Origin of the sequence: Streptomyces sp. NPDC056128 (genome assembly GCF_042263835.1) — a bacterium.
Classification (GTDB): domain Bacteria; phylum Actinomycetota; class Actinomycetes; order Streptomycetales; family Streptomycetaceae; genus Streptomyces.
In genome coordinates this window covers 56797-110802 of sequence record NZ_JBHJVQ010000015.1, presented here as the reverse complement: position 1 = coordinate 110802, position 54006 = coordinate 56797, and the positions used below count along the sequence as shown (strand labels likewise).

At 71.9% G+C, this 54006-nt stretch carries 55 protein-coding genes and 4 pseudogenes (2 of these 59 cut by a window edge); 24 read left to right on the top strand and 35 right to left on the bottom strand.

All coding sequences use genetic code 11. The features are described from left to right. Positions 1 to 275 carry the 3' portion of an XRE family transcriptional regulator gene (locus ACFC1X_RS25460; protein WP_376357268.1) on the top strand. Its footprint begins 481 nt before the window's first position, so the window shows 275 of its 756 coding nt (coding positions 482-756); its start codon lies off the left edge, out of view; the stop codon is at positions 273 to 275. After that, positions 262 to 729 (top strand): NUDIX domain-containing protein, encoded by a 468-nt coding sequence (locus ACFC1X_RS25455; RefSeq protein ID WP_376357266.1) that lies wholly within the window; start codon positions 262 to 264, stop codon positions 727 to 729. The genes ACFC1X_RS25460 and ACFC1X_RS25455 overlap by 14 nt, the downstream gene beginning before the upstream one ends. Before the next feature lie 30 nt (positions 730 to 759). Here ACFC1X_RS25455 and ACFC1X_RS25450 read toward each other — a convergent pair. Together ACFC1X_RS25450 and ACFC1X_RS25445 are read right to left on the bottom strand one after the other, a co-directional pair. Further along, positions 760 to 1354 (bottom strand): annotated as a pseudogene (locus tag ACFC1X_RS25450) (XRE family transcriptional regulator); the annotation flags it as partial. Positions 1355 to 1495: 141 nt separating this feature from the next. Further along, a complete protein-coding gene (locus ACFC1X_RS25445; RefSeq protein WP_376357264.1) occupies positions 1496 to 3100 on the bottom strand; it encodes an FAD-binding oxidoreductase in 1605 nt (534 codons plus the stop codon). A 74-nt stretch (positions 3101 to 3174) separates the two neighbouring features. On the opposite strand from ACFC1X_RS25445, the gene ACFC1X_RS25440 reads away from it, so the two are divergent. Beyond that, a complete protein-coding gene (locus ACFC1X_RS25440) occupies positions 3175 to 3813 on the top strand; it encodes a TetR/AcrR family transcriptional regulator (protein WP_376357263.1) in 639 nt (212 codons plus the stop codon). A gap of 187 nt (positions 3814 to 4000) precedes the next feature. On the opposite strand, the gene ACFC1X_RS25435 is transcribed toward ACFC1X_RS25440, so the two are convergent. The 3 genes from ACFC1X_RS25435 to ACFC1X_RS25425 form a co-directional block, all read right to left on the bottom strand. Then, positions 4001 to 4654 carry a class I SAM-dependent methyltransferase gene (locus ACFC1X_RS25435; protein WP_376357261.1) on the bottom strand — a complete coding sequence of 218 codons (654 nt, stop codon included), beginning with the start codon at positions 4652 to 4654 and terminating at the stop codon, positions 4001 to 4003. A gap of 70 nt (positions 4655 to 4724) precedes the next feature. Beyond that, complete coding sequence (locus ACFC1X_RS25430; protein ID WP_376357260.1) at positions 4725 to 5222, bottom strand: hypothetical protein; 498 nt, start codon at positions 5220 to 5222, stop codon at positions 4725 to 4727. A 131-nt stretch (positions 5223 to 5353) separates the two neighbouring features. Further along, positions 5354 to 5755 (bottom strand): DUF6415 family natural product biosynthesis protein, encoded by a 402-nt coding sequence (locus ACFC1X_RS25425; protein WP_376357258.1) that lies wholly within the window; start codon positions 5753 to 5755, stop codon positions 5354 to 5356. A 228-nt stretch (positions 5756 to 5983) separates the two neighbouring features. Between ACFC1X_RS25425 and ACFC1X_RS25420 the strand changes: the two genes are divergently transcribed. The 6 genes from ACFC1X_RS25420 (at position 5984) to ACFC1X_RS25395 (ending at position 10590) form a co-directional block, all read left to right on the top strand. Continuing rightward, positions 5984 to 6247 (top strand): hypothetical protein, encoded by a 264-nt coding sequence (locus ACFC1X_RS25420; RefSeq protein WP_376357256.1) that lies wholly within the window; start codon positions 5984 to 5986, stop codon positions 6245 to 6247. Next, positions 6216 to 6746 carry a DUF6879 family protein gene (locus ACFC1X_RS25415; RefSeq protein WP_376357254.1) on the top strand — a complete coding sequence of 177 codons (531 nt, stop codon included), beginning with the start codon at positions 6216 to 6218 and terminating at the stop codon, positions 6744 to 6746. Before ACFC1X_RS25420 ends, ACFC1X_RS25415 begins: the two co-directional genes overlap by 32 nt. A 25-nt stretch (positions 6747 to 6771) precedes the next feature. After that, on the top strand, positions 6772 to 7626 hold the full coding sequence (locus ACFC1X_RS25410; protein WP_376357252.1) for a helix-turn-helix domain-containing protein: 855 nt from the start codon (positions 6772 to 6774) through the stop codon (positions 7624 to 7626). Between the two features lie 143 nt (positions 7627 to 7769). Then, positions 7770 to 8114 (top strand): deoxyxylulose-5-phosphate synthase, encoded by a 345-nt coding sequence (locus ACFC1X_RS25405; protein WP_376357250.1) that lies wholly within the window; start codon positions 7770 to 7772, stop codon positions 8112 to 8114. 493 nt (positions 8115 to 8607) lie between these two features. Beyond that, complete coding sequence (locus ACFC1X_RS25400; RefSeq protein ID WP_376357248.1) at positions 8608 to 9174, top strand: Uma2 family endonuclease; 567 nt, start codon at positions 8608 to 8610, stop codon at positions 9172 to 9174. 192 nt (positions 9175 to 9366) lie between these two features. Further along, complete coding sequence (locus tag ACFC1X_RS25395) at positions 9367 to 10590, top strand: hypothetical protein (protein ID WP_376357246.1); 1224 nt, start codon at positions 9367 to 9369, stop codon at positions 10588 to 10590. A gap of 6 nt (positions 10591 to 10596) precedes the next feature. Here ACFC1X_RS25395 and ACFC1X_RS25390 read toward each other — a convergent pair whose 3' ends face one another. The 5 genes from ACFC1X_RS25390 to ACFC1X_RS25370 form a co-directional block, all read right to left on the bottom strand. Further along, a complete protein-coding gene (locus ACFC1X_RS25390) occupies positions 10597 to 11739 on the bottom strand; it encodes an NAD(P)/FAD-dependent oxidoreductase (protein ID WP_376357244.1) in 1143 nt (380 codons plus the stop codon). Continuing rightward, positions 11736 to 11978: a helix-turn-helix transcriptional regulator gene (locus ACFC1X_RS25385; RefSeq protein ID WP_234957194.1), complete on the bottom strand. Its 243-nt coding sequence runs from the start codon at positions 11976 to 11978 to the stop codon at positions 11736 to 11738. The genes ACFC1X_RS25390 and ACFC1X_RS25385 overlap by 4 nt, the downstream gene beginning before the upstream one ends. Next, positions 11978 to 12469, bottom strand: coding sequence for a DUF2975 domain-containing protein (locus tag ACFC1X_RS25380; protein WP_376357242.1), 492 nt, complete (start codon positions 12467 to 12469; stop codon positions 11978 to 11980). The genes ACFC1X_RS25385 and ACFC1X_RS25380 overlap by 1 nt, the downstream gene beginning before the upstream one ends. An 81-nt stretch (positions 12470 to 12550) precedes the next feature. Then, the gene (locus ACFC1X_RS25375; RefSeq protein WP_376357240.1) at positions 12551 to 13024 is read right to left on the bottom strand and encodes a hypothetical protein; all 474 of its coding nucleotides are present in this window, start codon (positions 13022 to 13024) and stop codon (positions 12551 to 12553) included. Between the two features lie 54 nt (positions 13025 to 13078). Continuing rightward, positions 13079 to 13477, bottom strand: a complete 399-nt coding sequence (locus tag ACFC1X_RS25370; protein WP_376357238.1) for a DUF3592 domain-containing protein — start codon at positions 13475 to 13477, stop codon at positions 13079 to 13081. Positions 13478 to 13694: 217 nt separating this feature from the next. Between ACFC1X_RS25370 and ACFC1X_RS25365 the strand changes: the two genes are divergently transcribed. Next, positions 13695 to 13850: a hypothetical protein gene (locus ACFC1X_RS25365; protein WP_376357236.1), complete on the top strand. Its 156-nt coding sequence runs from the start codon at positions 13695 to 13697 to the stop codon at positions 13848 to 13850. Between the two features lie 92 nt (positions 13851 to 13942). Here the strand turns inward: ACFC1X_RS25365 and lysA are convergent, their stop codons facing one another. The 12 genes and pseudogenes from lysA to ACFC1X_RS25305 all read right to left on the bottom strand — a co-directional run bounded on the left by lysA (position 13943) and on the right by ACFC1X_RS25305 (position 25264). After that, complete coding sequence (lysA, locus tag ACFC1X_RS25360) at positions 13943 to 15277, bottom strand: diaminopimelate decarboxylase (RefSeq protein ID WP_376357234.1); 1335 nt, start codon at positions 15275 to 15277, stop codon at positions 13943 to 13945. A 15-nt stretch (positions 15278 to 15292) separates the two neighbouring features. Continuing rightward, on the bottom strand, positions 15293 to 15634 hold the full coding sequence (locus ACFC1X_RS25355; protein ID WP_376357233.1) for an SAV_915 family protein: 342 nt from the start codon (positions 15632 to 15634) through the stop codon (positions 15293 to 15295). Positions 15635 to 15848: 214 nt separating this feature from the next. Continuing rightward, complete coding sequence (locus tag ACFC1X_RS25350) at positions 15849 to 16025, bottom strand: hypothetical protein (RefSeq protein ID WP_376357231.1); 177 nt, start codon at positions 16023 to 16025, stop codon at positions 15849 to 15851. 8 nt (positions 16026 to 16033) lie between these two features. Then, positions 16034 to 16714: a response regulator gene (locus tag ACFC1X_RS25345; RefSeq protein WP_376357230.1), complete on the bottom strand. Its 681-nt coding sequence runs from the start codon at positions 16712 to 16714 to the stop codon at positions 16034 to 16036. A gap of 89 nt (positions 16715 to 16803) precedes the next feature. Continuing rightward, a complete protein-coding gene (locus tag ACFC1X_RS25340; RefSeq protein WP_376357228.1) occupies positions 16804 to 17475 on the bottom strand; it encodes a potassium-transporting ATPase subunit C in 672 nt (223 codons plus the stop codon). Between the two features lie 5 nt (positions 17476 to 17480). After that, positions 17481 to 19580 (bottom strand): potassium-transporting ATPase subunit KdpB, encoded by a 2100-nt coding sequence (gene kdpB / locus ACFC1X_RS25335; RefSeq protein ID WP_376357328.1) that lies wholly within the window; start codon positions 19578 to 19580, stop codon positions 17481 to 17483. A gap of 134 nt (positions 19581 to 19714) precedes the next feature. Beyond that, a complete protein-coding gene (kdpA, locus tag ACFC1X_RS25330) occupies positions 19715 to 21394 on the bottom strand; it encodes a potassium-transporting ATPase subunit KdpA (RefSeq protein ID WP_376357226.1) in 1680 nt (559 codons plus the stop codon). A gap of 7 nt (positions 21395 to 21401) precedes the next feature. Further along, entirely contained in the window at positions 21402 to 21491 is a 90-nt protein-coding gene (gene kdpF, locus ACFC1X_RS25325; RefSeq protein ID WP_018536030.1) for a K(+)-transporting ATPase subunit F, read from the bottom strand. Between the two features lie 247 nt (positions 21492 to 21738). Continuing rightward, entirely contained in the window at positions 21739 to 22107 is a 369-nt protein-coding gene (locus tag ACFC1X_RS25320; RefSeq protein WP_376357335.1) for a hypothetical protein, read from the bottom strand. 694 nt (positions 22108 to 22801) lie between these two features. Continuing rightward, positions 22802 to 23290, bottom strand: a pseudogene (locus ACFC1X_RS25315) (hypothetical protein); the annotation flags it as partial. A gap of 175 nt (positions 23291 to 23465) precedes the next feature. Next, entirely contained in the window at positions 23466 to 24254 is a 789-nt protein-coding gene (locus ACFC1X_RS25310) for an ABC transporter permease (protein ID WP_376357223.1), read from the bottom strand. Next, complete coding sequence (locus ACFC1X_RS25305) at positions 24251 to 25264, bottom strand: ATP-binding cassette domain-containing protein (protein ID WP_376357222.1); 1014 nt, start codon at positions 25262 to 25264, stop codon at positions 24251 to 24253. The genes ACFC1X_RS25310 and ACFC1X_RS25305 overlap by 4 nt, the downstream gene beginning before the upstream one ends. A 309-nt stretch (positions 25265 to 25573) precedes the next feature. Here ACFC1X_RS25305 and ACFC1X_RS25300 point away from each other — a divergent pair, with 309 nt between their 5' ends. Both ACFC1X_RS25300 and ACFC1X_RS25295 read left to right on the top strand, forming a co-directional pair. Continuing rightward, positions 25574 to 25981 carry a YciI family protein gene (locus ACFC1X_RS25300; protein ID WP_376357220.1) on the top strand — a complete coding sequence of 136 codons (408 nt, stop codon included), beginning with the start codon at positions 25574 to 25576 and terminating at the stop codon, positions 25979 to 25981. Positions 25982 to 25989: 8 nt separating this feature from the next. Beyond that, entirely contained in the window at positions 25990 to 27141 is a 1152-nt protein-coding gene (locus ACFC1X_RS25295) for an RNA polymerase sigma factor (protein ID WP_376357326.1), read from the top strand. Between the two features lie 12 nt (positions 27142 to 27153). On the opposite strand, the gene ACFC1X_RS25290 is transcribed toward ACFC1X_RS25295, so the two are convergent. The 3 genes from ACFC1X_RS25290 to ACFC1X_RS25280 all read right to left on the bottom strand — a co-directional run bounded on the left by ACFC1X_RS25290 (position 27154) and on the right by ACFC1X_RS25280 (position 31262). After that, on the bottom strand, positions 27154 to 28710 hold the full coding sequence (locus ACFC1X_RS25290; RefSeq protein ID WP_376357324.1) for an MFS transporter: 1557 nt from the start codon (positions 28708 to 28710) through the stop codon (positions 27154 to 27156). 85 nt (positions 28711 to 28795) lie between these two features. Continuing rightward, entirely contained in the window at positions 28796 to 29896 is a 1101-nt protein-coding gene (locus ACFC1X_RS25285; protein ID WP_376357219.1) for a PP2C family protein-serine/threonine phosphatase, read from the bottom strand. A gap of 154 nt (positions 29897 to 30050) precedes the next feature. Further along, positions 30051 to 31262, bottom strand: coding sequence for an MFS transporter (locus ACFC1X_RS25280; RefSeq protein ID WP_376357217.1), 1212 nt, complete (start codon positions 31260 to 31262; stop codon positions 30051 to 30053). 81 nt (positions 31263 to 31343) lie between these two features. On the opposite strand from ACFC1X_RS25280, the gene ACFC1X_RS25275 reads away from it, so the two are divergent. The 3 genes from ACFC1X_RS25275 (at position 31344) to ACFC1X_RS25265 (ending at position 34048) form a co-directional block, all read left to right on the top strand. After that, positions 31344 to 32363, top strand: coding sequence for an ArsR family transcriptional regulator (locus ACFC1X_RS25275; protein WP_376357215.1), 1020 nt, complete (start codon positions 31344 to 31346; stop codon positions 32361 to 32363). 199 nt (positions 32364 to 32562) lie between these two features. Beyond that, on the top strand, positions 32563 to 33084 hold the full coding sequence (locus ACFC1X_RS25270) for a glutathione peroxidase (protein ID WP_352156044.1): 522 nt from the start codon (positions 32563 to 32565) through the stop codon (positions 33082 to 33084). A gap of 85 nt (positions 33085 to 33169) precedes the next feature. Beyond that, complete coding sequence (locus ACFC1X_RS25265) at positions 33170 to 34048, top strand: MerR family transcriptional regulator (protein ID WP_376357213.1); 879 nt, start codon at positions 33170 to 33172, stop codon at positions 34046 to 34048. A 101-nt stretch (positions 34049 to 34149) separates the two neighbouring features. Here ACFC1X_RS25265 and ACFC1X_RS25260 read toward each other — a convergent pair whose 3' ends face one another. From ACFC1X_RS25260 to ACFC1X_RS25250, 3 genes are all read right to left on the bottom strand, one after another. Then, a complete protein-coding gene (locus ACFC1X_RS25260) occupies positions 34150 to 34341 on the bottom strand; it encodes a DUF397 domain-containing protein (RefSeq protein WP_125492736.1) in 192 nt (63 codons plus the stop codon). 175 nt (positions 34342 to 34516) lie between these two features. Next, the gene (locus tag ACFC1X_RS25255; RefSeq protein WP_376357210.1) at positions 34517 to 35374 is read right to left on the bottom strand and encodes a helix-turn-helix domain-containing protein; all 858 of its coding nucleotides are present in this window, start codon (positions 35372 to 35374) and stop codon (positions 34517 to 34519) included. A 303-nt stretch (positions 35375 to 35677) separates the two neighbouring features. Beyond that, the gene (locus ACFC1X_RS25250) at positions 35678 to 36439 is read right to left on the bottom strand and encodes a GPP34 family phosphoprotein (protein ID WP_307013081.1); all 762 of its coding nucleotides are present in this window, start codon (positions 36437 to 36439) and stop codon (positions 35678 to 35680) included. 144 nt (positions 36440 to 36583) lie between these two features. On the opposite strand from ACFC1X_RS25250, the gene ACFC1X_RS25245 reads away from it, so the two are divergent. From ACFC1X_RS25245 to ACFC1X_RS25235, 3 genes are all read left to right on the top strand, one after another. Next, positions 36584 to 38929: a D-alanyl-D-alanine carboxypeptidase gene (locus ACFC1X_RS25245; RefSeq protein WP_376357208.1), complete on the top strand. Its 2346-nt coding sequence runs from the start codon at positions 36584 to 36586 to the stop codon at positions 38927 to 38929. A 211-nt stretch (positions 38930 to 39140) separates the two neighbouring features. After that, positions 39141 to 41030: an MFS transporter gene (locus ACFC1X_RS25240; RefSeq protein WP_376357206.1), complete on the top strand. Its 1890-nt coding sequence runs from the start codon at positions 39141 to 39143 to the stop codon at positions 41028 to 41030. A gap of 234 nt (positions 41031 to 41264) precedes the next feature. Continuing rightward, positions 41265 to 42848: a sodium:solute symporter family protein gene (locus ACFC1X_RS25235; protein ID WP_376357204.1), complete on the top strand. Its 1584-nt coding sequence runs from the start codon at positions 41265 to 41267 to the stop codon at positions 42846 to 42848. Between the two features lie 54 nt (positions 42849 to 42902). On the opposite strand, the gene ACFC1X_RS25230 is transcribed toward ACFC1X_RS25235, so the two are convergent. The 4 genes and pseudogenes from ACFC1X_RS25230 to ACFC1X_RS25215 all read right to left on the bottom strand — a co-directional run bounded on the left by ACFC1X_RS25230 (position 42903) and on the right by ACFC1X_RS25215 (position 45644). Next, on the bottom strand, positions 42903 to 43313 hold the full coding sequence (locus ACFC1X_RS25230) for a VOC family protein (RefSeq protein ID WP_376357202.1): 411 nt from the start codon (positions 43311 to 43313) through the stop codon (positions 42903 to 42905). A 10-nt stretch (positions 43314 to 43323) separates the two neighbouring features. Next, the gene (locus ACFC1X_RS25225; protein WP_376357200.1) at positions 43324 to 43494 is read right to left on the bottom strand and encodes a hypothetical protein; all 171 of its coding nucleotides are present in this window, start codon (positions 43492 to 43494) and stop codon (positions 43324 to 43326) included. A gap of 38 nt (positions 43495 to 43532) precedes the next feature. Beyond that, positions 43533 to 44648 (bottom strand): ADP-ribosylglycohydrolase family protein, encoded by a 1116-nt coding sequence (locus tag ACFC1X_RS25220; RefSeq protein ID WP_376357198.1) that lies wholly within the window; start codon positions 44646 to 44648, stop codon positions 43533 to 43535. 100 nt (positions 44649 to 44748) lie between these two features. Continuing rightward, positions 44749 to 45644 (bottom strand): annotated as a pseudogene (locus ACFC1X_RS25215) (LysR family transcriptional regulator). A 105-nt stretch (positions 45645 to 45749) separates the two neighbouring features. Here ACFC1X_RS25215 and ACFC1X_RS25210 point away from each other — a divergent pair. The 4 genes and pseudogenes from ACFC1X_RS25210 to ACFC1X_RS25195 all read left to right on the top strand — a co-directional run bounded on the left by ACFC1X_RS25210 (position 45750) and on the right by ACFC1X_RS25195 (position 47767). After that, positions 45750 to 46098, top strand: a pseudogene (locus ACFC1X_RS25210) (DoxX family protein). 130 nt (positions 46099 to 46228) lie between these two features. Beyond that, complete coding sequence (locus ACFC1X_RS25205) at positions 46229 to 47041, top strand: Scr1 family TA system antitoxin-like transcriptional regulator (RefSeq protein WP_376357196.1); 813 nt, start codon at positions 46229 to 46231, stop codon at positions 47039 to 47041. Continuing rightward, positions 47038 to 47226: a DUF397 domain-containing protein gene (locus ACFC1X_RS25200; protein WP_376357194.1), complete on the top strand. Its 189-nt coding sequence runs from the start codon at positions 47038 to 47040 to the stop codon at positions 47224 to 47226. The genes ACFC1X_RS25205 and ACFC1X_RS25200 overlap by 4 nt, the downstream gene beginning before the upstream one ends. Before the next feature lie 31 nt (positions 47227 to 47257). Next, entirely contained in the window at positions 47258 to 47767 is a 510-nt protein-coding gene (locus tag ACFC1X_RS25195) for a DUF2165 domain-containing protein (RefSeq protein ID WP_376357193.1), read from the top strand. Here ACFC1X_RS25195 and ACFC1X_RS25190 read toward each other — a convergent pair. Together ACFC1X_RS25190 and ACFC1X_RS25185 are read right to left on the bottom strand one after the other, a co-directional pair. Continuing rightward, the gene (locus ACFC1X_RS25190; protein WP_376357191.1) at positions 47751 to 48314 is read right to left on the bottom strand and encodes a hypothetical protein; all 564 of its coding nucleotides are present in this window, start codon (positions 48312 to 48314) and stop codon (positions 47751 to 47753) included. The genes ACFC1X_RS25195 and ACFC1X_RS25190 overlap by 17 nt on opposite strands. A 97-nt stretch (positions 48315 to 48411) precedes the next feature. Further along, positions 48412 to 51015 (bottom strand): bifunctional FO biosynthesis protein CofGH, encoded by a 2604-nt coding sequence (locus tag ACFC1X_RS25185; protein WP_376357189.1) that lies wholly within the window; start codon positions 51013 to 51015, stop codon positions 48412 to 48414. A 187-nt stretch (positions 51016 to 51202) separates the two neighbouring features. On the opposite strand from ACFC1X_RS25185, the gene ACFC1X_RS25180 reads away from it, so the two are divergent. Next, complete coding sequence (locus tag ACFC1X_RS25180; RefSeq protein WP_376357187.1) at positions 51203 to 52711, top strand: CehA/McbA family metallohydrolase; 1509 nt, start codon at positions 51203 to 51205, stop codon at positions 52709 to 52711. A gap of 73 nt (positions 52712 to 52784) precedes the next feature. On the opposite strand, the gene ACFC1X_RS25175 is transcribed toward ACFC1X_RS25180, so the two are convergent. Then, entirely contained in the window at positions 52785 to 53606 is an 822-nt protein-coding gene (locus ACFC1X_RS25175; protein ID WP_376357185.1) for an endonuclease/exonuclease/phosphatase family protein, read from the bottom strand. A gap of 104 nt (positions 53607 to 53710) precedes the next feature. On the opposite strand from ACFC1X_RS25175, the gene ACFC1X_RS25170 reads away from it, so the two are divergent. Then, positions 53711 to 54006: the 5' portion of a nitroreductase/quinone reductase family protein gene (locus ACFC1X_RS25170; RefSeq protein WP_376357183.1), read on the top strand. It continues 127 nt past the right edge of the window; 296 of the gene's 423 nt are visible here — the first part of the coding sequence; its start codon is at positions 53711 to 53713; its stop codon lies off the right edge, out of view.

Genomic DNA, 54006 nt, shown 5'->3' with positions numbered 1-54006 from the left:
CGCGCATTCGCGTCACGCTCACGGAGCTGGAGAAGCTCAAAGGCCACGACATCCACGCCCGCTTCTCCAGCGGCCACGCCTACCTGAGCGTCTTCCGCTTCGACGACGACATGATCGTCACGCCGCTGCTGACACACAGTGTGGGCCACGACGCCCCGACGCTTCACCTGCGACGGCACCAGGACGACGGTGTGTTCGACCGGTTCGCCGCGCACGTCGAGGGACTGTGGTCCCGCGGAACGCCAGTGTGGGAGGGGCCCGATGGGCCGGCGTGACTACGAGGACGACCCCCAGGCACCGCAGGCCAACAGCCTGGTGCCCGCCGCCTCGGCGGTCGTCACCGACGACGCCGGCCGCATCCTGCTCCAGCGGCGTGTCGACAACGGCATGTGGGCCCTGCCCGGCGGAGCGATGAACATCGGCGAGTCCTTGCCTGAGTGCGCCGTCCGGGAGACCCGAGAGGAAACTGGCCTCGATGTCGCGGTGGTCGGGATCGTCGGCACATACTCGAACCCCCGGCACGTCTTCGCCTATGACGACGGAGAGGTACGCCAGGAGTTCTCCATTTGCTTCCTGGCCCGGCCCGTCGGGGGGCAGTTGGCCGTGTCCAGCGAGTCCACGGAAGTCAGATGGTTCGATCCGTCCGCGGTTGACGATCTGCCCATGGTCAGCGGAGTCCGCAAGCGGGTGGACGACTGGCGCTCTGGTGCGATGCCCGCCCTCGGCTGACCCCTGAACGACCCTGGCCCACCGGCTTCTCTATGCGGCCAGGACGCCGACCTTCAGTGCCAGTTCCGACGCGCGCCGACGGCGGCCCGCCTGCTTGGACTCGACTTCCTCAAGGATGATCCTGCGCGCGTATCCGTTGTACGCGATCGTCTCGGGTGCCGAGCGATGCGCCTTCTCCAACGTCGCGATGGCCACGTCCGGTTGCCCGTCCAGCTGGTAGCCGCGGGCCTCCTCGATGCTGTGCCGGGCCCGGCGCGGCCGGGACGGGATGGTCACCTCATCCGCGCGGACGGCTTGCCGCACGGACTCGCCGCCTTGGCGCAGTTCCACCGCGATTGTCACGGCGCGGGCACCCATGATGGCCTGCGAGAACGACGTCACCGGGTGGTAGTAGTCCGTGGCCAGCCGCCCTGCCATCTCCCGGGCCTTGTCCCATTGTCGCCACGCCGTCCCCGTCTCGCGCCGACGACGGCTGTGTAGCCAGCTCGAACTCCAGCGCGCCGGCGATGCCGAGGACATCGTCACTGGCGTCCGGCAACAGCGGTTCGAGGAAGCGCACCGCCTCAAGGTTGACGGCGTCGGCCGCCTCGAACTGCCGGGGGCCGGCGTCACGGTGCGCCTGCGCGAGACCACTTCACTCAGCTGGACCGGAGGAGAAGCCCGCGTGCGGCTTGAGGACATCGCCACCCGTGTCTCGCCGTCGGAGGACGCGGCGTGGGAGAGCCGTTGTGGCAGTTCCCGCCGCCCGCCCGATTGCCGCCGTCTGTCAGTCGAGCAGGACCCCGGGATTGAGGATGCGGTGGGGGTCCAGGGCGTCCTTGGCGGCGTGCAGTGCCTGCGCGAAGGGCTCCGGGCGCTGGAGGTCGTAGCCGGGGCGGTGGTCACGGCCGACGGCGTGGTGGTGGGTGATGGTGGCGCGGTGGCGGTGCAGGACGTCGGTCGCGGCGGCCTTGATGTCGTCCCAGACCTCGACCTCGTCGCCCGGCCGGCCGGCGACCGCCACGGTGAAGTAGGGGGCGGCGCCGTCGGGGTAGACGTGGGTGAGGCGGCAGTTGATGGTGGCCGGGTGGCCTGTGGCCTTCGAGGCGGCGGCGCCGACCTCGTTGCGGACGGCGTCGATCAGGGCGGGAATCGTGTCCCAGGTGGCGGCGGTCTCGAAGGTCTCGACGACGGCCCCCATGCGGGCCAGGCCGTCGCGCAGGTAGGGCATGCGCAGAAACGCTGAGCGCCAGGCGCCCACGGCCGCGTCTGCCGGGGCGTCGTGGTCCGCCGCAGCCGCCCCGCCGCGACCACCGTGGGCGCGGGCCAGGTCCACGGCGGCCGCGAGGCGGTCGTCGACCGGGGCGGTGGCGGACTCGAAGCCCAGGACCAGGACGGCGGAGCCGTCGTGGGAGACGCCGGACAGTAGCGCCTCGCCGGGGTCGAGCAGGCGGCAGTTGGCCGGGGCGAGGTCGGACTGGGCGATGGCCCGCACCGCGTCCAGTGCGCGGTGCAGGTCGGCGAAGGCCACGGACGCGGAGGCTTTGTGGCGGGGGCGCTCCTGCAGGCGCATCCATGCCTCGGTGATGACGCCGAGCGTGCCCTCGGATCCGAGGAAGAGCCGGTCGGGCGATGGTCCGGCGCCGGATGCGGGCAGTCGCCAGGACGTGCTGATCCCGGCGGGCGTGACCACGTGCAGGGACTGCACGAAGTCGTCGATGTGGGTGTGGAGGGTGGCGTAGTGGCCGCCGGCCCGGGTGGCCAGCCAGCCGCCGAGGGTGGAGAACTCGAAGCTCTGTGGGAAGTGGCGCAGGGTCAGGCCGTGGGGCCGCAACTGGGCCTCCAGCACAGGACCCAGGGCCCCGGCCTGGATGCGGGCCGAGCGGCTTGCGGTGTCGATCTCCAGGACGCGATCCATCGAGGTCAGGTCGAGCGAGAGCACCGCGTGGTGGGTGTCGCCGCGGTACTCCACGCCACCGACCACCGAGGAGCCGCCCCCGAAGGGAATGACCGCCACGCCGTGCTCGCCGGCCCAGTCCAGCAGGTCGGCCACATCCTGGTCGGTGGTCGGCTGGGCGACGAGGTCGGGGATCCGGCCGGGCCGGCCGTGCAGGGCCCGGATGACGTCGCGGTACGCCTTGCCCATCGCGTGGGCGGCGCGTGCCTGCGGGTCGGCCGTGATCAGGTGCGTCAGCGAAGGCGGGGGCATCGCGGCGGGCCGGCCGATGGGCAGGTCGGTGACCCGGGGGATCGGCAGCGGGCGGGCCGGGGTGCCCGGCAGCAGGGCCCCCATGGCGACGCATTCGGCGTCGTCGGGGTGGGCGTCGGCATAGCCCCAGCCCCACCAGGACCGGGTGTGGGGGGTGTGGGGGTCAGTCGCGGTGGCCGGCATGGGCGCGCTCCAGCGGGGTCCAGGGAAGAGGAATTTACCCATCGGTAAATTACCCTAGGGTAAGATCTGGTTCCATGACAACGCTCTCCTCCAGGGCCGGCACCAAGGGTGTACCGAGGGCCGCACGCGAACGACAGGTCCTGGCCGCTGCCACTGAGGAGTTCGGCCGCCACGGCTACGAGGCCACCACCCTGGCCGCCATCGCCACCCGCGTCGGCGTCACGAAACCACTCGTGCACCAGTACTTCGGCAGCAAGCAGGACCTCTACCTCGCCTGCCTCAACCCGGTCGGCGACCGGCTGCTGGGCGCCATCCGCGCCGCGATGGCCGAACATGACGCCGACGCACCGCCCACTCCCCTGCGCGTGCTGCACGCCCTGTTCACCGCACTCGACGGGCAGCGCGAGGCATGGTTCGTCCTCTACGACCCTTCACTGCCGCCCGGCAGCGACGCCGCCCACCGCGCGGCCCACTACCGCGACGCCATCGACGACCTCGCCGCGACCGGCACCGCCGACCTCCTGCACGCCGCCGGAACCAGCGACCCGCTCGACGCCGACGCCCTGAAGCACGCATGGCGCGGTCTGTGCACCGCCCTGGTCCGCTGGTGGATCAACCGCCCCGACCAGTCCCCCGCGGCCATGACTCGGCGCTGTGCACGGCTCTTGGGAGCCGCCCACACCATCCTCACCAACGGCGACTACAGCGCGTGAGCCGGACCGACACCTCACGCGCTTATTGTCAGAACTCGACATCTCGTGAACAGAGCCAGCCGACACACGGATCGCCGACCACCGCCGGGCAACCAGCGAACGCCTCCGAGCCGAACGCCTCCGGCAGAACCTCGCCCAGGGCGAACAGGGCGACATGTGGCTGGCCGCTGGCCTCAGTCGCCAGATCTCAGGCGTGGGCTCGAACAATGAGCGTGCCGATGTGTCCGGCCTCCGGCGCCTCCACCACGCGGGCCTCCGCGGTGGTGAAACCGGCCCGGAGAAGATGCCGCTGCCACACCGCGGGCTTGTAGCTGTACCGGTAGGTGAACATCGCCTTCCCTGCGAAGCCGCCCTTGTACATGCCCTGCGGCCCGTAGGCGCCGGGGATCGCGGGCGGCTGGGAGAAGACGAATACCCCTCCTGGGGACAGGCGTTGACGGACCAGAGGAAAGAGACGGGATGGTTCGGTGAACCAGGCCGCGCCGAAGATGGAGTACACCGCGTCGTAGCGGGCGTCGTCCGTGGCGAGCCAGTCGAGGACCTCTGACTGCTTGATGTGGACGCCGAGTTGCGCCCACCGCTCGCCCGCCAGTTGGGCCATGCGGGGGGACAGGTCCACTCCGGTCGCCTTCACGCCCTGCTGCGCGAGGTGGGCGAGGGCGCGGCCGGTGCCGCAACCGATCTCCAGCACCGATGCCGGGGAGCCGAGGAGTTCGGGGCCCGGTCCATGGCCGGCGTACTGCGTCCAGCAGAACCCCGGCTTGGCCTCGGCGTCGAACGCGCTCTTGGCGTAGGCGTCCCAGAGTTCGGTCTCGGCGGCGATGTCGTGGGGTACGGGCACGCTGCTTCCTCTGGTGGTCGGGACCCCTGCCCTCGGAGAGCCGCGAGGGCAGGGGCTGACTGTAGTGCGCTCAGTGGCTGTCGGGGACCTTGCTGTCGCACGGTGAGCAGTCCGCGCCGTCGATGGCCCACAGTTCCTCGTCGATGGCCCAGCCCTGGGACTTGAGGAAGTCACCGGTGCGCAGGCACAGGCCGTCGCTGCGCCGCTCGATGAACGGGGCGTGGTGCTTGAAGCGGCCGCCGTTGTACAGACGGCAGATGCCCCACCAGACGGGGGTGTCGAGGATGAGCTGGTGGACGCCGATGTCGACGAGCTTGCCGACGCCGAGGTGCACGTCCGGATTCTCGATCGAGCCCATGACGTACATGGCGGCGTTGCCCAGGATGCGCTCGGCCATGTCGCGGACCATGGTGTGGTCGCGCAGGAGCAGGGCGATCTCGCGATCCCACAGGGGCAGGCCGGAGTCGAAGATGTTGACGGTGAGTTCGCTGATGTGGGGGGCGACCGCGTTGAGGATTTCCTGCGGGTCCCGTGTACGGGTGGTGGAAGGTGCCAACGCGACGGTCACGTCGTCCTCCTGGTGGGGTCGGCCGCGTCCGGGTGGAGGCGGCTGGGCCCGCCAGCTCCCCGAGGTGCCGGAGCGCGGGGGCTGGCGGGGGACTGAAGTACAGCCCGGGGAGGGCTGCTGGATTGAGGTGCTCAGGCGTCCGGTTGACGCGGGTGCAGGACATCGTGGTGGTCGCACAGGGCGACCAGGACGCGGGCGAGTCGGCGGGCGTGGCCGGCCTCTCCGCCGTAGCGGCGGGACGGTTCGGCGCGCAGCTTGCCGCGGGCCTCGCCGACGCACGCGAGCGCGCAGTACCGGGGGATGCTCGTCGAGGGCAGCTGCTCAGCGGCATGTTCCACCTCCGGGATCAGCAGTTCGAGGTGTCCTCGCAGTGCGCTGGTGAGGACGGGCAGGTCCAGGTCGGCTACCGGCAGGGCTTCCGGCGCCTGGTCCGGTCCGAGCAGGAGGCTGGTGGTCTCGCGCATCACCGTGGTGTCGAGCGGTGCCGAGAGCTGTTCCTCGGCGGTTGTCTGCGGGCCGGTGGCGTGTCTCATGTCGACGTTCCTTCGCAGCATCGCCCACCCCCGGGAGGGAGCCGCCTCGCCGGGATCTGTCGTCCGGCCCGACGCTAGGAGTGGGATATGCGGCGGTGCCAGCGATGTGCAGATCTGTGCACACATTCACGCGTTCGGGTTGAGTGACCGTTGCCATCCCTTGACCGAAGCGCGCAGGCGCGCGACCGTTGTGCACAGTCCTGCACACAGCATGCGCCGGAGGCAGCCATGTCATTACGGTTCATCGGCATCGACCCGAACACCGGGGACGAGGAGAGTCCGACCGTCTGGGTCGACGAGGAGAAGAAGGAACTCGTGCTGCAGGGGTGGAAGCCCGACGAGGCGACCGCAGCCGAGTGCGCCGCCTTCACGGTGCCCGGCCACGCCGTCGGCATCCCCGAGCATGAAGCCGTGGTCCGTATCCCCGCCAGGATGGTTGCGATGATCAGGGAGGCATGCGATGCGGTCGAACGTGCCGGCCGCGTTCACTGATCTGCTGGCCGCCGCCACCCGCTCCGCGGTCCACCTCGAAATGCGGGACAGCTACGCCGTCGACTACGAGGCCGGCCCCTTCGCCGACTGGCACCGAGGATTCCGTCACGATCCCGGCGACCGCGCCTCCTGGTGGCGGCCGTGGCTGGACCTGGTGCAGGAGACCACCGCCCGCGGTGTCGTCGTGCGCCGGGCCCGCATCATCTCCGAACCGGCAAGCGAGTACAGCCACTACCTGTACGACACGACCTTCACGAATGTGGCCGCCGGCGAACACGTGAGCTGGCTGCCACGCCGCGAGGCGTCGGACATCGCCCTGCCCGGCAACGACTTCTGGCTGTTCGACGACCAGCTGGTGAGGTGGAACCACTTCAGCGGCGACGGGCGCAGCCTCGGCGGGGAAGTCACCGACGACCCGGCCTCCGCCAAGCTGTGTGCGGCGGCCTTCGAAAACGTGTGGGCCCGATCCACACCGCACGACCAGTACACGATCACCTGACAGCACGCACCGGACAGGCCAGCTCATGCCCATCTCCCCGTCCTCCTCGGCGCAGGCCGCACGCCAAGTCGTGGCCCAGCGACTGCGCGACATGCGCCGGAGCGCGGGGCTGACGATCACTGAGCTGGCCGACCGGTGCGGCTGGCACCACGCCAAGACTTCACGGATCGAGAACTCGCACACCGCACCCAACGCCACGGACATCCGCCTGTGGTGCCAGGCCTGCGACGCCCTGGACCAGGTCGACGACCTCATCTCCCAGTCCCTGCACGCCGAGTCCATGTACACCGAGTGGCGCACCCAGGTACGCGAAGGCCTCGCCGCACTCCAGGGCCGCGAGCCCCGCCTCTTCCGGGACACCCGCCACTTCCGCGTCTACTCCGCCTCCCTGGTCCCCGGCCTGCTGCAGACCGAGGGCTACGCCGCCGGCGTCCTCGGCATCAGCGCCCGCTTCAGGGACGTCCCTGTCGACGACAGCGCCGCGGCCGCACGCGCTCGGGTCGACCGCTCCCAGATCATCCACCGGGCCGGGCGCACCTTCGTGTTCGTCGTCGAAGAGGCAGCGCTCCGCTACCAGGTGTGCGAACCGGAGGCGATGGCCGCGCAGCTCGGCCACCTCCTCACCGCCGGCGCGCTGCCGCAGGTCTCCCTCGGGATCATCCCCATGGCCGTGCCCTCGCGGGTGCAGTGGCCGCGCGAGACCTTCCACATGTACGACGACCGGCTCGTCTCCGTCGAGCTGGTCTCGGCACGGGTGCGTATCACCCAGCCCTCCGAAGTCAGCCTGTACTCCGAGGCATTCGAGGAGCTGCGCGGCATGGCCGTCTACGGCTCCGACGCCCGTGCCCTGGTCCTGCGCGCGATCGAGGCCTTGCACTGAGACGGGCATGACGCAGCGAGAGGGGCGGCCGGTCTTCACGGGCGCTGCCGCGAGGCGATCGCCGCCCCGCCGGTGCTGCAGAGACTGCCCAGCATGCCGGAAACCTGTCGAGCCCGGCCCTGTGGCCGCTCTACCCTTCCCGCATGGCCCATGGAAAGACCTCGTACGTTTGCCTGCCCTGCCGGGCCTCGTACAAGCAGCCCTACCCCGGCTACTACGACCACGACCGGGTCTGTCCACGCTGCGCCGAACCACTGATCCACGTCGGCTCCGCTTTCGCGGCGCCCAAGAAGCGGGACGCCGCTGCCTGGCGCACCCTCTCCGTGCTGCTGCACGCCGGCGTGCGCTTCCACAAGAGCTGCTGCGGCGGCCCCGGCTACCGCCCGCGCACCCTCAGCGAGGTACGCGAGCGGATGGCCTACGCCCGGGCCACCGGAGAACCATTCGCTCAGGCATTGGTCCGCCCCGACCTGCCCGACCTGCCTTAGCCCCTCGTATGCATGGGCGCTCCGCAACTCCGCCGAGGCGACCCCTGCTGACATCACGCCTTGGGCACATGTCGCGCTGCGGAATCCTCAGCATGAGTACATCGGCCGGCGTGCTCGGGGACAGAGGCCGCCGAGGCCCTGTTGCGGACGCACGGCGAAGCCGGCTACCTGGAGCAGTGGGTAGAGCACCCGTTCCCCGGCTCCCGTACCGTGGCGCACAGCAACAACCCCGCGCGACCGTCGGGCCAGCAGACGACGACACCAGGGGCGGGCGTAGATCGAACTCCTGGAACGGGTGTCGCAGGTTCGAATCCTGCGACGGGGCAGGATGCATTACCGCTCTGAACTGGGATTTCTTCCCCAGGGAGGCTCCAATTCCGCCTCGGATCCACTGCCGGGGGCCGTTTGCGTGAGCAGCGTGCCGGACGGATGGCAGACAGTACGCTGAGTCCAGTGGGATCGGGTCCGCAGCACAGTGTCCGGGAGGTGCTTCATGACGGCCGAGATGGTGGCCCCGGCGTGGATGCATGAGCAGATCACGGCGGAGGAGTACGAGTCCTGGTCCGAGGAGCAGTGCGCTGGGATCGAGATCGTGGACGGGATGGTCGTCGTGAGTCCGAGTGCGTCCAAGCGGCACAACCGGCTGGCCCGAATTCTGGCCAACGCCCTGGATGCCGCCGCGGGCCCGGAGTGGAACGCCGACACCGACTTCGACGTCCGGCTTCAGGACGTCCCGCTCACCAATCGCCGCCCGGACGTCATCGTGTACCGCGCGGATACGATCGACATCATCCCCACCCGCCCTGAGCACGTGCTGCTGGTCGCGGAAGTGGTGTCGCCAGGCTCGGAGACCACCGACCGGATCGTGAAGGTCGACCAATACGCCAAGGCAGGCATCGACTTCTATTGGCGGATCGAGCAGGCCGCCACAGGCGTGCCTCTCGTGTACACCTATGTGCTCGACCCCGCGACCAAGACCTACAGGGACGGAGACGTGTTCACCGCTGTCGTCAAGGTAGCGGCCCCCTTCCCGGTGGAAATCGACCTCGGCCAGGTCTGACTCAAGCCCTCCTCGGCAGTCGGCAGTCGGCAGGACGGGTGCAGCCCTTGGGTGCGCTCACGGCTCGGGCAAACCGCCGCCCCGCACAAGGTGTCCGTTCGGCCCGCAACCCTGGCCGGTCGGACGACGCGGAGTCGGGAAGGGTCGGGCTAGCGTCCTGTACGCCAGGTGACTCCACGGAGGGAAGGCCCGATGGACCAGCGCACGTCCGACCGTAGCGGCGACGCGAGTACCGAGTTCGAGAGGGACGTCGTCAGTCTGATGCTGGAGGCCGTACGCACGGTCGCCAAGCAGGGACGCGACGACGTCGGTACGGAGAGCCTGCTCAGCGCGCTCGTGGCGGGCGACGAAGCCGCGGGGTCCGCGATAGCGCCCGGGATGAGGGCCGCCGGGACGCTCGGCGGGTCGATCGCGAGCCGGGGGACCTCGGTGTGGGTCAGCGGGGATGAGGGGGACGGGAGGGTGGGCAGTCCGGATGACGAGCGGGAGGTCGACGCCCTCTGGCGGGAGGTCCGGCAGGAGGAGGCCCGCAGGCTGCGCTGGAAGAGGCGGAAGGAGGACGTGGCGCCGGGTGGGATCGAACTGCCGCCGATGACCGGTGCGTTGCGGACCTGTCTGCGCCTGGCGCTGGAGGCCGCACGTGCGGAGGGCACCCTTTCCGTTCGCGTCCGCCATGTGGCGCGCGCCTTGGTCGAGCTGCCCGACACGCGGGCCCGCGAGGCCATGGTCGTGGAGAAGCTGGACGTCTCCGCCGCCTCCGCCGCGCTCGACGAGCTGAAGGGGAAGGACGAGGCGCCTGAGCCCGGCACCGTACTGATGCTGCGCAAGGCGGGGACCTTCGGGAAGAGCGGTAATCCGCTGACGCGGAAGTTCACCGCCTGGATCTTCGGGGGTGGCGCGGGCTTCGGCTCCGCGGTCGTGGGCGTGGTGCGCTCGGAGGCCCGGCGGGGCGCGGTACGGCGCGGGGCTCCGGAGCTTGAGCCCGTCGACGTGCTTCTCGGCATCCTGGCCCTGGAGCGGTCGTTGACGGTCGCGGGACGTGAGCTGCCCGAGCAGCTCGCGGGAGCGAACCGAGGGGCGGAACTTCTGCGTCGGCACGGCGTACGGCAGGCCGCTGTCGCCCGCGTGCTGCTCCCCACCACCGGAGTCGCGGAGGGCGAGCCCCCGGAGGTCGACGCCACCGCCGACTTCGACCGGCGGCTCCTGCACGTCACCCAGCTCACCGCCTCCGCGAACGGCTCGCCCACCGTCGGCACGACCCATCTGCTGGCCGCGCTGCTGGACGAGGCCGGGACGGACGCCGAGTCCGTGGCGGAGATCGAGCGGGTGCTGACCGAGAGCGGCGCCGACCTCGCGGGACTGCGAGCGGAACCCGAGCTGCGGGTCCCCCGAGGAGGGGCGGAAACCGGCGCCTGAGCCTCGTCAGGGCGCCGCAGGCGTCGGAAAAGACCTGTCGCCGAAGAGGACCCTGCCGGCCACCGACCTGCCGAAGCGACTCCGGAGGAGAGGAAACGCCGCCGCCGCTGCCGTCGGCGTCCGGAGTTGGGACAGTGCCCTGCGGAGCATCAGGCGGCCGCGGAAGTCGGTGCGCAGGGCTGCTCCGTCGTAGGTGCGGAGCGTCTGCCGGTCCGCCGTGCGCAGTGCCGTGTCCAGGACCGTGGCCGCGTGCTCCGACAGGCGGAGGCACGGGTCCAGGCCGCCCGCCGTGAGCGGGGAGACCGCGCCGGCCGCGTCGCCCACGAGGAGGCCGTCCGGGCAGCTGATCCGGCGGAGGACGCCGCCGACGGGGATCGGGCCGCCGCGTCGCTCCACCGCGTCGGGGCGGGTTACGCCGGTCAGGCCGGGGGCCGCGGCACTGAAGTGTTCCATGGTGCGGCGGAGGCCGTGGGGGAAGCGGTCGGCGTAGCCCGCGACGCCGACGTGGGCGTGCCGGCCGTCGTTTACCACCCAGGCCAGGTAGCCGGGGGCGTAGGACGGGTCCAGCACGCAGTGGAACGTCGGTGGCTCGTCGCCGGTTTCGGACAGGGCGAAGACTTCCTCCGCGCCGACCAGCAGGTGGTGGTTGCGGTCGAGGCCCAGGTCGTGGGCGACGCGTGAGCGGGCGCCGTCGGCTCCTACGACGAAGCGGGCCCGGAGTGTCGTGGGGCCCTCGCGTCCGGCGAGGTGGAAGGTGTCGCGCCCTCGGCCGAGGTAACGGGTGCCGAGCGCGATGCGTACGCCGGACGCCGCCGCGGCCTCGGCCGCCCGCGTGTAGAGCGGGCCCATGTCGCCCACGCGGTACTCGTCACGTCCGCTGACCAGGCCGACCGGGCGGCGCAGGTTCGGGGGGTAGAGCAGGACGCGCCGGATCGGTGGGCCGAGGCAGTCGGGCGGGAGCGGGAAGTCGTCGAGTGTCTTGCGGACGAAGATGCCGGTGGTGCGGATCGTGGAGGCGGGACTGGCGCGGCGTTCGGCCAGTACTACGTCGTGGCCCTGGCGAGCGAGGAGTGTGGCCGTGTGCAGGCCGGCCAGGCCCGCCCCGACCACCAGGACGTCGGCCTCGGCCGTGGCTCCTAGGTGGTTCATCGGGGCTGGTCGGGGACGGTCGCGTCCACCCGGTCGTCGGCCTCCCAGCGGAGCAGGTCTCCCGGCTGGCAGTCGAGAGCTTCGCAGAGCGCGTCGAGCGTCGAGAGGCGCACCGCCTTGGCGCGGCCGTTCTTGAGGACCGCCAGGTTGGCGGGGGTGATCCCCACGCGGTCGGCCAGCTCGCCCACGGCCATCTTGCGTCGGGCCAGCATCACGTCGATGTCGACGACGATGGCCATCAGATCACCCCGTTGAGCTCGGCCTGCATCTGCGACGCCTCGGCATCGCGTGCGACCGCCTGGGCGAGCAGCACCCGCATCACCAGTACGACGAGCGCGACCCCGAAGGCCGCGAGGGCGACGCCGCAGAGAAGGAGCACGACGCCCGGCGCCACCGCCTCGCCCGGCGCGAGTACGACGCCGAGCGCGCAGACGAGCACCCCGGCGGCGGCGAACGCGCCCATCACGACGTGCACGTAACGGAAGGCGGCGTGGGAGAACACCGTGCCCCTGCGCACCATGGTCACCAGACGCCATGTGCTCAGCAGGACGGCCTCCACCGTCATGACGCCCAGGACCACGATCACGACGATCGGCACGCGCCGGGCCGCCAGGTCACCGCCGTCCAGGTCGGCGGCCAGCAGGGCCGCCATCACCGTCTGGACGAACACCGACCCGGCGAGCAGCGCCGCGAGTACGGCGCGCAGCGCGAGCACGGTCAGCCTTCCCATCACCACTCCTTCCATCGAATCACGATGTGAATCTATCGTGTTTCGATAGATGGCGGCAACAGGTGGCCCACCGCTGCCGCGTCACTGCTCGCCGACGGGCGGCTGCCGCGCGAGGAACTCCTCGAACGCCGCCTTCTGTACGGGGTCCATGAAGCCCTGGCGGACATTGCGGGACTGCTCCTCCAGCCAGTGCGCCTCCTCGGGAGGCAGCAGTTCGGCGACGACCACGCCCGCGCGAGCGACCGCCGTACGGCTCCCCACGCGACGGCGGAAGAGGGTGAACGGGCCGAACTCCTCCGGGTGCGCCAGCTCCGGACCCTCGCCTCCCGCCTCACCCTCGTTCGGGGCCTCGTGCCTCGGATACGCGGCGGGGGCCCAGTGCTCCCAGAGCGCCAGCGTCGCCGCGGGCACCAGTACAGCGCGCTCCGTGTCGCGACCGCCCTCCCACATGAAGGTGACCGTGACCGGCTCGCCGACCGCCTCGGCCAGCCCGAGCACGCGCTCCATCTCGTCGTTGATCGGATAGCCCGCCACCACGTCCACCTGAATACCCATGGCCCGGAGGCTAGTTGCCGCCACTGACAGAGGCCGGGCCCCGGAGGGGACGCCTCAACGGCCGCCGAGCAGCATCCAGATCGCCACCGCGATGAACAACCCGCCCGCCCCCAGCGGGAGTACGAGGCTCTCGACCCGCTTCCCGGCGAGGTCCACGCGTGCCGTTCCCGGGGTGCCGGGGAGGTAGCGGACCGGGGTGCGGCCACCCACGGGGAGGTGCTTGACGCCGGAGGTTCTGGACCGGAACCGGTGGTGGCGGCCCTGAGCGTCGGTGAACTCGACCACCGCGGTGTAGGAGACACCCTCACCCCTCGGGCCGGTGCTCCGGCTGTGGTCGACCACCATGCCCTCGGCGAGCGTCCCCTCGCGGCGGAGGCGGTGCTGGACCACGGCCTCGTGGATTCCGGCGCCGATCGCGACGAGACCTGCCGCCAGCAGGAGCGTCACCCACATGTTGGCCTCCTTGTCCCGGCCCGGTCGCGATCCCGGGGCATGTGCCAGGGATAGGAGGGCAGACGGAGGGTGCAACGCTACACAACCTCACCGGTCGAGCACGGTGCCCCGGTACCGCACTCGGTTCGAGTATCGAGGCTGACGAAGCAAGCGACGCTACGGACCTTCCGTCAGGAGGCCCGAGCGCCTCGTGGAGACTCGACAGATCGGATTCGCAATGATTGTCATTGGGCTAATTCTGCTTCTCATCGGCCTGCTCGTCGGCATCGGGCTGCTGACCACGGTCGGCGGAATCCTCATCGTGGTCGGTGCGATCCTGTGGATTCTCGGGGCGACCGGACGGGCCGTGGGCGGCCGGAAGCACTATTTCTAGGCTTGGCATTTCCAGGCTTGGCACACGCCCCGACGGGGGCCGGGGTCGTCGCCCCGGCCCCCGTCGGCGTACCGCGTCGCGGACACCGCGCCTCACAGACCCACGTCGCGGCCCCTGATGTCCTCCAACGACTCCCGTCGGACCAGGAGCCGGGCGTGGCCGTCGCGTACCGCGGCGACCGGCGGGCGGCCCACGAGGTTGTAGGTCGAGGCCATGGAGAGGTGGTACGCGCCGGCCACGGGTACGGCGAGCAGGTCGCCGGGGTGTACGTCGCCGGGGAGCTCCACGTCGGCGGCGAGCACGTCGCCCGCCTCGCAGTGGCGGCCCACCACGGTCACCCTGGCCGGGGGCGCCGTGCTGTGGCGGCCGGCCAGGAGCGGGGCGTAGCGGACGCCGTACAGGGCCGGGCGGGGGTTGTCGCTCATGCCGCCGTCCACCGCCACGAAGACCTTGGCGCCGGTGCGTTTGACGGCCAGGACGCGGTAGAGGGCGATGCCCGCGGGGCCCGCGATGGCCCGGCCCGGTTCGATGATCAGGCGGGGGACGGGCAGACCGGCCGTGGCGCACGCGTCGGACAGTTCCGCGCGGACCCGGCGGGCCAGCGTCGTCAGGTCCAGGGCCTGCTCGCCGGGGCGGTAGGCGACGCCGTGGCCGCCGCCGAGGTCCAGTTCGGGCAGGACCAGGCCGTGCTGCTCGTGCAGCCGCATCATCAGGCCGACCATGCGGCGTACGGCGACCAGGTACGGCTTGACGCTGGTGATCTGGGAGCCCAGATGGCAGTGCAGGCCCGTGAGCCGCAGCTGCGGCTGGTCGAGTATGCGGGCGATGGCGTGCTGCGCGTAGCCGTCGGAGATCGACAGGCCGAACTTCTGGTCGTCCGTGCCGGTCCGGATCTTCTCGTGGCCGCCCGCGCCGATGCCGGGGATCACGCGGACCATCACCTTCTGGTGGCCGTCCGGGCCCACGGCGGCGGCCAGGCGCGCGATCTCCGACGGCGAGTCGATGACGATGCGGCCCACACCGAGGCGCAGGGCGGCGTCGAGGTCGCGCGGGGACTTGGCGTTGCCGTGCAGGACGATGCGCTCGGGCGGGAAGCCGGTGGTGGCGGCGAGTTCCAGTTCGCCGGCGGAGCAGACGTCCAGGCCGAGGCCCTCCTCGTCCATCCAGTGGGCCATGGCCCGGCACAGGAACGCCTTGGCGGTGTAGTGGATCTCGGCGTCGGGGAAGGCGTGCCGGTAGGTGCGGCAGCGTTCGCGGACCTCGGCCTCGTCGAGGACGTAGACCGGGGTGCCGAAGCGGTCGGCGAGCCGCGTGAGGGGGACGCCGCCCACGGAGAGGTCGCCGTGCGCGGGGTCGGTGGTGGACGCGGGCCAGACCGAGAGGTCGGCGCGGGCGGCGCGGGCCGCGGGTACGTGGACGGTGGTCATGCTGGGCAACCCCTCTCAGCCGGCCCGCAGTGCGGGGACGGGCGGCCGTACGGCGAAGGCGCCCGGCGCGGCTGCCGGGGCGGCGAACTGCGGGTCGAGCGTGACGGTGGTGACGCCGAGCGGCGCGGTCAGCGCGCGCAGTGCGGGCTCGGCGAGGCGGATCCAGGCCTGGCCGGGGCCGAGGGTGGCGACGAGCGTGCGCTCGGAGGTGAAGGCGACGGCCGTGCGGCGGCCCAGCGGCGTGCGGAAGAGCCGGGTGGTGCATCCGGAGGGGCCCGGCCGGACCGGGACGTACAGGGGTCCGGCCGGGAACCGTTCGGAGGGCTCGGGGTCCTCGCCGTACAGGGGGTGTGCCATGGGGTCCTCCCGGAGTCTGCGCCGTGCGCGGGGTGGGGTGGGTGGAGTGGAGTGATGTGGGGGGCGAGTGGTCTGGGCCCCGGACGCGGGGAGGCGGGCCGGGGCTCGTCATCGACGCTATGCCCGGTGGCCCCGCGTCCGGGGCGGTCCCTGACGGGACACTGACGGCGGCCCGGGCGATGTTGACGGGACGCTGACGCCGGCGGGATCCGTCTCAGGGCCGGTAGACCAACTCGACGAGCAGCGCCGCGATCAGCGTCCACGCGCCGATCCCGAGCAGCCACAACGCGTCGGTGAGGAGGCCGACGGCGAACACGGTCGCCGCGGCGAGCAGGAGGGCGTAGAAGAGGCGCTTCATGCCGCGGTCGCCGCCTGGGTGCGGGAACCTCATGGAATCGCTCACCCCTCGAAGCGGTAGCCCATCCCGGCCTCGGTGATGAGGTAGCGGGGGTGGGAGGGGTCGGTCTCGAGTTTGCGGCGCAGCTGGGCCATGTAGACCCGCAGGTAGTTGGTCTTGTTGCCGCGGGCCTCGCCCCAGACCTCGCGCAGCAGGTGCTTCTGGCTGATGAGGCGGCCGGGGTGGGTGACCAGGATCTCCAGCAGGTGCCATTCCGTCGGGGTGAGGCGGATGTCGTGGCCCGACCTGCGGACCTTCTTCGCGGTCAGGTCGACGGTGAAGTCCTCCGTGGTGACCAGCGTCGTCTCGGCGACGGGGTCCGTCTCGGTGCGGCGGACGGCGGCGCGCAGGCGGGCCAGGAGTTCGTCCATGCTGAAGGGCTTGGTGATGTAGTCGTCGGCGCCCGCGTCGAGCGCGGCGACCTTCTCGCCGGAGCCCCTGCGGGCCGAGAGCACCAGGATCGGTATACGGGTCCAGCCGCGCAGCGTCCTGATGACGTGGACGCCGTCCATGTCCGGCAGTCCGAGGTCGAGGACGACGACGTCCGGCCGGCGTGCCTGGGCCAGACGCAGGGCCGTGGTGCCGTCGGGTGCCGCGTCGACGCCGTAGCGGCGGGCCCGCATGTTGAGGACGAGTGCGCGGACGAGCTGGGGGTCGTCCTCCACGACCAGCACCCGGGTCATCGGGGTGCCCCTTTCCTGTCGTGCAGGGGGAGCCGACTGCCCGGGGAAGGTTCCGGGCGGCCGGCTCCGACGGCGTACGCGTAAGGCCATCAGCGGTCGGCCGCCGCGAGTTCCTTGAGGGCGATGTTGAGTTCGAGCACGTTCACCCGGGGCTCGCCCATGAAGCCGAGGGTGCGGCCCTCGGTGTGCTCGTCGACCAGCTTCCGGACGCGGTCGGCGGGCAGGCCGTTCTTCTCGGCGACGCGGTGGACCTGGAGGTCGGCGTACTTCGGGGAGATGGCCGGGTCCAGGCCGGAGCCGGAGGAGGTGACGGCGTCCGCGGGCACGTCCGAGGGATTGACCGGGTGGCCGGGCACGGAGTTGTCCTTGACGACGGCGGCCTTGGCGGCCTTGACCCACTGGACCAGCTCGGCGTTGTCGGCGGAGCGGTTGGTGGCGCCGGACAGGATGAGCTTGTACTGGGTGTTGACGCTGTTGCTGCCGAGGCCGTTCTGCGGGCGGCCCTGGAACCACTTGAGGTCGGGCTCCGGGGTCTCCTGGCCCTTCTTCAGCGGCAGGTTGTACGCCTGGCCGATCAGGGACGAGCCGACGACCTTGCCGTGCGACTCGATCTCGGAGCCGTTCGCCTTGCCGGCGAAGAGTCCCTGGGCGATGCCGGTGACGGCCAGCGGGTAGATGACGCCGGTGACGACGGTCAGCACGAGCAGGGCGCGCAGGCCCGCGCCGAGCAGCCGGGCGGTGTTGGTGAGGGAGGTGTTCATGGCGGTCAGCCGATCCCGGGGATGAGGGAGATGAGCAGGTCGATGGCCTTGATGCCGAGGAAGGGGGCGATCAGCCCGCCCAGGCCGTAGACGGCGAGGTTGCGGCGGAGCAGCCGGTCGGCGCTGACCGGCCGGTAGCGCACCCCCTTGAGGGCGAGCGGCACCAGCGCGACGATGACCAGCGCGTTGAAGACGACCGCGGACAGGATCGCGGAGTCCGGCGAGGACAGCTGCATGATGTTGAGCTTGTCGAGGCCCGGGTAGACGGCCGCGAAGAGCGCCGGGATGATCGCGAAGTACTTGGCGACGTCGTTGGCGATGGAGAACGTCGTCAGGGCGCCGCGGGTGATGAGGAGTTGCTTGCCGATCTCGACGATCTCGATGAGCTTGGTCGGGTTGGAGTCGAGGTCGACCATGTTGCCGGCCTCCTTGGCGGCCGACGTGCCCGTGTTCATCGCGACGCCGACGTCGGCCTGCGCGAGCGCGGGCGCGTCGTTGGTGCCGTCGCCGGTCATCGCGACCAGCTTTCCGCCGGCCTGCTCCCGCTTGATCAGGGCCATCTTGTCCTCGGGCGTGGCCTCCGCGAGGAAGTCGTCGACGCCCGCCTCGGCGGCGATCGCCTTGGCCGTCAGCGGGTTGTCGCCGGTGATCATGACGGTCTTGATGCCCATGCGCCGCAGTTCCTCGAACCGCTCCCGCATGCCCTGCTTGACCACGTCCTTGAGGTGGATCACCCCGAGGACGCGGGCGCCGTCGCCGTCCTCCACGGCGACCAGCAGCGGGGTGCCGCCCGCCGCGGAGATGCGGTCGGCGGCCTCGTCGGCGCCCTGGGCCACGGTGCCGCCGCGCTCGCGGACCCAGGCGGTGACCGAACCGGCCGCGCCCTTGCGGACCTTGCGGCCGTCGACGTCGACGCCGGACATCCGGGTCTGGGCGGTGAACTCGATCCACTCGGCGCCCACCAGCTCGCCCCGGTCGCGCTCGCGCAGCCCGTACCTCTCCTTGGCCAGGACGACGACGGAGCGGCCCTCGGGCGTCTCGTCGGCCAGCGAGGAGAGCTGGGCGGCGTCCGCCAGCCGGGCCTCGGTGGCGCCGCCGACCGGCACGAACTCGGCGGCCTGCCGGTTGCCGAGCGTGATGGTGCCGGTCTTGTCCAGCAGCAGGGTGGAGACGTCGCCGGCCGCTTCGACCGCGCGGCCGGACATCGCGAGCACGTTGCGCTGCACGAGCCGGTCCATGCCCGCGATGCCGATCGCGGAGAGCAGGGCGCCGATGGTGGTCGGGATGAGGCAGACCAGCAGCGCCACCAGCACGACCATCGTCAGGTCGGTGCCCGCGTAGTCGGCGAGGGGCGGCAGGGTGGCGCAGGCCAGCAGGAAGACGACGGTCAGCGAGGCCAGCAGGATGTTCAGCGCGATCTCGTTCGGCGTCCTCTGCCGGGCCGCGCCCTCCACCAGGTTGATCATCCGGTCGATGAAGGTCTCCCCCGGCTTCGTCGTGATCCGGACGACGATCCGGTCGGAGAGCACCTTGGTGCCGCCGGTGACCGCGGACCGGTCGCCGCCGGACTCGCGGATGACGGGCGCGGACTCGCCGGTGATCGCCGACTCGTCGACGGAGGCGACGCCCTCGGCGACGTCGCCGTCACCGGGGATGACGTCACCGGCCTCGCAGACCACGAGGTCGCCGATCTTCAGCTCGGTGCCCGGCACGTGCTGCTCGCGCCCGTCCACCAGGCGGCGGGCGACGGTGTCGGTCTTGGCCTTGCGCAGGGTGTCGGCCTGCGCCTTGCCGCGGCCCTCGGCGACGGCCTCCGCGAGGTTGGCGAAGATGACGGTCAGCCAGAGCCAGGCGCTGATGGTCCAGCCGAACCAGTCGCCGGGGTCGGCGGAGGAGAACGCCGTGGTCAGCACGGAACCGACGAGGACGACGAACATGACGGGCGACTTCACCATCACGCGCGGGTCCAGCTTGCGGAAGGCGTCGGGCAGCGACCTGACGAGCTGCCCCGGGTCGAAGAGGCCCGCGCCGACGCGGCCTTCCTCCGGTTTGTGCCCGGTGGGCGCGTCGCTGTGCGGCGCCCTGGTCGGGGTGGCTGTGGACATGGCGTCCTCGTGCTTCTGGGTGTCGGTCTTCGGGGAGGTGTCGGACTTCTGGGTGGTGTCGGACTTCTGGGTGGTGTCGGACTTCTGGGTGGTGTCGGACTTCTGGGTGGTGCCGGTCGTCTGCGCGTCGGTGTTCATGCCGCCAGCCCTTCGGCGAGCGGGCCCAGGGCGAGCGCCGGGAAGTAGGTCAGACCGGTGATGATCAGGATGGCGCCGATGAGCAGGCCGGTGAACAGCGGCTTCTCGGTGCGCAGGGTGCCGGCGGAGGCGGGCACGGGCTTCTGCTGGACGAGGGAGCCCGCGAGCGCCAGGACGAACACCATCGGCAGGAAGCGGCCGAGCAGCATGGCGAGGCCCAGGGTGGTGTTGAACCACTGCGTGTCGGCGTTCAGACCGGCGAAGGCGGAGCCGTTGTTGTTCGAGGCCGACGTGTAGGCGTAGAGGATCTCGGAGAATCCGTGCGCCCCGCTGTTGGTCATCGAGTTGCCCGGGGTCGGCAGGGCCATGGCGGCGGCGGTGAAGACCAGGACCAGGGCGGGCGTGATGAGGATGTAGCAGGCGGCGAACTTGATCTCGCGGGTGCCGATCTTCTTGCCCAGGTACTCGGGGGTGCGGCCGACCATCAGACCGGCGATGAACACCGCGATGACCGCCATGATCAGCATGCCGTAGAGGCCGGAGCCGGTGCCGCCGGGCGCGATCTCGCCCAGCATCATGCCGAGCATGGTGATCCCGCCGCCCAGTCCGGTGAACGAGGAGTGGAAGGAGTCCACCGCGCCCGTGGAGGTGAGGGTGGTCGCCACCGCGAAGATCGACGAGCCGCCCACGCCGAAGCGCAGCTCCTTGCCCTCCATCGACGCGCCCGCGAGGTCCAGGGCCGGTCCGTGGTGGGCGAACTCGGTCCACATCATCAGGGCGGTGAAGCCGACCCAGATGGCGGCCATCGTGCCGAGGATCGCGTAGCCCTGGCGGACCGAGCCGACCATGAGGCCGAAGGTCCGGGTCAGCGAGAACGGGATGAGCAGGATCAGGAAGATCTCGAACAGGTTCGAGAAGGGCGTCGGGTTCTCGAAGGGGTGGGCGGAGTTGGCGTTGAAGTAGCCGCCGCCGTTGGTGCCCAGCTCCTTGATGGCCTCCTGGGAGGCGACCGCGCCGCCGTTCCACTGCTGGGGGTCGCCGAGGCTGTGTCCATTCAAGAATTGGCCGACCTCGTGGATGCCGGAGAAGTTCTGGATGACCCCGCAGGCGACCAGGACGACGGCGGCGACCGCGGCGATCGGCACCAGGACGCGGACGACACCGCGCACCAGGTCGGCCCAGAAGTTGCCCAGCTCACCGGTGCGGGACCGGGCGAAGCCGCGCACCAGGGCGACGGCGACGGCCATGCCGACGGCGGCGGAGACGAAGTTCTGCACGGCCAGCCCGGCGGTCTGCACGACGTGGCCCATGGCCTGTTCGCCGTAGTACGACTGCCAGTTGGTGTTGGTCACGAAGGACACGGCGGTGTTGAACGCCTGGTCCGGGTCGATGGCGGCGAAGCCGAGGGAGCCGGGGAGGACGCCCTGGAGCCGCTGGAGCAGGTAGAGGAAGAGGACGCCGGCGAGGGAGAAGGCGAGCACGCCGCGCAGGTACGCGGGCCAGCGCATCTCCCGGTCCGGGTCGGCACCGATGCCCTTGTAGATCCACTTCTCGACGCGCCAGTGCCGGTCGGAGGAGTAGACCCTGGCCATGTGGTTGCCGAGGGGTATGTAGGCGAGCGCCAGCGCGGCGATGAGGGCGAGCAGCTGGAGGACGCCGGCGAGGACGGGGCTCATGTGGTGCTCAGAACCTCTCCGGGTAGATCAGGGCGAGGACGAGGTAACCCAGGAGGGCGACGGCCACGATCAGGCCGACGATGTTCTCGGCGGTCACAGCTTCGTCACCCCCTTGGCGACGAGAGCCACGAGCGCGAACACCGCGATCGTGGTGACGACGAAGGCCACGTCGGCCATCGCAACTCCTAAGAGGTTCGGGCAGGGAACTGACAAGTCGAGGAAAGCTCCTTCTTGGCCGGATTCGGCCGCCGTTGATGGCTTCCATACGTCGACCCGAACGGCTTTGACGCTTCCCTGATGGCGGGCGGGCCCGGACGGTTTCCGGGGCCGTCGTGCGGGTGCCGTCAGGCCGGGCGGAACCGCAGCCGGCAGATCACCGCGTCGGTGTCGCGCCGCACGGCGTGCGCGACGACGGCACCCCGCTGGTTCTGGAGCAGGCGCTGCCACACCCGCTCCGGCTCGACCTCGGGGATGAGCACGGTGACCCGGATGCCCGGCTCGGCCGCCGCCCGGACGAGCACGATCGCCTCGGGGCCGTACCCCACCGACGCCATGGCGTCCAGCGACAGGGCGGCCAGCCCGGTGACGGCGGTCAGCCGGTGCCGTTCACCGGTTTCCGGCGGTTCCCAGGTTCTGTCCGTCTCCGGCCGCCGAAGCCGCTTCCTTGCGCGTTCTTCGCGCCGGACGGGCCTGCTTTGACGCTGCCCTGACACCGTTGTGGCGTACGTCACCGGGTCCCGCGTCAGGGGCGAGCAGCGGTTCCGTCAGGGAGGCGTCAGGAGGCGCTCGGGGCGGCGGCGCCGGTGCCTACCGTCAGCGGCATGGGACGCCGCGACGACGCGCGGGGGGGGCGGCGGGTTCGCGGCCGCCCGCCGGGACGGCATACGACGGACGCTGGGCCGAGGACCTGCGCGGCGCGGTTCGCTGCGCCGTGGCCCTGCTGGTCGCGCTGGAGCTGCTCGACCTGGCCGCGGGCACCGCCACCCCGGCCCGCTCCGCGCTGTGGGCCGCGCTAGCCCTCCTGCTGTTCGCGGTGGTCTGCCCGTGCCGGGTGACGGCGGGCCCGGGCCGGCTCGCCTCCCGCGGGCTGCTGCGCGAGCACCGGGTGCGCACCGACTTCCTGGTCTCCGTGTGCTGCGTGGACGGTGTCTCGCAGCGCCTGGTCCTGCGGGACGCCTTCGGCGGGCGGGTGGAACTGGACCCCGCGACGCTCGTCGCCAACCCGCGCCTGTGGTACCGGCTGGCCGAGGACGCCCGGCGCTCCGTGGCCTCGGGGTCACTGACCCGTGGCGGGACGGCACTGCACCGGCTCACGGAGCGCGTCGACCGCGCGACGGCCCGGGCGGTGTTCGAGGCGTCGGGGCTGGAGTGAGCCCGCCCCGCCTCCGCGGCCCGCCCGGCCTCCGCGGCCTGCCCGATCTCCGCGGCCCGCCCGGTGGCCGCGGGGTGGGTACGGCCGCGCGCGAAGACGACGAGGCGCAGTACGGCGAAGCGCGCGACGCCGGCGAGTGCGGAGGCGGACAGGTAGACGATCTGCTCCAGGACCGCGCCGGGCGCCGCCACCAGCTGGTGCAGGGCGAGCATCGCCGCGCAGGTCGCCGCGTACGCGGCCGCCGCTGATCCGGCGGACTGCGTGTGCTGGCGCCAGGTCGCGCGCCCGCCGGCGCCGAAGGTGAAGCGGGCGTGCAGCTCGGTGGCGAGGAGCGTCGAGACCACGGTGATCACGGCGTTGGCCAGGGCCCAGGGGAGCCGGGCGGCGAGGGCCGCCACGGCGACGCTGGAGGCCAGTCCCACCCCGCCGCCGCAGAGGACGAAGCGGGCGAAGGCGGCGAGGGCACCGGGCGCCTCCCGCGGCCGGCCGGGCGCTCTGTCCGCGGTCACCGTCACCGTTTCCATGGTCCGACCCCCCTGTAGATTCCGTGCACCTTGTTGGCACCACTATGGCACACACATGGTGCCATTGCGAGTCCTTTATGGCGTCGGCTGTGCCACCAGAAAGGCGGGGGGCCCCCCCCCCCGGGGGGGGGGGCCCCGCCGCCCTGGGACGGTGGAGCGGGGGGCCGCTCCGGTACTACCGCGGGTCGCGGTCGAAGACCGACTTCGACCAGAAGTAGCCGAGCACGGTGAGGGCCACGCACCAGACGAGGGCCAGCCACCCGTTGTGGCCGATCTCGGAGCCGAGCAGCAGGCCGCGCAGGGTCTCGATGGCCGGGGTGAAGGGCTGGTACTCGGCGATCGGCTGGAACCAGCCCGGCATCGCGTCGATCGGCACGAAGGTGCTGGAGATGAGCGGCAGGAAGATCAGCGGCAGCGCGTTGTTGCTGGCGGCCTCGGCGTTGGGGCTGATCAGGCCCATGCCGACGGCGATCCAGGTGAGGGCGACGGAGAAGACCACGATCAGTCCGAACGCGGCGAGCCACTCCAGGGCCGTGGCGTCGGTGGAGCGGAAGCCGATCGCGAGGGCGACGACACCGACGAAGACGACGCTGAGGATGGACTGGAGCACGCTGCCGATGACGTGCCCGACGAGGACCGAGCCGCGGTGGATCGCCATGGTGCGGAAGCGGGCGATGATGCCCTCGGTCATGTCGTTGGAGACGGAGACGGCCGTACCGATCGTGGTGCTGCCGATGGTCATCAGGATCAGCCCGGGGACGAGGTAGGCGACGTAGGCGTCGCGGTCCGCGCCGCCACCCATGCCCGCGCTCATCACGTCGCCGAAGATGTAGACGAAGAGCAGGAGCAGCATGACCGGGGTGAGCAGCAGGTTCAGGGTGAGAGACGGGTAGCGGCGGGCGTGCAGCAGGTTCCGCCGGAGCATGGTGGACGAGTCGCGCAGGGTGAGGGCGAGGGTGCTCATCGGACGGTCTCCTTGGACTGGTCGGCGGCGGCCTGGGCGGGGAGGGTGGTGGAGCCGGTGAGGGCGAAGAAGACGTCGTCGAGGTCGGGGGTGTGCACGGTCAGTTCGTCGGCCTCGATGCCGGCCGCGTCGAGCCGGTCCAGGACGGTGCGCAGTTCGCGCTGGCTGCCGTCGTTGGGGATCTGGAGGGTGAGCGCCTCGTCGTCGCGGGCGGCGTCGGCGAGGGCGGCGGTGGCGTCGCGGTAGGCGGCGGGGTCGGTGAAGCGGAGGCGGACGTGGCCGCCCGGGATGAGGCGCTTGAGCTCGTCGGCGCTGCCCTCGGCGGCGATCCGGCCGTCGTTGAGGACGGCGATGCGGTCGGCGAGTTCGTCGGCCTCCTCCAGGTACTGGGTGGTGAGGAAGACGGTGGTGCCGCCGTTGACGAGCTCGCGGATGATCCGCCACATGTTGTGCCGCGAGCGGGGGTCGAGGCCGGTGGTGGGCTCGTCGAGGAAGATGATGCGCGGGTTGCCCACCAGCGTCATGGCGATGTCGAGGCGGCGCTTCATGCCGCCGGAGTAGGTGGAGGCGGGCTTCTTCGCGGCCTCGACGAGGTCGAAGCGCTCCAGCAGTTCGGCGGCGACCCGCCGCCCCTCGGCCTTGGACAGGTGGTTCAGGTCCGCCATGAGGAGCATGTTCTCCTCGCCGGTGATCAGCCCGTCCACGGCGGAGAACTGGCCGGTGACACCGATCGCGGCGCGCACGGCCTGCGGGTCGGTGCCGAGGTCGTGGCCGCCGACCTGGGCCTGGCCGCCGTCGGCGGTGATCAGGGTGGACAGGATCTTGACGGCGGTGGTCTTGCCCGCCCCGTTCGGCCCGAGCAGCGCGAAGACCGACCCGGCCGGGATGCGCAGGTCGATGCCGTCCAGGACGACCTTGTCACCGAAGGACTTGCGCAGGCCGACGGCGGAGATCGCGGCGGGCGCGGGGCCGGCACCCTGGCCGGATGTGGGCATGACAGTTGAAGGCATGGGGCCCTCCCGTTCGGAGGCTGGAGTGACTGGGGACGAGAAGCGCGGTGGGTTCCGACGTACCGCTGAAGTCGATGACGTCATCATGGCACCACTTTGGCGCCACACGCAAGGGAGTACATGGCACCAGATGGCGCCACGCGACGCCAACCGGCGCCACGCGTACGAGTCCGCAGGTCAGAGCGCTAGCCGGAGCCCCGGAAAATTCCCCGAAGAATTCCGTACGGCGATGTCGAGAACCCGGGTCCCGCTCCGTCCCTGGGGTGAACGCGGCCACAATGGACCGCACCAGCACCGAGGAGACGCACCATGGCCAAGTACCTGCTGCTCAAGCACTACCGAGGCGCCCCGGCCGCCGTGAACGACGTGCCGATGGACCAGTGGACGCCCCAGGAGATCTCGGCACACGTGCAGTACATGCGGGACTTCGCGGACCGCCTGGAGAAGACCGGCGAGTTCGTCGACGGCCAGGCGCTCGCCCCCGAGGGCACCTTCGTCCGGTACGACGGTGAGGGGCGCCCTCCGGTCACGGACGGCCCGTTCGCCGAGACCAAGGACCTGATCGCCGGCTGGATGATCATCGACGTCGACACCTACGACCGCGCCGTCGAGCTGGCCGGTGAGCTGTCGGCCGCCCCCGGCGCGGGCGGGAAGCCGATCCACGAGTGGCTGGAGCTGCGCCCGTTCCTGGCCGAGCCGCCCACCGTCACGGAGTGACCCGGGAGATGGACGAGGTCCTGCTGAGGAGCCTCACGCCGGGCGTGCTCGGCATCCTCGTCCGCCGCGGAGCGGACTTCGCGGCGGCCGAGGACGCGGTCCAGGACGCCCTGATGGAGGCGGTCCGGGCCTGGCCGGACGACCCGCCGCGGGACCCGAAGGGCTGGCTGGTCGCCGTGGCCTGGCGGCGGTTCCTCGACGCGACCCGGTCGGACACGGCCCGCCGCCGGCGCGAGGACCGGATAGACGAGGAGCCGGGGCCCGGCCCGGCATCCTCGGTGGACGACACGCTCCAGCTCTACTTCCTGTGCGCCCACCCCTCGTTGACGCCGTCGTCGGCGGTCGCGCTCACCCTGCGCGCCGTCGGCGGGCTCACCACCCGTCAGATCGCCCGCGCCTACCTGGTGCCGGAGGCGACCATGGCGCAGCGCATCAGCCGCGCCAAACGCACCGTCTCCGGTGTGCGGTTCGACCGGCCCGGCGACGTGGCGACCGTACTGCGGGTGCTCTACCTGGTGTTCAACGAGGGCTACTCGGGCGACGTCGACCTCGCCGCCGAGGCCATCCGGCTCACCCGGCAGCTCGCGGCCGCCGTCGACCATCCCGAGGTGGCGGGGCTGCTGGCGCTGATGCTGCTCCACCACGCGCGCCGCGCCGCGCGGACCGCGTCCGACGGCAGCCTGGTGCCGCTCGCCGAGCAGGACCGCGGCCGCTGGGACACCGCGTCGATCGCCGAGGGCGTGGAGATCCTCCAGGGGGCGCTGGCCCGCGACCGGCTGGGCGAGTTCCAGGCCCAGGCGGCCGTCGCCGCCCTGCACGCCGACGCGCCCACCGCCGAGGAGACGGACTGGGTGCAGATCGTGGAGTGGTACGACGAGCTGGCCCGCCTGACCGACAGCCCCGTGGTCCGGCTCAACCGCGCGGTGGCCGTCGGTGAGGCCGACGGGCCGCGGGCGGGTCTGGCGGCGCTCGCGGCGGTGGACTCCTCGCTGCCCCGGTACACCGCGGCGGCGGCGTACCTGCACGAGCGGGACGGTGACCCGGCGAAGGCGGCCCGGCTGTACGCCGAGGCGGCCCTCAAGGCCGACAACCTCGCCGAGCGCGACCACCTGACGCGCCGTGCGGCGCGGCTCAACGCCGCGCGTCCTCCGGGAAGTTAGCCCCGAGGGCGGTCAACCACCACCCCGAGCGGGACGGCGGCCCGGCTCAACGCCCGCCTTCTCCGACGGGTTGACTTCCGGGGCCCGGCCGCCGGGATGCCGCAGGGCGCAGAAGTACCCGACGGCGAGGACGACGGCCATGCCGTAGAAGACCCACTGGTTGGCCTCGGCGAAGTCGAGGCGCACCGCGGACATCGCGTCCCGCATGGCCGTGGCGGCCGGGCCGTCGCCGGTGGGTACGCGGGCGTCCGCGTTGCCCGTGACCGTCTCCGTGACGTCCCGGGCCACGGAGCGCTCGGTGTCCGGCGCCACGCCGCGCTCCCGCAGGGTCTGCTCGACGTTGTCGGTCATGGCGTGCGTCAGCATGGTGCCGAAGACGGCCAGGCCGACGCTGGCCGCGTAGTTGCGGACGGTCTGGGTGATGCCGGTGACCTCGCCGTACGAGGCGTCGATCGCGCGGTTGACGGCGTCCGTCGAGGCGGGGGCCAGGATGAAGCCGATACCCGCGCCGGCCAGGGCGACGTAGGGCCACTGGTCGTGCATCGACAGGTCCGTCAGTTTCCCCGCCCACAGCGCGAAGCCGACGGCGCCGAGCGCGCACCCGATCCGCAGCGCCGGACGCGCCCCCCGCTTGTCGAGGATGCGGCCGCCCCACTGGGAGGCGATGGCGAACCCGGCGAAGAAGTACAGCAGGTACAGCGCGGCCTGGTTGGGCGAGGCGCTCAGCGAGACCTGGGCGTAGACCGAGGCGAAGAAGAACACCGGGACGAACGCCAGCATCGCGAAGAAGAGCACCAGCGCGTCCACGGTGAAGGCGCGGTCGCGGAAGACGGCGAGGTTGACCAGGGGGTGGCCGGGGGTGCGGAGTTCGTAGCGGCAGAAGACGTACAGGATCGCCAGGCCGCCCACGATGCAGGCCCAGGTCGCCACGGAGTCCCAGCCCCACGCCGCCGCCTGCTGGAAGCCGAGCACGCTCAGGCCCATGCCGGCGACGATCAGCAGGGCGCCCTTCACGTCCAGGGTCTCCGCGCGCCGGCGGTCGGGGATGTGGGCGAGCACCGTCAGGACCAGCGCGATGATCGCGACGGGGACGTTGACCCAGAAGATCGCCCGCCAGGTCCAGGCCGTGAGCCAGCCGCCGAGCAGCGGTCCCACGGCGGTGAGGGCGCCGGTGATGCCGAAGAAGAGGGCGAGCGCGCGTCCCCGGCGCTCCACCGGGAACACCGCGACGACCACGGCGAGCGCGGCCGGGAAGAGCAGCGCGGCGCCCAGGCCCTGGGTGGCCCGGAAGACGATGAGCCAGGTGAGCGCGTAGTCGCCGGAGGGCACGCAGCCGCACAGCACCGAGGAGACGACGAAGATCAGGGTGCCCGCCACGACGACGCGGCGCGGCCCCCACAGGTCGGCCAGGCGGCCGCCGAGGGCGAAGAACGCGGCCAGCGAGAGCAGGTAGGCGTTGATGACCCACTGCATGCCGGTGGAGGAGAGGCCGAGTTCGGAGACGATGTCGGGGGCCGCGATCGACACGATGGTCTGGTCGATGAAGGTCATCGCCACCGCGAACATCATCGCGGCCAGGGCCAGCGACTGGGAGGTGGCGCGACCGGCACCGAGCGCGTCCGGGTCCCGCTCCGTGTGCGTTCCGCTCACCCGGTCAGTCTGCGCCCGGCCCGTCGGCGGCGCATCCGGAGCCCTCGTGGCCCTGGTACCGCAGCAGCAGCATCGCCGCGTCGTCGTGGTGCGGCCCCGCAGCGTGCCGCACGAGGTCCTCGCGCAGGGCGTCCAGGGCGCGGTGGACGTCGGGGTCGTCCAGGAGGCGGGCGCGCTCGGCGAGCGGGTAGAAGCCGCCCCGGTCGTCCCGGGCCTCCGTGACGCCGTCGGTGTAGAGGAGCAGTTGGTCGCCGGGTCCGAAGGGCACCGGGAAGGGGTCCGGGCCGGGGCCGCCGTGTGCGGCCAGGCCCAGCGGCAGGGCGTAGGCGGGCGGCTGGGGGAAGTCGGCGGTGCCGTCGCCGCGGACGAGCATCGGCGCCGGGTGGCCGTAGTTGAGGAGGACGACCCGGTGGTCGTCGCCGATCTCGGCGAGGATCGCGGTCACGAACTTCTCGTCCTCCAGCTCGCGGGCGACGCTGCGTTCCAGCCGTTCGCCGAGCTTGACCAGGTCCTTCTCGTCGTACGCCGCCTCCCGGAAGGCGCCGAGGACGCGGGCCGCGGTCTCCACCGCGTCCAGGCCCTTGCCCTGCACGTCGCCGACGATCACCCGGACGCCGTGCGGCGAGGCGACCACCTCGTACAGGTCGCCGCCGATCCGTGCCTCGGCGAGCGCCGAGGTGTACGAGACGGCCGCCTGCAGCGGGCCCGCGGTCAGCGGTACGGGGCGCAGCAGGACCCGTTGGGCCACCTCCGCGATCGAGCGGACGCTGGCCAGCTCCGCCTCCCGGCGCGAGCGCATCACGGCCGCCGCGACGCCGACGCCGGTCACGCCGGCGACGGACGCCATGGCGGTGTAGCCGCGGGGGCGGTCGAAGAGCCCGTTGTAGAGGCCGAGACCCAGGCACAGCAGCAGGGCGACCAGCCCGATCACCGCCGTACGCCGCCAGCCGCCGACCAGCCCCGCGAACGCCGGTCCCAGCGACACCAGCGGCAGGAACCCCACCCCGGGCCCGGCGGTGACGTCCACGACGGCGACGACGGCCATGGCCGCGACGGGCATCCAGGCCAGCGCCGCGGAAGCGGACGGCGACATCTTCACGATCATGGCTACTCCGGTGGCACGGCGCTCGAGAGCCGCCCTCTCCCTGTCCTCAGGCGCCCCTACCCGGTCTTTAGACTATGCAAGGGTCCGGCCGCGCAGGAGTGTCCCGGCGGTCCTTAACCCAATCGAGGCCGAGTGGCACGCCGGGCACGGTTCCTCACGCCGCCCGGACCAGCCTCGGCAGCAGTCCCCCGTCGGCCGCGTCGCGCCGGCTCGCGACCGTCAGCGCGAGGGTCACCGCGAGGGAGCCCGCCGCCATCACGGTCATCGCCGTCGCCGGCGAGGTGAACTGGGCGACCGTGCCGGCCAGGGTGGCGGAGACGCCCTGCAGGGTGAGCATCCCGGCGGAGTGCAGTCCGAGTACGTGCCCGGAGAGTTGGTCGGGGGTCAGGGCGACCAGGCGCTCCTGCTGCACCAGGCTCGCGCCGAAGCCCACGGAGGCCAGCGCGACCAGTACGGCCGTCAGCGGCAGCGGCGGGCGCAGGAACAGGACCAGGTACGGCGCGGCCAGCAGCACCAGCAGCGGGATGCCGAACCGCGGACGCAGCCGGGCCGGGAGCAGACGGCCGACCGTCACGTCCCCCGCGAGCATGCCCAGCGCGGCGCAGGCGAACAGCGTGCCGGCCGCGCGGGGGTCGTAGGAGACGTACAGCGACTCGCAGCCGACGACGAGGCCGTTGGGGATCCACAGGGCAAGGAGCACGTGGCGGCGCGGACGGGCGGACCAGAGCAGGGCGTTGGCGCGCCAGGTGGCGCGCACGGAGGGGCGGCCGGTGGCGCGCGGCGGACGGCGGGTCAGCCGCATTGCGAGGGCCGCCGCAGTGGCGTACAGACCGGCCGCGAGCAGCAGGCACAGGCGCGGTGACAGCAGGGTCACCAGGACGCCGCCGGCCGCGTATCCGGCGATCTGCATGACGCCGCTCATCATGTTGAAGAGCGAACGCCCCGTCAGGTAGCCGTCCTTGGCGAGGATCTCGGTCAGCAGTCCCCAGCGGACGCCGCCGCCGAGGGAGGCGATCAGTCCCTCGACGAGGACGATGGCGAGCATCGCCCAGATGGGCAGGCCGGGCAGCGCGAGGGCGGCGGTGGCGGCGGCGAAGGCGAGTGACAGCGCCGCCAGCGTGGTGCGCGGGGCGAGCCGGTCGGCGCCGGAGAGGAAGAGGGTGGCGCCCAGCACCTGGGCCAGCGCCGGGCCGAACATGCTCACCGCGGACAGCAGCGGCGACCCCGTCGCGCGGAACACCAGGGTGCCGAGCGCCAGTCCGCTCACCGTCTGGGCGGCGATGTTGGCCGAGGAGGAGAGGAAGAGGGGGCTGAACTCCGGGGTGCGGAAGAGGTCCGCGTAGCTCGTGCGGCGGGTGTCTGGCATGCGGGGAGTCTGGGGCGCCGCGGGGACCGGCCGTTATTCTTTCGCGTCCGTGCGAAACGTCGGCGGGGGGGGAGGGGCCGTATGGGCTGGTGGCAGATCAACGCCGACACCCTGGCGCGCAGCCGGTTCGTCGTCTCGCCCTTGGCCGAGACCTTCGCGTGCCTGAAGCTGCTGCACGCCGGGGTGGCCGCGCACCCGGGCGAACGGGCCTGGCTCGACGCCCGGCTGCCCGCGTACCGGCGCCGGCTCGCGGACGATCCCGTGACGGCGCTGCTGGTCCGTTCCGGTCTCGGCCGGGAGTGGATCGCCGACTTCCTCACGCCCACCCCGCGCGAGGGCGAGACCTTCGAGGAGGGCGTCGAGCGCGTCCGGGCGACCCGCCCCGACCAGGCCCGCGCCGACCTGGCCGTGTCCCTCGGGGGCGCGCTCCCCGCCGCCCTGGACCGGGGCGACCTGCCCGAGCGCGCGGCCGCGCTGCTGGAGCACGTCTGGACCGAGGCCGTACGGCCCGACTGGGAGCGGCGCCGTCGCGTCCTGGAGGCGGATGTCGTCGCGCGGACCGCGCGGGTCAGCCGCGGCGGCTGGGCGGCGGTGCTCGACGCGCTGCGGCCCGGCACCCGCTGGCTCGGCGACAGCCGCCTGCAGATCAACCTGAACCCGTACCCGCCGCGCGACCTGTCCGGGGCCGAGCTGGTCCTCGTGCCCATCACCCCGCAGCGGCAGGGCTGGGTGGCGTGGGAGGAACCGGAGCGGTACGCGGTGGTCTACCCGTGCGCCGGTGCCCTCGCGGACGACGGTGCGCGGCCCGTGCCCGCGGCGCTCGGCGCCCTGCTCGGTCCGACCCGCGCGGGTGTGCTGGTCCTGCTGGGCTCCCCGATGAGCACCAGCCAGCTGGTGGGAGTGACCGGGCAGGCCCTCGGCTCGGTCGGCCGGCACCTGCGGGTACTGCTGAACGCCGGCCTGGTGGAGCGCCGCCGGGCGGGCCGCTCGGTGCTGTACTCACGGACGGCGGCCGGGGAGGTGATCGTCGAGGCGGCGGCCGGGGAGGCGCCCCTCGAAGCGACCGCCGGGGAGGCGCCCACCGAAGCGACCGGCGGCTGAGCCACACCGAAGCGCCGGCAGGGGGAGCCCCCGCCAAGACCACCACCGAAGCCGCCACCGGAAGAGCCCCCGCCGAAGCACCGGCCGGGCTCGCCGCCCGGAGAGCGTCCGCCGAGGCCGGGGCCAGGAGGGCGGCTGTCGAGGCCGGGGCGGGGAGGCGGCCGAGGGACCTGTCAGAGCGCGGGGCTAGCATCCGGGGATGACGACCTCAGAGAACGCGCGCAGCAGCGAAAGCCTCCCCCTCGACGTCGGGATCGACGCCCTCCAGGGCGGGTCCGCCGACCTCTCCCAGTACGCCGGCCGGGTCGTACTGGTGGTCAACGTGGCCTCCAAGTGCGGGCTCACCCCGCAGTACGCCGGCCTGGAGCGGCTGCACGAGCGGTACGCGGAGCAGGGCTTCACCGTGCTGGGCGTGCCCTGCAACCAGTTCATGGGCCAGGAGCCCGGCGGCTCCGACGAGATCGCCGAGTTCTGCTCGGCGACGTACGGCGTCACCTTCCCGATGACCGAGAAGGTGGAGGTCAACGGGGAGGGCCGGCACCCGCTGTACGACCGGCTGACCGGCTTCGCCGACGCCGAGGGGCACAGCGGGGACATCCGCTGGAACTTCGAGAAGTTCCTGATCGGGCGGGACGGCAAGGTCGCCGCCCGGTTCGCGCCGCAGACCGAGCCGGAGGCGGCCGAGGTCGTGGCGGCGGTGGAGGCCCGACTGGCGGGCTGAGCGGGAGAGGACCGGGCGGGGCCACGTTGACCTTCCCCCTGGGTCAGGCCCGAGCGTCCTCCTCGCCGGGCGGAGAAGCCGTCCGGTGACGGAGGATGACGACGTGGACGACGCGCGCGACGACGGGTTGCTGACCATCGGGGCGTTCGCCGCGAGGGCCCGGCTGTCGGCCAAGGCCCTCAGGCTGTACGACCGGATGGGCCTGCTCGTGCCCGCCCGGGTGGACGAGGCCACCGGCTACCGCTACTACCGCGCCGGCCAGGCGGAACGCGCCCGGCTGGTGGCGCTGCTGCGCCAGCTGGACATGCCGCTCGCGCAGGTCGCGGAGGTGGTCCAGGCGGACGGGCCCCGGGCCGCCGCCCTGCTCGACGCCTACTGGGCGGGAGTGGAGGCCCGGATGGCCGGGCAGCGCACGCTCACCGAACACCTCCGTGGACGACTGTCGGGGAGGAGCTCCGAGGTGTACGCGAGGTTCGAGGTCGAGACGGTGGACGTGCCCGAGCAGGTGGTGATCAGCGAGACCCGGCACACGCTGGCGGCGGAACTGCCGGCGTGGATCGGCGCCTCGCTGGGGCGACTGGAGGAGGCGGCCCGCGGTTGCGGAGGGGTGACGGCGGCGCCGTACGTCGTCTACCACGCCGAGGTGTCGATGGAGAGCGACGGCCCGGCGGAGTCGTGCGTGCCGGTGGCCGACGAGGCGGCGGCCCGGGCGTGGTGCGAGGAGCGCGGACGGGCCTGGCAGACGCGGGTGCGGGTGGAGCCGGCCGGGCGGCTGGCCTACACCCGGATCACCAAGGCGCAGGTGGCGCATCCGCAGATCCTGACCGCGTTCGAGGCGGTGGAGGCATGGATCGCCGATCAGGGACTGACGGCGGCCGGACCGTGCCGCGAGGTGTACTTCGCCGACTGGGAGGCGGCGGGCCCCGAGGACCCGGTGTGCGACATCGCCTTCCCGGTGAGGTGAGGTGAGGTGAGACAGAGCCCTCTCGGCAAGGTCGGCGAACTGGTCGAGAGGGCTCCGCCGTCGGTACTGCCGGGCGGTGCGTGGAGTTGTTCCTCGGGGTGTTACTCCTTGACCGACCCCACGAACGCGTTCCACGCGTCGGCGGGGAAGGCGAGGACCGGGCCCTCCTGGACCTTGGAGTCACGGACGGCGAGCGCCGCCACGACGGGTGACCGGACCTCGACGCACGCGCCGTTCCCTCCGGAGTAGGAGGACTTGGTCCACGATTCCTGGGCGCCCTGACGAATTGCCATGTCTGCTCCGATGGCGAGTTGCTGAGTGCGGTTTACGCCAATGACGTGTGATCTTTGGCGTGATCGACGCTACTCGCTGACCTCCCCGTACGGAGCAGCCATTCACCCGACCGGATGGCATATTCCAAGTGAGTCTTCCAGTACCGCCAGTCAGGGGTGTAACATCCGCCCCTTCTCAGCGCGCGTACTCCTTCGCCACGTCCTCGATGCGCTGGCGCGACTGCTCCACGTTGAGCGCCTGCGCCCGCAGATGCTCGTACATCACCGTGTACTTCTGCACATCCAGCGCCTTCTCCAGGTACAGGTCGCTGGTCACGCCCTCGATGTAGACCACGCTGGAGTCGGCCGCGTCGGCGAACTCCAGGATCGAGTACTGCCCGTTGATGCCGGGGTGCGCCCCGACGTCGAACGGCAGCACCTGCACGGTGATGTGCGGCAGCTGCGACATCTCGGCGACGTGCTCCAACTGCTCCCGCATCACCTGCTTGCCGCCCACCACGCGGCGCAGGCTGGCCTCGTCGAGCACCACCCACAGCCGCAGCGGGTTGTTCTGGGCGGAGATGCGCTCCTGGCGCCGTATGCGGACCTGCACCCGTTTCTCGATGTCGGCGACCGACGTCTCCGGCAGGGCGCCCTGGATGAGCGCCTCGGCGTACGCCCGGGTCTGCAACAGCCCGGTGATGATCTGCGGTTCGTAGGTCCGCAGCGACTCCGCGTCGGTCTCCAGGCCGATGTAGACGCTGTACGGGATGTCCCCGAAGGCGTGCCACCAGCCCTGCTGGCGCGAGTCCTTGGCCATCTGCATCAGCGAGTCGACGATCCGCTGGTCCTCGACCTCGTAGACCCCGCACAGGTCGCGGACGTCGCGCTGGCTGATGCTGCGCCTGCCGTTCTCCAGGCGGCTGATCTTCGACTGCGAGACCAGCAGCCGCTCCGCCACCTCCTCGGCCGTCATGCCCTTGAGCTCACGGAGCCTGCGCAGCTCCTGGCCCAGCCGACGCCGCCTTACGGTGGGATTGACACTCGACGCCACGGGACGTGCACCTCCGGCTGCGTGACTCATACTTGCCACTTTGCGTATCTGCTGCTGAGCAGACTGCCACCAAGGTGGTTTCTACCGCTGGCAAACGGTCCATATGCGCCGCGTACACGCCAGTTCGGGACGCCACCCGTACACATGGCCGCGCGGGGCGGCGGGCCGTGCCGCCGTCCGGGCATGCCGGACGTACGGTCGGTCCCGCCGCCCCGCGCGGACTTGCGGCTCCCGTGACCGGGCTTGGGGACTGGCGGTGCGGCGGTGCGGTACTGCGTGTGCGTCACTGCGGTGCGGTGCGGCTCAGTGGGCCACCGCACGCGCCATGGATCCGTGGCGTGGTTGCGCCGGAACGCCGCGGGCGGGTTCCGGAGCGGGCCTGCCACCCGGTCCGGCGGCCTGACGGCCGGCCGGGGCGGCCGGAGCGCGGCGTGGCTGCGCCCCCGCGCCGTTCTGAACGTCCATCACCGCGTGCGCCACCAGGCCGCCCATGGGGTCGTGCCTGATGAGGTCCCGCAGGCGGGACCGCGACGAGCGTCCTTCGTTGCCCGGGTAGAGGTGCTTGCCGAGACCGACCGCGTGGGCCAGCGCGGCGAGCGCCGCGGTCCGCGGGTCCGGCGGAACACCGGTGCGGATCGCCGAGTCGAGGCGGGCCTTGATCTCCCTGCTGATCGCCGTGTCGGTCGCCTGATAGCGAGTCGTCGGCAGCACTCCGCACATCTGGCCCTCCACGGCATGCACCATGCCGCATCGCTCCAGATGCGAGAGGTAGGTCTGGCGCAGCCCCAGGCGGGGCCCGCCAATCCAGTTGACCGCCCGTACGGGAGCGCCACGCCTTCGCAGCAACTCCAACGCGCAGTCCAGTGTTGGATCTCCTGTCGGCCGTGGTGCCACCACGGCGATACGATCCCCGTCTGGGGCTATCCGTCCGGCCAGCGCCAGCTCGACCAGCTGCGCTCCGGCCAGACCGAGGTCGAGCGACTGCGGCTGTGCGGTGGTACCCGTGGTCGGGTCCAACGCCAGCAGCAGAAGCTCCTCCGGAATTGTTCTGCGGCTCCTGCCCATCCATGCCTCCCCGCGTGGATGAGACACAGGGTGACCCCTCTCACATTGGTCTGTCGAGGGTGCGTGACCTGTTTGTAGTGGAACCAGTAGGTATGTCGTTCTCGTCTTCCGCGTGGGTTCCCCCCGTACACAGGACACTGGTAAATGGTTTCGGTACGGGATCGGCAGCGCGCACAGCACGTGCGGCGCATGGAGGAGGCATCGGTGGCGGGCGAGTCCCCCGACAGGTCGAAGCAGCGCGAGTCGTCGGAAGAACCGACGTCGGGGAGCGCGGGTCCGGTTCCCGAGGCCAGGACCGAGGCGAGCGAGGCACGTGATCCGCGGCTGGCGGTGTCGCGGGAGGACGCGAAGTCCTCGGCGTCCGCGGGGTCCGACGGCTCGGAGCGCCCCCGCGGGGGCGTCGACACGGCGACCCGGGTGCTGTCGGTCCGCGAGACGGAGACGGACGAGGAGGCCGAAGGCTCCGAGGCGGCCGACGAAGCGGAGTCCGCCGACGAGGGCGACGAGGATGAGGCGTCCGACGCCCCCGACGCGTCCGAGGAAGCGGATACGCCGGAGAAGTCCGAGAAGCCGGATACATCTGGCACGTCCGAGGAAGAGGACGACGCCGGGGACGCCACCCCCAGCGACGGGCGTCTGCGGGACGCCGTCGCGGCCTGGGTGGCGACCGCGGACGAGCGGGCCGCCGCCAACGCGCGCCTGGAGCCCCAGGACGCCGCCGAGGGCCCCGAGGGCGCCAAGGATGCCGAGAAGGGCGCTGAGGCGCCCGAGAAGGGCACGGAGGGCGACGAGGCCCCCTCGGACGCGGACACCTCGGACGCGGACGCCGGGGCGGACTCGGACGGTGAGCGTCCGGTCGATCAGCCCACCGCCGTGTTCCAGACGCCGCGCCCCGCCAAGCCCCCCGTCGACCAGCCCACGACGATGCTGAAGCTGGGCGACGTCGCCCCCGCACCCAAGAAGTCCGGCAAGGACGACAAAGACGCCGAGGGCGACAAGAGCGACGAGCCCGGCGAAGCCGAGCGGACCAGCAAGTTCGTGGCGCTGCGTCACCTGGACGACCCGTCGACGCGCAGGCCGCCGGAGCCCCCGAAGGCCCCGAAGGCCCCGTCCGAGCCCCCCAAGGCGCCGCAGGCCCCCCGGACCGCCGCCACCGCCGCCGTACCGCAGGTGGGGCCCGAGCGGACGACGCAGCAGCCGCTGCCGCCGAAGCCGCCGCTGGACCTGCTGGCGGAGCTGACGAACACCCCGCCGCCCCCGGAGACCCCGCTGCGGACGACGGTGCGCCGGGTCAAGATCTGGACGCCGCTGGTCGTCCTGCTGCTGATCGTCTTCGCGGTGGCGCAGTCGATGCGCCCGCTGCCCGCGCCCACCCTGGACCTCACGGCCGAGGACAGCTTCACGTTCGAGGGCGGCAAGCCGGACATCCCCTGGCCGTCCAGCGGACAGGCCGCGCTCGACGTGCAGGGCATCGGCACCTTCGGCTCGTCCGGCGACCAGAAGCCCGTACCGATCGCGAGCGTGGCCAAGGTCATGACCGCGTACGTCATTCTGCGCGACCACCCGCTCAAGAGCGGCGCCGAAGGGCCGGACATCAAGATCGACCAGGCCGCGGAGGACCAGTCGCAGGCGGGCCAGGAGTCGACGGTCAACGTGTTCGCGGGCGACGCGATCTCGCAGCGTGAGGCGCTGGAGAGCATTCTGATCGCGTCCGCGAACAACGTGGCGCGGCTGCTCGCCCGCTGGGACGCGGGGTCCGAGAAGGCGTTCGTGGAGAAGATGAACGCCGCCGCCAATGACCTCGGCATGACCAACACCACGTACACCGACCCGTCGGGCCTGAACAACACCACCGTGAGCACCGCCGTGGACCAGGTGAAGCTGGCCAAGGCGGCGATGACGGAGCCCGCGTTCCGCGAGGTCGCGGCGATGATGTCCTACGACGACTACAAGGGCGTCAACCACTCCAACTGGAACCACCTGGTCGGCCACAACGACGTCGTCGGCATCAAGACCGGCACCACCACCTCCGCGCTCGGCAACCTCGTCTTCGCGGCCAAGAAGGACGTCGACGGCGAGACCCGGACCATCGTCGGTGCCGTGGTGCGGCAGCCGGCGGGCGGCGCGGACAACACCATCCTCGGTGCCGCGCTGGACTCCAGCGACAAGCTGATCCGGGCCGCGCAGGACACCCTGGAGTCGTCGACGATCGTGAAGAAGGGCAGCGTCGTCGGGTACGTCGACGACGGTCTCGGCGGCCGTACGCCGGTCGTCGCCACGCAGGACGTCAAGGCGGTCGGCTGGGCCGGGCTGACCGTGAAGCTGACGTTCAAGGCGGACGAGGTGCCGCACACGGCGAAGGCCGGGACGAAGGTCGGCACCCTCGCGGTCGGCGACGGCGGCAGCAGCGGCGCGGTGAAGGTGCCGGTCGCCCTGCAGGACGACCTCGCCGAGCCCGGCTTCACGGACAAGCTCACCCGCGTGGGCTGACGTCGGGCCCGACCTGGGCCCGACCTGGGCCCGGCCGACGCCCTCCGCGCCCCCGTGGCCGACCGGCCGCGGGGGCGTTCGCGTGGGGCGCCGAAAGTGAGGAAGCCACGGTGCGGGCGTGCGTGCTAGCGTCACGAAACGGGGCAGGTCGCCGGTCGCCGGAACGGGACACGGCCCAAAGCAGAAGACGGGACACGGGGAGTGCCTTCAGGTGGCCACTGCGGAGCCGACACGCGCCGACGACGCCGATTCGGGCCCGGGAGCCGGCCCGCGACCACGCGTACCCGCGCCGCGCGGGGAGGGCGACGGCCGTGACCCCGAACACACGGACGCGGAAGGGCCCCACGAGGACCGCCCGCAGGCGCCGTCCGCGATGAACGCCGCGTTCCACGCCGTGCGCGAGCGCATGCTGCGCCATCCCGTGCTGTCCGTGACCGTCCTGGCCGGCGTCCTCCACGTCGTCTGGTTCTTCACGTTCGCGAACAGCGGCGGCGACCTCGCGGCGCAGGACGCGTGGGCGGAGTTCGTCGGCCGGCACCCGGACTCGGCGTACAACCTCGCCTGGTACGGCGGCATGCACCCGGTGTCGTACAGCGTGGTCTCGCCGTATCTGATGTCGCTGCTCGGCGTGCGGACCACGATGATGATCGCGGGCACGCTGTCGGCGGGTCTGCTGACGATGATCCTGATCCGCAGCCGGGTGGTGCGCAATCCGCTGTGGGCGTCGCTTGCGGGCCTGTTCGGGCTGCTGGGCAACGCCGCGTCGGGGCGGGTGACGTTCGGTCTCGGCATGATGTTCGGTCTCGGCGCGGTCGCCGTGGTCTTCTGCTGGCCGCACCGCTGGCGTTACGAGCGCTGGGCCAAGGGGCTGTGCGCGGCGCCGCTGGCCGCGCTGTCCACGATGGCCTCGCCGGTCTCGGGCCTGTTCGTGGGTCTGGTGGCGGTCGCGCTGTTCCTCCAGAAGCGGCGGCCGGGCGCCTGGGCGCTGGGGCTGGCCCCCTCCGCGGTCGTGGCGCTGTCGGCCTGGCTGTTCCCCTTCTCCGGCACGCAGCCGATGTCCTTCGGTTCGGCGGCCCTGCCGGTCCTGTACGCGGGCCTGGTCTACGCGTTCGTGCCGCGCACCTGGACCACCGTGCGGATCACGTCGGCGGTCTACGGCCTGGCCGTGCTGCTGGTCTGGGTGATCAGCTCGCAGATCGGCTCCAACATCACGCGCCTGGCGATGCTCTTCGCCGGGGTGGCGCTGGTGGCGGCGCTGCCGTTCACGGTGCCGAAGTCGCGCAAGTGGTACGCGCTGGTGGTCTCGCTCGTCGGCTTCGTGGTCTGGATCGGCTTCAAGTCGGCCGACGACGTCATCCACACCACGCCGGCCGCCTCGTGGGCGCGGGAGCTGGCGCCGCTCATCAACGAGTTGAACGAGGTCGGTGCGGAGAAGGGCCGGGTGGAGGCCGTACCCGCGCGCTCCCACCGGGAGGCCTCGGCGCTCGCGCCGTACGTGAACCTGGCCCGCGGCTGGACCCGCCAGGCCGACATGGAGCGCAACCCGCTCTTCTACGACGACACGCTCAACTCGGCGAACTACCACGAGTGGCTGAAGCGTTGGGCCGTGCACTACGTGGTGCTGCCCAAGGGCGAACCGGACGGCGACGGCGGCAAGCGCGAGCGGGAGCTGCTGCAGCGGGGGCTGCCGTACCTGAAGCAGGTCTGGGGGGACGCCAACTGGCAGCTGTTCCAGGTGACCGACCCGACGCCGCTGGCGGAGCCCGACGCGGTCGTCCAGCGGGCCGAGCAGGACGAGTGGGTGATCGACGTGCAGCGGCCCGGCCGCATCCTGATCCGGATGCCGTACTCGCCGTGGCTGAGCCTCGTCGACGCCGAGGGCAAGAAGCTCGAGCCGCCGCAGGAGACGGAGGCCTCCAAGAACGGCCCGGAGGGCACGCCGAAGACGTACGACAACGTCAACGGCTGTCTGACGGAGACGGAGGAGACCGCCGAGGGCGACGTGTGGACGACGCTCATCGCCCCCGAGGCGGGCACGTACCGGCTGTCGTCGCCGTACGGGCTCAAGCGGGGCACACCGTGCCCGGAGGAGCTGAGGTAGCCCGCGGGAACAGCGGAACGCCCGGGGCGGTGTTCACGTAGATGAACCGAGGTCAGTAAGCCGAACCTTTTTACTCCCTCTTGACCCTCCCCTTCCTTGTCGTGCCCGCGTCGACGCAACCACGATGAGCGGGCACTTCGCGCCCTGCCTCGCCCCTACCCGCCCCTACCCCGCTCGTGCGAAGTGCCAACCAGCTGAGCGGAGTTCACAAGGGCGGACCCCGGAAGGGGGCACATGAACGGTCTCGACTGGTCCGTGCTCATCGGCTACTTCGCCGTCATGGTGGCGATCGGCGTCTGGTCGCACAAACGCGTGGACGACGTCAGCGACTTCTTCACGGCCGGCGGCAAGATGCCCTGGTGGCTGTCCGGCATCTCGCACCACATGTCCGGCTACAGCGCGGTGATGTTCACCGGCTACGCCGGCATCGCCTACACCTACGGCGTCACCTCGTTCGTGACGTGGTCGTTCCCCATCGCGCTCGGCATCGCCATCGGCTCCAAGCTGTTCGCGCCGCGCATCAACCGGCTGCGCTCACGGCTGCACGTGGCCTCGCCGCTGGAGTACCTGAAGAACAGGTACAACCTGCCCACCCAGCAGGCGCTGGCCTGGTCCGGCATGCTGCTGAAGATCGTGGACGTGGCCGCGAAGTGGGCGGCCATCGCCACCCTGCTGTCCGTCTTCACCGGCATCACCCTCAACCAGGGCATCCTGATCACCGGCGTCATCACGGGCATCTACTGCACGATCGGCGGCCTGTGGGCGGACGCGCTGACCGAGCTGGGCCAGTTCATCATCCAGCTGCTGGCCGGCATCGCGATGTTCGTGGCCGTCGTCATGAAGCTCGGCGACCACGGCGGGTTCTTCGGCGTCTGGGACGAACCCGCCCTCCAGGGCCACGGAAAGCCGCTGGTCGGCCCGTACGGAACGGTGTTCCTGCTGGCCTTCCTCTTCATCAAGCTCTTCGAGTACAACGGCGGCATGCTCAACCAGGCCCAGCGCTACATGGCCACCCGCAACGCCCACGAGGCCACCCGGTCGGCGCGGCTGTCGGCGGTGCTGTGGCTGGTCTGGCCGCTGGTGCTGTTCTTCCCGATGTGGATGTCGCCGCTGCTGGTGGAGTCGCAGAAACCGGACGGTTCCGACTCGTACGCCCTGATGACCGAGCAGTTGCTGCCGCACGGCCTGCTCGGCCTGGTCATCGTCGGCTTCTTCTCGCACACCATGGCGATGTGCTCCTCGGACGCCAACGCCATCGCGGCCGTGTTCACCCGGGACGTGGCGCCGGTGCTGTCGAAGCGGGCGCGCGGCTGGGGACAGCGGTCGGGGCTGCTGGCGGCCCGGCTGACGACAGTGATCTTCCTCGGGCTGTCGATGGCGGTGGCGACGCAGGTCGACTCGCCGACGTTCAAGGACATCATCACGGTCGTCATCAAGTGGGTCGCCGGGCTGATGGGCCCGATCGCGATCCCGATGATGCTCGGTCTGCTGCGGCCCTTCCGCCGCTCCGGCCCGACCGCCGCGCTCACCAGCTGGGGCCTTGGGCTGCTCGCCTTCTGGCTGGTCAACTACCCGATCAGCTGGAACGTCGAGGGCGGGGTGCCGCTGGAGTACCAGGTCTCCATCCCGCTGGCGGTCTCGCTGGTCCTGTACATCGTGATCGGCTACCTGAAGCCGGAGGACACCCCGGAGCGGATGGCGATCATCGAGCGCGTCAACACCGACGACGACGGCGACGTGTCCGGCGCGACGGCCGCGATCCCCGCGCCGGCGGGCGGGGTGGGCGACGCGAAGACGGGCAGCAGGGTGAGCGACTAGCCCGGCACCTCCGACCGGTGCCTGCCGTCACGGCACCGGTCGGGGGCGTCGTCCTCAGTGCACTTCCTGGATGCGGATCTGGTTGCCGGCCGGGTCGCGGAAGGCGCAGTCGCGGATGCCGTACGGCTGCTCGGTCGGCTCCTGGACGATCTCCGCGTTCCCGGCGCGCAGCTTCTCGAAGGTGCCGTCGAGGTCCTTGGTGGCCAGCAGGATCCACCCGTAGGTGCCCTTGGCCATCATCTCGGCGATGGTGCGGCGCTCGGTCTCGGTGATGCCGGGGTCGACGGCGGGCGGTGACAGCAGCAGGGAGATGTCCGGCTGGCCGGGCGGCCCGACGGTGATCCAGCGCATCGTGCCCTGCCCCACGTCCTGGCGGACCTCGAAGCCGAGGACGTCGCGGTAGAAGGCCACGGACGCGTCCGGGTCGTCGTGCGGGAGGACGGTGGTGTGAATGCTGATACCCATGCGGGCCACGCTAGCGTCGCCCCCGGTCCCGGCGTGTGTCCTCCAGCCACAGGAAGGCCAGATAGGCGACGAAGACGGCGACGCCCACAACGGCGGCGAGGATGTACCACCCGTTGGGTGCCAGGACCCCCACGGCAACCACGGCGGCCAGCCCTATGAGGGTCTTCCTCTTACGCGACATGACGTGCCTCCCCCGCACCGGCGTGTTGCGGACAGACCCTAGCCGCGCGGGTAGCGGGCCAGCCAGCCCGGGGACGAGCCGGCCGGGCCGTGCAGGGCGGGGCCCTGGGTCATCTCCATGGCGAAGTCGTCGGCCAGTTCCAGGAGGGTCGCCCGGCCCTCCAGCTCGGCCAGCCAGGCCGGGGGCAGGGCCGTCTCGCCGTGCAGCGCGCCGAGCAGCCCGCCGGTGAGGGCGCCGGTCGCGCCGGAGGGGCCGCCGTGGTTGACGGCGAGCCGCAGCCCGTGCCGTACGTCCTCGCCGACGAGGGCGCAGTACACCGCGGCGGCGACCAGCCCCTCCGCCGTGCCCTCGCCGATCAGCTCGGTCACCCGCGCCGGGGTCGGCAGCCCCTGCCGTACCGCGCCCAGCGCGTGCTGGAGGGCCTCCGTCACGGCCTGGTGCCCCGGCCGGGCGACGAGCAGGGCGAGCGCGCGCTGCACGGCGGCGTCCAGGCTCTCCCCGCGGGCCAGCCCGTGCACGATCACGGCGTACGCGCCCGCCGCGAGGTTCCCGGTGGGGTGGCCGTGGGTCTGTGCCGCGCACTCCACGGCGAGCTGGGCGACCAGCTGCGGCTCCCAGCCGACCAGGAGGCCGAAGGGCGCCGACCGGGCGGCCGCCTCGGGGCCGCGCTCGCCGGGGTTCTTGGGCGCCTCCGGCGTGCCCATGGTCTCGTCCCCGAGCCCGAGCAGCAGCGCCTTGGGGGCGTCCCGGCGGACGTACAGCCACTCCTCGTGGGCCAGCCAGCCGTCGTCCTTGCGCCGCAGGTCGGGCCCCCAGTCACGCTGGGTGGCGGCCCAGCGCCGGTAGGCCCGGTGCAGGTCGGTCGGCGGATGCCAGGCGCCGGTGTCCCGCCGTACCTGGGCGCGGATCAGCCCGTCCACGGAGAACAGGGTGAGCTGGGTGAGGTGGGTGACCGCGCCGCGCCGGCCGTAGGCGGGGGCCAGGTCGGTCAGCCCCTCCGCGCCGTGCGCCTCCCGGATCCCGTCGAGGTCCAGCCCGTCGACGGGCGCGCCGAACGCGTCCCCGACGGCCACGCCGAGCAGCGTCCCGCGCACCCGGCTGCGGAAGTCCTGCTGCTCGGCACGCCCCCAGACGGCACCGGCTGTCGCGCCCACCCGGACCTCCCCTCGGCATCGACTTGGTCCGTACGTACGACGTCCAGCACTGTATTCGAAGGGAGAGGGTCGGTTCAGGGGCGGAAGGGTGTGGAAACGTTCACGTCACGCCGCAGGTCTCCCGGCAGCAGCGCACGAAGTCCTGGACTACGGAGTTGCCGTCGTCGGCGGGGGCCCAGGCGACCCCGACCGTGCTGGGACTCACCGAGCCGACGGGACGGTAGACGACGCCGGGGCGGGTGTAGAAGCGGGCCGCCGACTCGGGGGCGAGCGCGATGCCGTATCCGCTGGCGATCGCTGTGAGCCAGTCGTCCGGCTGCTCGGTGACCGCGCCGACGCGCACCGGGTGGCCGTCACGCTCGTCGGCGGCCAGCCAGTGCTCGCGCCAGGGCCCGTCCCCGGCGGGGCCGCCACGAAGGGTTCGTCCCACAGTTCGCGGAACTCGATCGTCTCGCGTCCGGCCAAGGGGTGTGACTCGGGGAGCGCCACGCAGCGGGGCTCACTGAACAGCTCCACCACCCGCAGCGCTTCCTGCCCCGGGAACGGCAGCCGCACCAGGGCGACGTCGACGTCCGCGTCCGCGAGTCCGGCGGACGGGTTCGACCAGGCGGCCTGCCGCATCTCGGCCCGCCAGCCCGGCCGGCGCCGGGCGAAGGCCGCGATGGTCGGCTGCGTCGCCTCGTTGGCGGCGCTGGCGAGGAACCCGACCCGCAGCACGCGCGCCGCCCGGCTCGCCGCGGACCTCGTCTCCCGCAGCGCCCCTTCCCACCCGTCCAGCAGTGCGGGCACCCGCTCGGCCAGCGCCCGCCCCGGCGCGGTGAGCGTCATCCCGGTCCGCGACCGCGTGAACAGCTCCACGCCGAGCCCGGCCTCCAGCTGCCGGATCTGCTTGGTCAGCGCGGGCTGCGACACGTACAGCCGCTCGGCGGCCCTGGTCAGGGTCCCTTCCTCCGCCACGGCCGCGAAGTACCGCAGCAAGCGGGTGTCGACATCCATGCCCCCAGGTTATAGACGCAGGTATTGGACGTCGCGACGGACGACGGCGAGGCTGGCCCCAGAGGAGCAGAGGGAACGAACTGGACTGGACCGGAAGGAGAACCTGTGTTCACCGCCTACGTGGCCGTCACCGTCGTCGCGATCGTCGCCGACGCCGGGATCGCCGTCGCGGACCTGCTGCGGGCCCGGTTCGTCCTCGCCAACTCGGCCGAGGTGGGGGGTCCCCGCGTCATGGATCCCGTGGCTGGCCGGCCTCAAGCTCGCCGGAGCCGCCGGACTCCTCGTCGGCCTCCTGGGCCCACGCCCACTGGGCATCGCCGCCGCCACCGGTCTCGTCCTCTTCTTCATCGGCGCGGTCGCGACACACGTCCGCGCCCGGGTCTTCCACAACATCGCGTTCCCGGCGGGCTACTTGGCCCTGAACACGGCAGCACTCTGCCTGACCGCCGCGTAGGCCAATCTCGGATTCACGTCACCCAGCGTGCTCGCCTGTCCCTACTCTGAACAGCCACGACCTCGGCACCGAGCGTGACCGCCCGGGTGCCCGCCGTGGTCGTACGGGTCGTACGTCGGGAGGGGAAGACATGGAGGACGAGGAGTCCGCGGCCGTACTCAAGACGGTCGGGCGGCAGATCAAGATGTGGCGCGAGGCGGCCGGGATGACTCAGACGGAGCTGGGCGCCGCGATCGGGTACGGCGAGGACCTGGTCTCGTCCGTCGAGCGCGGGCGGCGCATCCCCAAGCCGGACTTCCTGGACAAGGCCGACGAGGTCCTGGGCGCGGGCGGCAAGCTCGCGACCATGAAGGAGGACGTGGAGAAGGCCCGCTACCCGAAGAAGGTGCGGGACCTTGCCAGGCTGGAGGACGAGGCGGTCGAGCTGGGTGCGTACGCCAGCCTCCAGATTCACGGGCTCCTACAAACGCCGGAATACGCACAGGCCCTGTACGAGACCCAGCAACCTGCCTACACAGAGGACGAGATCGAGCGTCACGTCGCCGCCCGCATAGCACGCAAGGCGGTGTTCGACCGCGTACCGAGGCCGATGATCACCTTCGTGCAGGAGGAGGTGGCGCTGCGTCGGCCGGTGGGCGGCAGGCCGGTACTGCGTCGACAGCTCGAACATCTGCTGGACATCAGCACGTTGCGGCACGTCGAGATCCAGGTGATGCCGACAGACCGGGAAGACCACACGGGCCTTAGCGGTTCCTTCCGAGTGCTGAAGCTCCGGAACGGCGGCACGGTCGGGTACACGGCGGCCCAATTGCACAGCCGAGTGGTCAGCGACCCAAAGGACGTGCTGACCTTGGAGATGCGCTATGGAAGGATCCGGGCACAGGCGCTCTCACCCCGCGAGTCGCGGGACTTCATCGAAAAGGTATGGGGAGAACACGAATGACCTCCGCGCTGAAGTGGTTCAAGAGCAGCTACAGCGGCAGCGACGAGCCCGATTGCGTCGAGGTCGCCATAGCCCCCGCCGCCACCACCATCCACGTCCGCGACTCCAAGAACCGGGACGGCATCCGGCTCGCGTTCACGGGCGCCTCGTGGTCCGAGTTCGTGGGGTTCGCGGCGGGGAGTTGACGGAGCGGGCCGCGTTGGGAAGATCAGCGTCATGATGACCACCAGCTCGCGCACCCTCCCTCTCGCAGCCACCGTGTTAACCGCGTTCCTCGCCCTCTACATCGCTCTCGTGGCGCTCGGGAACATCACCGACTTCGACAGCAATCAGCAGTTCGTGCGGCACGTTCTCGCGATGGACACGACGTTCAAGGACGACGACCTCATGTGGCGGGCGATCACGAGTACGGGTGTTCAGGACACCGTCTACGTCGCGATCATCGCCTGGGAGACGGTCGCCGCGCTCGTGCTGATCTACGCGACCTGGCTGTGGATACGCCGGGACGAGGGCAGCGCGCGGCGCATGACCACGTACGGCACGCTGATGCTCGTGCTGCTCTTCGGCGTCGGGTTCATGGCGATCGGCGGGGAGTGGTTCGCCATGTGGCAGTCGGCGGACTGGAACGGGCTGGACGCGGCGCTGCGGGTGCTCCTGATGAGCGGACTCGTGCTGATCGTCGCCCACCTGCCGTTCGGCGGGGGCGAGGCTAGCCGACGACCGTGACCTTCGTGCCGGTCGTAGCGAAGCCCCAGACGGCCGTGCCGTCGGTCTTGTGGAGCCGTATGCCGCCCGTCTTCGTGCCGGAGGCGGGCGGGGGCGGTGAGGAGCCGTCGACGGCGTTGGAGAAGGCGACCGAGACGCCGTCCTCCTGGGCGAAGTAGACGATCTGCTCGATCTGCACCCCGTCGGAGCCGGTCGTGGCGCCCTCGGCGCGGCTGCTGACGGTGTAGGTGCCCGGGTCGGGGTCGACCGTGCCGGGCCACACCGTGAACGTCCGCCGGGTGGCGTCGCTGGCGTCGACCAGCCAGACCCGCTTCTGGTCGAGCGAGTACACGACCCGTCGCCCGGTGCCGGAGCCGTCCGGCACCCGGGCCGGCGCGGTCTCCTTCGGCGACGGGTCCTTGCCCGCGGACGCCGTGGGGGTCGGTTTGGTCGCCGCGGCGGTGGGATGGGGGCCCTGGTCCGCCTGCACGGCCAGGAAGGTGACCCCCGCGATCGCGCCCACGGTCAGACCGGAGACCCACGCCCAAGAGGGAAGTCGGGCAGGCACGGGCACGCATCTCCTCAGCGATCATCTACGGGACCCCGGCACACCTGGGGCCAGATCATCGTACTGCGCGCCCGCCGGGCCCCCGCCCGCCCGCGCCTCAGTCCAGCACCGGCAGCAGCTCCGGCAGGTGCCCGTCCGAGTCCCGCGCCGCCCGCTGCCGCTCCTCCGGCACCGGCCCGTACAGCGTGGTCCGGGGTTTCGCCGGGCGGCCCGCCGCGTCCGCGACCGCGATCAGGTCCTTGACCGACTTGTACGACCCGTAGGAGGAGCCCGCCATGCGCGAGATCGTCTCCTCCATGAGGGTGCCGCCGAGGTCGTTCGCGCCGGAGCGGAGCATCTCCGCCGCACCCTCCGCGCCCAATTTGACCCAGCTTGTCTGGATGTTGGGGATGTGCGGGTGGAGGAGGAGGCGGGCCATCGCCGTCACCGCGCGGTTGTCGCGGACCGTCGGGCCGGGCCGCGCGATGCCCGCCAGGTACACCGGCGCGTTGGTGTGGATGAAGGGGAGCGTCACGAACTCCGTGAAGCCGCCCGTGCGCTGCTGGATGCCGGCCAGCGTGCGCAGGTGGCCCAGCCAGTGGCGGGGCTGGTCGACGTGGCCGTACATCATGGTCGAGGAGGAGCGCAGGCCCAGTTCGTGCGCCGTCTCGATCACCTCGATCCAGGTGGCCGTCGGCAGCTTGCCCTTGGTCAGGATCCAGCGGACCTCGTCGTCCAGGATCTCCGCCGCCGTGCCCGGGATCGAGTCCAGGCCCGCCTCCTTGGCCGCGCTCAGCCACTCGCGGATCGACATGCCGGTGCGCGTCGCGCCGTTGACGACCTCCATCGGCGAGAAGGCGTGCACGTGCATGCCGGGGACCCGGGCCTTCACCGCCCTCGCGATGTCGAAGTACGCCGTGCCCGGCAGGTCCGGGTGGATGCCGCCCTGCATGCAGACCTCGACCGCGCCCACGTCCCACGCCTGCTCGGCGCGGTCGGCGACCTGGTCCAGGGAGAGCGTGTAGGCGTCGGCGTCGGTGCGGCGCTGGGCGAAGGCGCAGAAACGGCAGCCGGTGTAGCAGACGTTGGTGAAGTTGATGTTCCGCGTGACGATGTACGTGACGTCGTCGCCCGTCACGGACTTGCGTACGTCGTCGGCCACCTTGCACAGGGCGTCCAGCGCCGGACCGTCGGCGTGCAGCAGGGCCAGCGCCTCGGCGTCCGTCAGCCGCGTCGGGTCGTCGGCCGCCGTGGCGAGCGCGGCGCGCACGTCGGTGTCGATGCGCTCGGGGACCATGCCGGGCGCGGCGGCCTCGCGCAGGGCGCCCCAGTCGCCGTACACCTCGTCGAAGTCGTCGCGGCGGTCCGACGTACGGCCCTCGGTGTCGATGGCGGTGTGCAGGTCGGTACGGCCGGACGCGGTGAACGCCTCGTCCGGCTCCTGCCACGGACGCCCCACGACCGGCGCGTCCGGGAGCGCCAGGCCGGTCGCCGGGTCGGCGAGGGCCGCCACGTGCGGGCGCAGCCGCGGGTCCAGCCAGGGCTCGCCGCGCTGCACGAACTCCGGGTAGACGCAGAGGCGTTCGCGCAGTTCGAAGCCTGCCGTGCGGGATTTCTCGGCGAGTTCGTCGATCTGCGGCCAGGGGCGCTCGGGGTTGACGTGGTCGATGGTGAGCGGGGAGACCCCGCCCCAGTCGTCGATGCCGGCGCCGATCAGCCGCTCGTACTCGGCGTCCACCAGGTTGGGGGGCGCCTGCAGACAGGCCGACGGACCCATGATGTGCCGGGCCACGGCCACCGTGGCGACCAGCTCGTCCAGCTCCGCGTCCGGCATGCCGCGCATCGCCGTGTCGGGCTTGGCGCGGAAGTTCTGGATGATCAGTTCCTGGATGCCGTGGTAGGCGCGGGATACCTTGCGCAGCGCGAACAGCGACTCCGCGCGCTCCTCGTAGGTCTCGCCGATGCCGATGAGGAGGCCGGAGGTGAAGGGGACCGAGGAGCGGCCGGCGTCCTCCAGGACGCGCAGCCGCACGGCCGGCTCCTTGTCCGGGGAGCCGTAGTGCGGGCCGCCGGGCTCGGACCACAGCCGCGTCGCCGTCGTCTCCAGCATCATGCCCATGGACGGCGCCACCGGCTTGAGCCGCTGGAAGTCCGTCCAGGACATCACGCCGGGGTTGAGGTGCGGGAGCAGGCCCGTCTCCTCCAGGATGCGGATCGAGATGGCGCGGACGTACGCGATCGTGTCGTCGTACCCGTGCGCGTCGAGCCACTCCCGGGCCTCCGGCCAGCGGTCCTCGGGCTTGTCGCCCAGGGTGATGAGGGCTTCCTTGCAGCCGAGGGCGGCGCCCTTGCGCGCGATGTCGAGCACCTCGTCCGGCGACATGAACATCCCGTGCCCCGCCCGGCGCAGCTTGCCGGGGACGGTCACGAAGGTGCAGTAGTGGCACTTGTCCCGGCACAGCCGGGTCAGCGGGACGAAGACGCTCTTCGAGTACGTGATGACGCCGGGCCGCCCGGCCGCCTCCAGGCCCGCGTCCCGGACCCGGGCGGCGGACGCGGTGAGGGCATCGAGGTGCTCGCCGCGCGCCTGGAGCAGCACGGCGGCCTCGGACACGTCCAGGGCGACGCCGTCCCGGGCGCGTTTGAGGGCGCGACGCAGGGAGTTCTCGGTGGGGCCGGCCGGGTCGGCGGGTCCGGTTCCGGAGGTCGCGGAAGTCGTCATCCTTCGAGCATACGAGCGCCGTGATCAGGGCGGGTTTCCCCGTCCTGCCGACCCACCGCGCGGTTCCCTGCCCTCAATGCCCCGAACCCCTTTCCTTGCCCGGGAGTTCACGGCTCAATACGAGGGTTGCAACGCACCACCCCTGCACCACCGATGTCATGACCGTGACGACACAGGGAGCAGCAGCATGTGCGAGGACGACCACGCCGGGATCGGCAGACGCGCGGTGTTCGTGACGGGAGCCGCCGCCGCGCTTACGTTGGGAAGCGTGAGCTTCGCCTCAGCGGCACCGCGGGAACAGCGGAAGCGAACGGTGCGCGGCACCCTGCCCACCGGCTCGCCCGACTTCGTGTACGTCCCGGTCGAAGTCCCGGCCGGGGTGCGCGAGATACACGTCGCCTACACCTACGACCGCCCCACCGTCCCGGCCGGCACCCAGGGCAACGCCCTCGACATCGGCCTCTTCGACGAGCGCGGCACCGAACTGGGCGGCCGGGGCTTCCGGGGCTGGTCGGGCGGGGCGCGCACGGAGTTCTTCGTCCGGGCGGACGACGCGACACCCGGGTACCTCCCGGGGCGGATCCGGCCGGGCACCTGGCACGTCGCCCTCGGCCCGTACACGGTCGCCCCGCAGGGCCTGTCGTACGAGATCACGATCACGCTGACGTACGGCGAGCAGGACGAGACCCCGCGTCCGGTGTACCCGCCCGAGCGGGCCCGGGGACGCGGCCGCGCCTGGTACCGGGGGGACTGCCACCTGCACTCCGAGTACTCCGACGGCCGCTACACCCTCGCCGAGATCGCGGCGCTGGCCCGGGCGGCGGGCCTGGACTTCATCAACTCCTCCGAGCACAACACCCACTCGGCACACGCGCACTGGGCGGACCTCGCCGGGGACGACCTGCTGATCCTGCTCGGCGAGGAGGTGACGACCCGCAACGGGCACGTCGTCGCGCTCGGCACCGACCCCGGCACCTTCGTCGACTGGCGCTACCGGGCCCGGGACAACCGCTTCGGCCGTTTCGCCCGGCAGATCCGCCGCGCGGGCGGCCTGGTCGTCCCGGCCCACCCGCACGCCACCTGCATCGGCTGCAACTGGAAGTTCGGCTTCGGCGAGGCCGACGCGGTCGAGGTGTGGAACGGCGCCTACACGCCCGACGACGAGGTGGCGTTGGCCGACTGGGACGGCATGCTGGTCGCCTCGGTGCGAGACGGCGGGCGGAGCTGGATCCCCGCGATGGGCAGCAGCGACTCCCACCGCTCCCCCGACGTCGTCGGCCGCCCGCAGACCGTCGTCCTCGCCGACGACCTGACGCGGGAGGCGATCCAGGAGGGCATCAAGTCCGGCCGGTCCTACGTCGCCGAGTCGTCGCGGCTGTCGCTGGCCTTCACCGCGTCCGGCGGCCGGGGCGAGCACGCCGGGATCGGTGAGCGGCTGCGCGTGGACCGCGACACCCCGGTCACCGTCCGCCTGGAGGTGACCGGCGCCCCGCGCTGCACGGTGCGCCTCGTCACCGACCAGGGGGTGCTGTTCACCAGCGCCCCGCTGCCGGTGTCCGGTGCGGGCGTCGTGGAGTGGCGGACGACCGCCTCGTACGCGGCGTACGTACGGGCCGAGGTACGGCACGAGGCGGCGCTGGGCCCCCTGCCGGGGGCGCTGGCGGCCTTCACCAACCCGGTCTTCCTGGGACGGTGACCGCGCCGCGTGGTCGTCGAGACCGACGACGACCACGGAGCCGCGCGCCCGCGGCCAGGGGCGCCGGCCGCCTTCACCAACCCGGCGTTCCTGGGAAGGTAGCCCCTCCTCCGTCGTCGAGGTCGGCGACGACCGCCGCGTGGTCGGAGGGACGGACGCCGTCGACGGGGCGGTCGCCGGCCCGCCGTACCGACCGGACCCGGCCGAGACCGCCGGGTCCGGGCGGGCCCACGTACACGTGGTCGATCCGCGCGCTCAGCCCGCCCGGCCCGTCGGGATCCCCCGGGCCCCAGGTGCCGGACGGCAGGCCGGGCCCGGCGTGCTGCCAGGCGTCGTGGAGCCGCGCCGCCCGCAGCGGGCGCACCTCCGGGGACTCGGGGCGGGCGTTGAAGTCGCCGGTGACGACGGCCGGGAAGCCGGTGCCGTGCCGGTGCGCGGCGACGAAGTCCACGAGGGCCGCGACCTGTGCGCGCCGCGCCTCGGACGCGCCGGCACCCGAGTTGAGGTGGACGGTGCAGAAGGGCACCTGGTGACCGGGCGCGTCCAGCCGGACGTGGAACGCCAGCCGCCCGTCGTCGACCTCGTCGGGGGCCGGCAGCCGCAGCACCGCGCGCTCCAGGACAGGCCAGCGGCTGAGCACCGCGGTGCCGATGCCGACCGAGCAGTCCCCGATCCGCCGCTGCCACCGCTCGGGCGCGGGCGAGGGCGCCCAGGCCCAGTGCAGGCCGAGTTCCCGCGCCAGCCACCCGGCGAGGTTCTCCCCGTCGTCGGCGGCCCACACCTCCTGAAGCCCGACGACATCGGGCCGCAGCTCCCGCAGCACGGCGAGGATCGCCTTCTGCCGTTCGGCCCATGCCCCGAACCGCCACCACAGATTCCACGTCACCACCCGCACACCCGCACCACCCGTCCGTCCGCCACGCCCGCCCCGCCCGTCCCCTCTGAGGTTTTCCGGGAACATGGAGACACAAGAGACGGGAGCGTGAACGAACGATGTCGATGTCGTCCAACGCCGAGAGGCCGCCCAAGGCCGAGAAGAAGTACCGGGCCGTCACGGCCTTCCAGCGCCGCCTCAACACCGTCGTACGCAGACTGCCCGGCCAGACCCTCCTCGAGACCACCGGCCGCGTCTCCGGCCTCCCCCGCCGCACACCGGTCGGCGGACGCCGGGTCGGCGACGACTTCTGGCTGGTCTCGGAATTCGGCGAACGGTCCCAGTACGTCCGCAACATCCGCGCCGACCCGCGCGTCCGGGTACGCATCCGCGGCCGCTGGCACCAGGGAACGGCCCACCT

Bases quoted from the DNA above. Each gene is read 5' to 3' on its own strand.
- ACFC1X_RS25455 (WP_376357266.1), top strand. From the start codon at position 262: ATGGGCCGGCGTGACTACGAGGACGACCCCCAGGCACCGCAGGCCAAC.
- ACFC1X_RS25445 (WP_376357264.1), bottom strand. From the start codon at position 3,100: ATGCCGGCCACCGCGACTGACCCCCACACCCCCCACACCCGGTCCTGG.
- ACFC1X_RS25440 (WP_376357263.1), top strand. From the start codon at position 3,175: ATGACAACGCTCTCCTCCAGGGCCGGCACCAAGGGTGTACCGAGGGCC.
- ACFC1X_RS25425 (WP_376357258.1), bottom strand. From the start codon at position 5,755: ATGAGACACGCCACCGGCCCGCAGACAACCGCCGAGGAACAGCTCTCG.
- ACFC1X_RS25420 (WP_376357256.1), top strand. From the start codon at position 5,984: ATGTCATTACGGTTCATCGGCATCGACCCGAACACCGGGGACGAGGAG.
- ACFC1X_RS25415 (WP_376357254.1), top strand. From the start codon at position 6,216: ATGCGGTCGAACGTGCCGGCCGCGTTCACTGATCTGCTGGCCGCCGCC.
- ACFC1X_RS25410 (WP_376357252.1), top strand. From the start codon at position 6,772: ATGCCCATCTCCCCGTCCTCCTCGGCGCAGGCCGCACGCCAAGTCGTG.
- ACFC1X_RS25405 (WP_376357250.1), top strand. From the start codon at position 7,770: ATGGCCCATGGAAAGACCTCGTACGTTTGCCTGCCCTGCCGGGCCTCG.
- ACFC1X_RS25400 (WP_376357248.1), top strand. From the start codon at position 8,608: ATGACGGCCGAGATGGTGGCCCCGGCGTGGATGCATGAGCAGATCACG.
- ACFC1X_RS25395 (WP_376357246.1), top strand. From the start codon at position 9,367: ATGGACCAGCGCACGTCCGACCGTAGCGGCGACGCGAGTACCGAGTTC.
- ACFC1X_RS25390 (WP_376357244.1), bottom strand. From the start codon at position 11,739: ATGAACCACCTAGGAGCCACGGCCGAGGCCGACGTCCTGGTGGTCGGG.
- ACFC1X_RS25385 (WP_234957194.1), bottom strand. From the start codon at position 11,978: ATGGCCATCGTCGTCGACATCGACGTGATGCTGGCCCGACGCAAGATG.
- ACFC1X_RS25380 (WP_376357242.1), bottom strand. From the start codon at position 12,469: ATGGGAAGGCTGACCGTGCTCGCGCTGCGCGCCGTACTCGCGGCGCTG.
- ACFC1X_RS25375 (WP_376357240.1), bottom strand. From the start codon at position 13,024: ATGGGTATTCAGGTGGACGTGGTGGCGGGCTATCCGATCAACGACGAG.
- ACFC1X_RS25370 (WP_376357238.1), bottom strand. From the start codon at position 13,477: ATGTGGGTGACGCTCCTGCTGGCGGCAGGTCTCGTCGCGATCGGCGCC.
- ACFC1X_RS25365 (WP_376357236.1), top strand. From the start codon at position 13,695: ATGATTGTCATTGGGCTAATTCTGCTTCTCATCGGCCTGCTCGTCGGC.
- lysA (WP_376357234.1), bottom strand. From the start codon at position 15,277: ATGACCACCGTCCACGTACCCGCGGCCCGCGCCGCCCGCGCCGACCTC.
- ACFC1X_RS25355 (WP_376357233.1), bottom strand. From the start codon at position 15,634: ATGGCACACCCCCTGTACGGCGAGGACCCCGAGCCCTCCGAACGGTTC.
- ACFC1X_RS25350 (WP_376357231.1), bottom strand. From the start codon at position 16,025: ATGAGGTTCCCGCACCCAGGCGGCGACCGCGGCATGAAGCGCCTCTTC.
- ACFC1X_RS25345 (WP_376357230.1), bottom strand. From the start codon at position 16,714: ATGACCCGGGTGCTGGTCGTGGAGGACGACCCCCAGCTCGTCCGCGCA.
- ACFC1X_RS25340 (WP_376357228.1), bottom strand. From the start codon at position 17,475: ATGAACACCTCCCTCACCAACACCGCCCGGCTGCTCGGCGCGGGCCTG.
- kdpB (WP_376357328.1), bottom strand. From the start codon at position 19,580: ATGTCCACAGCCACCCCGACCAGGGCGCCGCACAGCGACGCGCCCACC.
- kdpA (WP_376357226.1), bottom strand. From the start codon at position 21,394: ATGAGCCCCGTCCTCGCCGGCGTCCTCCAGCTGCTCGCCCTCATCGCC.
- ACFC1X_RS25310 (WP_376357223.1), bottom strand. From the start codon at position 24,254: ATGAGCACCCTCGCCCTCACCCTGCGCGACTCGTCCACCATGCTCCGG.
- ACFC1X_RS25305 (WP_376357222.1), bottom strand. From the start codon at position 25,264: ATGCCTTCAACTGTCATGCCCACATCCGGCCAGGGTGCCGGCCCCGCG.
- ACFC1X_RS25300 (WP_376357220.1), top strand. From the start codon at position 25,574: ATGGCCAAGTACCTGCTGCTCAAGCACTACCGAGGCGCCCCGGCCGCC.
- ACFC1X_RS25295 (WP_376357326.1), top strand. From the start codon at position 25,990: ATGGACGAGGTCCTGCTGAGGAGCCTCACGCCGGGCGTGCTCGGCATC.
- ACFC1X_RS25290 (WP_376357324.1), bottom strand. From the start codon at position 28,710: ATGATGTTCGCGGTGGCGATGACCTTCATCGACCAGACCATCGTGTCG.
- ACFC1X_RS25285 (WP_376357219.1), bottom strand. From the start codon at position 29,896: ATGATCGTGAAGATGTCGCCGTCCGCTTCCGCGGCGCTGGCCTGGATG.
- ACFC1X_RS25280 (WP_376357217.1), bottom strand. From the start codon at position 31,262: ATGCCAGACACCCGCCGCACGAGCTACGCGGACCTCTTCCGCACCCCG.
- ACFC1X_RS25275 (WP_376357215.1), top strand. From the start codon at position 31,344: ATGGGCTGGTGGCAGATCAACGCCGACACCCTGGCGCGCAGCCGGTTC.
- ACFC1X_RS25270 (WP_352156044.1), top strand. From the start codon at position 32,563: ATGACGACCTCAGAGAACGCGCGCAGCAGCGAAAGCCTCCCCCTCGAC.
- ACFC1X_RS25260 (WP_125492736.1), bottom strand. From the start codon at position 34,341: ATGGCAATTCGTCAGGGCGCCCAGGAATCGTGGACCAAGTCCTCCTAC.
- ACFC1X_RS25250 (WP_307013081.1), bottom strand. From the start codon at position 36,439: ATGGGCAGGAGCCGCAGAACAATTCCGGAGGAGCTTCTGCTGCTGGCG.
- ACFC1X_RS25245 (WP_376357208.1), top strand. From the start codon at position 36,584: ATGGTTTCGGTACGGGATCGGCAGCGCGCACAGCACGTGCGGCGCATG.
- ACFC1X_RS25235 (WP_376357204.1), top strand. From the start codon at position 41,265: ATGAACGGTCTCGACTGGTCCGTGCTCATCGGCTACTTCGCCGTCATG.
- ACFC1X_RS25230 (WP_376357202.1), bottom strand. From the start codon at position 43,313: ATGGGTATCAGCATTCACACCACCGTCCTCCCGCACGACGACCCGGAC.
- ACFC1X_RS25225 (WP_376357200.1), bottom strand. From the start codon at position 43,494: ATGTCGCGTAAGAGGAAGACCCTCATAGGGCTGGCCGCCGTGGTTGCC.
- ACFC1X_RS25205 (WP_376357196.1), top strand. From the start codon at position 46,229: ATGGAGGACGAGGAGTCCGCGGCCGTACTCAAGACGGTCGGGCGGCAG.
- ACFC1X_RS25200 (WP_376357194.1), top strand. From the start codon at position 47,038: ATGACCTCCGCGCTGAAGTGGTTCAAGAGCAGCTACAGCGGCAGCGAC.
- ACFC1X_RS25195 (WP_376357193.1), top strand. From the start codon at position 47,258: ATGATGACCACCAGCTCGCGCACCCTCCCTCTCGCAGCCACCGTGTTA.
- ACFC1X_RS25185 (WP_376357189.1), bottom strand. From the start codon at position 51,015: ATGACGACTTCCGCGACCTCCGGAACCGGACCCGCCGACCCGGCCGGC.
- ACFC1X_RS25180 (WP_376357187.1), top strand. From the start codon at position 51,203: ATGTGCGAGGACGACCACGCCGGGATCGGCAGACGCGCGGTGTTCGTG.